Here is a 57,047-nt window from a genome sequence, read left to right on the forward strand (position 1 = left end):
CAGCAGGCGATCGACCTCACCAGAGCGCATTGGCAGATCGAAAACGCACTGCACTGGATGCTTGACGTTCACCTGCGCGAGGACCTCAGCCGTGCCCGCAAGGACAACGCCCCTGCCAACATCGCGCTCCTAAACCGCATCGCCAGAAATATCCTTCAGGCCGCCGACATCGACAAAGTCCCCATCAGCCACCGCATCAAAAAATGCGCCTGGAATGATGACTATCTCATCCAGGCCATCGTTCATATGCGATAGCCCTGCCCTCGAGGGGGAGATGTCGCCGAAGGCGACAGAGGGGGTCGCCTCGCGCAGAGCGCCAACCTCCTTCTGTCGCAAGGAAGGCCGCGTCCAGTCGGACCGACCCCCCTCTGGCCTGCCGGCCATCTCCCCCTCAAGGGGGGAGATCAGTTGCCCTCAAATATGCAGCGCGTGCCCGAGCGCCTTGAGTGCCGATTCCTGGAACCCTTCCCCCTGAGTCGGATGCGCATGGATGGTGCCTGCGATGTCTTCCAGCCGCGCCCCCATCTCCAGCGCCAGCCCGAAAGCCGCCGACAGTTCCGACACGCCCTGCCCGACCGCCTGGATGCCGAGCACCAGATGGTTGTCGGCGCGGGCGACAACCCGCACGAAACCATCCTCGCCCTGCTTCGTCATCGCCCGCCCATTGGCGGCGAACGGGAACAGCCCGATTTTGACCTCGCCCTGGGCCTTGGCTTCTTCGGGCGACAGCCCTGATGTGACCAGCTCGGGATCGGTGAAGCACACGGCGGGGATCGAGCGCTTGTCCCAACTGCGCTTGTGGCCGGCGACGATCTCGGCGACCATTTCGCCTTGCGCCATGGCGCGATGCGCCAGCATCGGCTCGCCGGTGACATCGCCAATAGCGAAGACGCCGCGCATCGAGGTGCGGCACTGGTCGTCGATCCTGATGAATTTGCCTGACATGTCGAGGTCGATCTGCTCGAGCCCCCAGCCTTCGGTCACCGGCTTGCGCCCGACCGTCACCAGGACCTTGTCCGCCGCGACCTCCACGCTCTTGCCGTCCCCAGCCTTGCCGTCCGAACTCTCGATCAGCAGCGCGTCGCCTTTTTTCGACAGCCCCTTGGCCTTGGCGCCCAGCATCACCTCGACGCCGAGCGCAGCAAGCCGCTTGCCCACCGGCCGGGTCAGCTCCGCGTCATACTGCGCCAGCACGCGCGGCAAGGCCTCGACCACCGTGACCCTGGCGCCCATTCTGGCGAAAGCCATGCCGAGCTCCAGCCCGATATAACCGCCGCCGACCACCGCTAGCCTCTTCGGCACCTCGCTCAAGGCCAGCGCGTCGGTGGACGATATCACCGGCCCGCCAAAGGGAAGAAAGGGCAGTTCGACCGGCGCCGAGCCGGTGGCGATGACGATCGCCTCGGCGCGGATCACCTGGCTTCCGGTCTCGGTCTCGACCTCGACGGTCTTGCCGTCGCGGAACGTCGCCCAGCCATGCACGGTCTTCACGCCTGCCTTCTTCAGCAGGCCGGCGACGCCGCTGTTAAGCCGGCTTACGATGCCGTCCTTCCAGGCAACGGTTTTGCTAAGGTCGAGCACGGGTGCCGAGACTACAATGCCGAGCGGGCTCTTGCCGCCGGCCATATGCGACACCTTCTCGAACTCCTCCGCCGCATGGATCAGCGCCTTGGACGGGATGCAACCGACATTGAGGCAGGTGCCGCCGGGCTTGCCGGCCTCGACGATCACCGTATCGACGCCGAGCTGCCCGGCCCGGATGGCGCAGATATAGCCGCCGGGGCCGGCGCCGATGACGAGCAGCTTGCAGGAGATTTCTTTCATGGCGTGATCCTTCGATCCGAGGGAATGTTCCGTCGCGATCCTTCGCGCCCCCCTCTGTCCTGCCGGACATCTCCCCCACAAGGGGGGAGACTGGCAGCTTCGTCGCTTCGCTCATTCCGGTAACGGTGCAGATTGGCGAAACCGGGCGTGGCGTCCGATCTCCCCCCTTGTGGGGGAGATGCCTGGCAAGGCAGAGGGGGGCGCTGTCCCGCCGTCATCTCGGTCATTCCCCGCCCCTCAATCCACGAAAATCAGCGCCGGTGTTTCCAGCAGCGCCTTGATGCGCTGGATGAAGACCGCCGCTTCCCAGCCGTCGATCACCCGATGGTCGAAGCTCGACGACAGGTTCATCATCTTGCGCGGGATGAACTGCGAGCCGTCCCACACCGGCCGCACCATCATCTTGTTGACGCCGATGATCGCCACCTCCGGGTGGTTGATGACCGGTGTCGTCGCCACGCCGCCCATGGCGCCGAGCGAGGTGATGGTGATGGTCGAGCCGGACAGCTCGTCACGCGTCGCCGTGCCGGACTTGGCCGCCTCGGCCAGCCTGGCGACCTCGGCTCCGCAATCCCAGATGTCGCGCGCTTCGGCATGCTTGACTACCGGCACCACCAGCCCCGACGGCGTCTGCGCGGCGATGCCGATATGGATGCCGCCATGCTGATGAATGACGCCGGCCTCGTCGTCGAACAGCGAATTGAGCTGCGGCTGATCCGCGATCGCCTTGACCATCGCCCGCATCAGGAATGGCAGCAGCGTCAGCTTCGGCCTCTCGCCGCCACCGCTGGCTTGACGCTTTTCCTTGTTGAGCACGGCGCGCAATTCCTCCAGCGCGGTGACATCGATCTCCTCGACATAGGTGATGTGCGGGATGTGCGATTTGGACAGCGTCATCTTCTCGGCGATCTTGCGCCTGAGACCGATCACCTTGATGTCCTCGACCGCGTCATTGCGGGTGAGGCCCGACGCCTTGGCGACCTGCGGCCCGCGTGCCAGGAACGCCTCGATATCCTCATGGCCGATGCGGCCGGCCGCACCGCTTCCCGCGACCTGCCTGAGATCGATGCCGGCCTCTTTCGCCCGCAGGCGCACGGCCGGCGACGCCAGCGGCTTTTCACCCTCCGGACGCGGCGCGCCGGAGACGGAAACGCCGGTGCTTTTCGAAGCGGAAGGGGCGGGCTTCACCTCAGCTGCCACTGCCGCTGCCGCCGGCGCCGGCGGGGTCTTTGCGGCCGGCGCGGCAGTCTCGGGCTTCGGCGTCGGAAGTTTCACCGGAGGCTCCGATGCCACCGCGACGCCCTGCGGCCTGACATTGCCCTCGCCCGCCACTTTCAGCCGCACGATCGGCGACCCGATCGCCACGGTGTCGCCGATCTCGGCGCCTAGCCACAGGATCTCTCCATCGACCGGCGACGGGATCTCGACCGTCGCCTTGTCGGTCATCACGGCGGCGAGCACCATGTCCTCGCGCACGACGTCGCCGATCTTGACGTGCCACTCGACGAGTTCGGCCTCGGCGACGCCCTCGCCGACATCGGGCAGCTTGATGATGTGTTCGCCCATCTCAGGCTCCCCCAATCTACGCTTGCATGGTTTCTAGGAGGGCACGGCCGACGCGCGCGGGCCCCGGAAAATAGTCCCATTCCTGCGCATGCGGATAAGGTGTGTCCCAGCCGGCAACCCGCGCCACCGGCGCTTCGAGGTGATAGAAGCAATTCTCCTGCACCAGCGCCGACAGCTCGGCGCCGAAGCCGGAGGTCAGCGTCGCCTCATGCACGACGACACAGCGCCCGGTCTTCTTGACCGACGCCACGATCGTATCCAGGTCGAGCGGCAGCAGCGTCCTCAGATCGATGATCTCGGCGTCGATGCCGGTTTCCTCGGCCGCGGCTTCAGCGACATAGACCATGGTGCCATAGGCGAGCACGGTCACATCGGAGCCGGTCCTGCGGATCGCCGCCTTGCCGAGCGGCACGGTATAATGGCCGTCGGCAACCTCGCCGAGCTCGTGCTTCGACCACGGCGTCACCGGCCGGTCGTGATGGCCGTCGAAAGGGCCGTTGTAGAGCCGTTTCGGCTCGAGAAAGATCACCGGATCGGGATCCTCGATCGCTGCGATCAGCAGCCCCTTGGCGTCATGAGGATTGGACGGCACCACCGTCTTCAGGCCCGACACATGGGTGAACAAAGCTTCCGGGCTCTGGCTGTGCGTCTGGCCGCCAAAGATGCCGCCGCCGGTAGGCATGCGGACCACAATCGGGCAGGTGAAATCGCCGTTCGAGCGGTAGCGCAGCCGCGCCGCCTCCTGGGTCAGCTGGTCGTAGGCCGGATACATGTAGTCGGCAAACTGAATTTCCACGCACGGTTTCAGGCCGTAGGCCGCCATGCCGATGGCCGAGCCGACAATGCCGGATTCGTTGATCGGCGCGTCGAAGCAGCGGCTCTTGCCGTATTTGGCCTGCAGGCCCTGCGTGCAGCGGAAGACGCCGCCGAAGAAGCCGACATCCTCGCCGAACACGACGACCTTGTCGTCGCGCCCCATCGACACATCCATGGCATCGCGAATGGCCTCGATCATGGTCCGTCTTGGCATGGCTCAGACTCCCGCCTGCTGCCGCTGGCGCCTGAGATGCGGCGGCATCTCGGCGTAGAGGCCCTCGAACATGTCGCGCGTCGACGGCTTGCCGCCGGCATGCAGCGTGCCGTGGCTTTCGGCCTCCTTCTGCGCCGCGATCACCGTGTCGAGGATCTCGGCCTCGGCCTGCGCGTGCCGCTCGTCCGACCAGACACCGAGCCCGATCAGATGGTTCTTCAGCCGCACAATCGGATCGCCGAGCGGCCAGGCGTCGGATTCGGTCTTCGGCCGGTAGGCCGAGGGATCGTCCGAACTCGAATGGGCGCCCGCGCGGTAGGTGACATATTCGACCAGCGTCGGCCCAAGGTTGCCGCGCGCCCGCTCCGCCGCCCATTTGGCCACCGCATGCACGGCGAGATAGTCGTTGCCGTCGACGCGCAGCGACGGGATGCCGAAGCCGAGGCCACGCGCCGCGAATGTGCCGGAGCCGCCGCGTGCGATGCCCTGGAACGTCGAGATCGCCCACTGGTTGTTGACGACATTGAGCACGACCGGCGCCTTGTACGTGGAGGCGAACACCAGCGCCGAATGGAAATCCGATTCCGCCGTCGATCCGTCGCCGATCCAGGCCGCGGCGATTTTCGAATCGTTCGATATCGCCGAGGCCATCGCCCAGCCGACCGCCTGGATATACTGCGTCGCCAGATTGCCGGAGATCGAGAAGAAGCCGTGCTCCTTCGAGGAATACATGATCGGCAGCTGCCGGCCCTTCAGCGGATCGGCCTCGTTGGAATAGATCTGGTTCATCATGGTGACCATCGGATAGCCGTCGGCGATGAGCAGGCCTGCCTGGCGATAGGTCGGGAAATTCATGTCGCCGGGCGCGAGCGCCTTGCGGAATGCGCAGCTCACCGCCTCTTCGCCGAGATGCTGCATGTAGAAGGAGGTCTTGCCCTGGCGCTGCGCCATCTGCATGCGTGCATCGAAGGTCCTGAGCGTCATCATGTGGCGCAGGCCTTCCAGCAATTCGTCGCTGGACAGCAGTCCGGCCCACGGCCCGACCGCTTCACCGTTGCGGTTCAGCACCCGGATGATGGAGAACGCCATGTCGCGGATGGTGCGCGGATCGACCGATATTTCCGGGCGCGGCACCGAGCCGGCCCCGGCGATGGTCACATTGGAAAAATCAGGCGCGCCGCCTGGCCGCACTTCCGGCTCCGGAACATGGAAACGCAACATCCCAGCATCGGCCATGACCTTTGTCCTCCAATGTTGCCTGAGGTGGATATTCGCATATCGCCCCACCAGTGCCAATTCTTAGGCCAAGCCTTCGGCCGCCCGCCGGCCGGATCCGGCCTCCCGCGCCAAGATGAAGCTATGTCCGCGAAATTTCTTGTCGATGTTTCGAGGCGCCGCGCAATTTGGCGAATGGTTCCGGGCGGATTGCCGCCAGATAAGGCGATTGGGGGTGGGCAATGACTGGCGCCGGCGCCGAGGCCGCCAATCTCCCCCCTTGTGCGGAAGATCGAACTCTGTTCACCCCGGCGCCTTGTCATGCTAACCAGCCTCCATGGCACAAAAGAAAGCTTTCGAGGTCGACGGGTGGCTGGCGCGGCCTGATCCGCGCATCTCCATTGTCCTGCTTTACGGCCCCGATCGCGGGCTGGTTTCCGAGCGGGCGAAGGCCTTCGCCGCCAAGACCGGGTTGCCGCTCGACGATCCTTTCTCGGTGGTCCGGCTCGAGGGTTCGGAGGTCGATCGCGACGAAGGCCGGCTGCTCGACGAAGCCCGTACCGTGCCGATGTTTTCCGACCGGCGGCTGCTCTGGGTGCGCAATGCCACGGGCCAGAAGGCGCTGGCCGACGATGTCAAGGCGCTGACGGCGGAACCCGCGCGCGATGCCATCATCCTCATCGAGGCCGGCGATCTCAAGAAGGGCGTCGGCCTGCGCGCCGTGGTCGAGGGCGCGGACAACGCCATGGCGCTGCCTTGCTATGCCGATGAGGCCCGCGACATCGACACGGTCATCGACGACGAACTGCGCAAGGCGGGCATGTCGATGACGCTCGAGGCCAGGCAAGCGCTGCGCCGCAATCTCGGCGGCGACCGGCTAGCCTCGCGCGGCGAGATCGAAAAACTCGTTCTTTACGCCCATGGCCAGAGGGAGATCGGGCTCGAAGAGGTGAGGGCCTTGTCGGGCGATGTGTCCGGCGCCTCCTTCGACGACGCCGTCGACGCGCTGCTCGAAGGCAAGGTCCGCGATTTCGACACTGCCTTCACCCGCCACTGCCAGTCCGGCGGCCCACCCTTCCTGGTGCTGTCCTCGGCGATGCGCCAGTTGCAGCAGATCCAGATCATGCGTGGCCAAATGGACTCCGCCGGCCGCAACGCCGCTTCGGTGGTGGCCGGCGCCCGCCCGCCGGTTTTCTTCTCGCGGCGCAAGCTGGTGGAGAAGGCGCTGGAACGCTGGAGCAGCGACGCGCTCTCGCGCGCCTTGACCCGGCTGCAAACCGCGGTGCTGCAGACGCGGCGTCGGCCGGATCTGTCGGTGGCACTGGCACGGCAGGCGCTGCTGGGAATTGCAATTGAAAGCAGCCGCCTGGCGCAGCGGTGAAGCGCATGATCTCCCCCCTCGTGGGGGAGATGGCTGGCAAGCCAGAGGGGGGCGCTGTCCCGCCGGCATCAATCGCGATGACGGCTTTGATGGGTTTCGGCTAGGCGCAGATAGCAAAGGGCAGTGCTCTACGGCGCCCCCGTCTGCCCTGCCGGGCATCTCCCCCACAAGCGGGGAGATTGACGGCTTCGCCGATTTAGCCACTCATCAGCGCCGTAAAAGACAGGACCGGCTTAATAGCCAGCCCTCGTTTTTCTGCGTCAAACCGAGCGTCCGCTCGACGTTATTCGCCGGCTAACTACCGCTCCTGCTTCAGTCTCCGGCACAGCTCGTCCAGCTGCTCCAGCGACCGATAGGACACCCGCAGCTCGCCGCCCTTGCCCCTGTGGTCGATGGCGACGATCATGCCCAGCGTGTCGGTCATCAGCTTCTCCAGCGCCAGCGTGTCGGCATCCTTTTCCGGCGCGGCCTGTGGCTGCTTCGGCTTTGCCGGAGCGAGGCCGGCCGGCATCTGCGCCAGCGCTTCGGCCTGACGCACGGAAAGTCCTTCCTCGACGATGCGCTTGGCAAGGCCGGCCGGATCCTCCGCCGTCACCAGCGTGCGGGCGTGACCGGCCGACAAGGCGCCGTCGACCAGCATGTCGCGGATCACGTCCGGCAGCTTCAGCAGCCTGAGCGTGTTGGCGACATGGCTGCGGCTCTTACCGATGACATTGCCGAGATCGGCCTGGGTGTAGCCGTGCTCGTCGATCAGCTGCTGGTAGCCCAGCGCCTCCTCGACCGCGTTGAGGTCGGTGCGCTGGACGTTCTCGATGATCGCCAGTTCGAGCGCGGTGCGGTCGTTGACCTCGCGGAGGATGACCGGAATCTCGGTCAGGCCGGCGCGCTGCGCCGCCCGCCAGCGCCGTTCGCCGGCGATGATCTCGTAGCGGCCGGCCTGGGTCGGCGAAGGCCGCGCCACCACCGGCTGCACGACGCCATGCTCGCGGATCGACTGGGCGAGATCGGTCAGCTCGGCGTCGCCGAAATGCCGGCGCGGATTTTTCGGATTGGGGCTGAGGAACTCGATCGGCACCTTGCCGTCGGCGCTCATGCCCGGCTTTTCCGGTGCCGCCGGGCGATCGATCTCACCGATCAGGGCCGCCAGTCCACGGCCCAGTCTTTTCCTCGAAAGGTCTTCGCTCATCTTTATTCCAAGTCTATTTCAGAATCGTTTCGGTATCGAATCGGGCCGTTAATTCTGCATCCAGTCCGTTCAAGCGGCGCGTAATTTACGCTCGCGGCGGATCACTTCCGAGGCCAGTTGTAGATAGGCTTGGCTGCCCGAGCATTTCAAATCGTAGAGGATTGCCGGCTTGCCGTAGGACGGCGCCTCGGACACCCGCACATTGCGCGGAATGATGGTCTCGTAGACCTTGTCGCCCATATGCTCGCGTACATCCTGCACCACTTGGTTGGCGAGATTGTTGCGGCCGTCATACATGGTCAGCACGATGCCCTGGATGGTGAGATCCGGATTGATCGAACGGCGTACCTGTTCGACGGTTTCGAGCAGCTGGCTGAGGCCTTCGAGCGCGAAGAATTCGCATTGCAGCGGCACCAGCACCGAATCGGCGGCCGCCATCGAATTCAAGGTCAGAAGATTGAGCGAAGGAGGACAATCGATCAGCACATAGCCGAAGGGCGCCCCGCGCTCGGTCGCGGCGCGCAGCGCATTGCGCAGCTTGAGCACGCGATCCGGCGCCGAGGCGATCTCCATCTCGATGCCAAGCAGGTCGAGCGTCGACGGCACGATCGACAGGCCGGGGACGGCGGTCGGAATGGCCGCGGCTTCCAGCTCCAGCTCGCCGGTCAGCACATCGTAAGAAGAAACGGTGCGATCCTTGCGGTCGATACCGAGGCCGGTGCTGGCATTGCCTTGCGGATCGAGATCGACGATCAGCACCTTTTCGCCGATCGCGGCCAGAGCCGTGGCCAGATTGATGGCGGTGGTGGTCTTGCCGACACCGCCTTTCTGGTTGGCTACGGTGATGATTCGGGGGCCGTTTTTCATCATGGGTTTATGCCAGAAATTCATTTTGGGTCGCCAAATAGCCCGACAAGTCGAAGGTCAGACAGGTCGCAGGTCAGACAGTTCCAGGATGACGCCTTGTGGGTCCGTCACACTGGGATGTTCTACCAGATCGAAGGCCCATCGGTTAACGCTTTCTTGCACCTCCGCGCGATAATCCCGGCCTTTGTGGAACAGTCCGCGCGCGCCTGATATCAGCCAGGGCGACGTCAGCTCGAGCAAGGTCGAAAGCGAGGCGAGGGCGCGCGCGGTGACGATTTGCGGTTGAGAAACAAGCGCATGGCTGTCCTCGATGCGCCGCGCCACGACCCGCGCCGGCAGGCTGAACTGGCCGACGACGGTCTGCAGGAACGATGCCTTCTTGCGGTTGCTTTCGACCAGATCGATGCTGGCCCCCGGCCGCTCTGCCAGCAGAAAAGCCATGACCAGGCCGGGAAATCCACCGCCCGAACCGATGTCGACCCAGTGCACGGCATTGGGCTCAATGCGCGCTAGCTGCGCGCTGTCCAATATGTGGCGCTGCCAGACATCGCCCGCTGTGGATTGCGCCACGAGATTGATGCTGCGGTTCCATTTCTGGAACATCGCTTCGAACGCCACCAGGCGATCGAATGTTTCACGTGAAACGGGGCCGGCTGCGTCCTGCAGGCTCTTCCAGGAGACAGAGCTCACGCAACGTCTCTTTGCGAAACCTGCGGCCCCTGCCCGCGTTCATGGTGCCGGACATGCGCGACGATGATCGCCAGCGCCGCCGGCGTCATGCCTTCCATGCGCTGCGCGTCGGCGATGGAACGCGGCCGCCGCGCCTGCATCTTCTGCTTCAATTCATTGGACAGGCCCGGCACGCCGGCAAAATCGACCGTATCGGGGATCAGACGGCTCTCTTCGTGGCGGATTTGCGCGACGTCGCTCTTCTGCCGCTCGAGATAGACCGAATATTTCGCTTCCGTTTCGAGCCGCTCCGCGGTCTTGGGATCGATGGCACCAAATCTAGGCTCGATCCCCGCGAGCCAGGCGACATCGACGTCGGGATAGGCCAGCAACTCGTAGCCGGAGCGGCGCACGCCGTCGCGGTTGATCTCCAACCCATGTCGCGCCGCCTCGTTGGGCGTCATTGTCAGCGCGTTCGCCAACTCCCGCGCCTCATCGAGACGCTGCATGACGTCGCCATAACGCTGCATCCGCGGCGCCGACGCAATTCCGAGCCTTGCCGCCAGCGGCGTTAGCCGCTCATCGGCATTGTCGGCGCGCAACGACAGCCGGAACTCGGCACGCGAGGTAAACATCCGATAGGGCTCGCTGATGCCGCGGCTGGTGAGATCGTCGACCATCACGCCGATATAAGCCTCGGTACGGCTGAGCACGATCTGTTCGCCGCCCGCCGCGCGCCGCGCCGCATTGAGCCCGGCGAGCAGGCCTTGACCGGCCGCCTCTTCATATCCGGTCGTGCCATTGATCTGTCCCGCCAGAAAGAGGCCGCCGACGCGCTTGGTCTCAAGCGTCTGATGCAATTCGCGAGGATCGACATGATCATATTCAATGGCATAGCCGGGCTGCAGCATCACCGCACGCTCCAGTCCAGGGATGGTCTTCAGTATATCGAGCTGGACATCCTGCGGCAGCGACGTCGAAATACCATTCGGGTAGACGGTGTCGTCGTCGAGCCCTTCCGGCTCCAGGAAGATCTGGTGGCCGTCACGATCGCCGAACTTGACGATCTTGTCCTCGATCGACGGGCAATAACGCGGCCCAATGCCTTCGATCGAGCCGGAATACATGGCGGAACGGCCGAGATTGGCGCGAATCAGCTCATGCGTCGCGGTGGTCGTGCGTGTGATGCCGCACTCGATCTGCCGCGTTTCTATGCGATCGGTCATCAGCGAGAACGGCACCGGATTCTCATCCGCCGCCTGGCTTTCCAGAGAAGCCCAGTCGATGGTCTTTCCATCCAGCCTTGGCGGCGTGCCGGTCTTCAGGCGTCCGAGCCTGAAGCCCGCACGGTCCATCGTCGCCGACAGACCGAGGCTCGCCTGCTCGTTCATGCGGCCGGCGACGATCTTCTTCTCGCCGATATGAATGAGACCGCGCAAGAAAGTGCCGGTCGTCAGCACCACGGCGCCGCAGGCCAGCCTGCGGCCGTCGGCCAGGACAACCGCCGCGATCCGTCCGCCGTCGATCTCGAAATCCAGGACTTCGGCCTCGACCACATCGAGATCGTTCTGGGCCCGAATCGCTTCCTGCATGGCCAAGCGATACAGCTTCCTGTCGGCCTGCGTGCGTGGCCCGCGAACAGCCGGTCCCTTGCGGCGGTTCAACAACCGGAACTGAATGCCCGCCGCATCCGCCACCCGGCCCATCAGGCCGTCCAGGGCGTCGATTTCGCGGACAAGATGGCCCTTGCCGAGCCCGCCGATCGCCGGATTGCATGACATCACGCCGATCGTGTCGAAGCGCAAGGTCACCAGCGCGGTCCGAGCACCGGCGCGCGCGGCGGCGCTGGCCGCCTCGCAACCTGCATGGCCGCCGCCCACCACAACCACATCATAGTGATCGGTCATTTCCAGATCCCGGACTCGAAGAAGAGAGAGGGACACATGTCCCCGCAAGGCAAGACTGTCAAGGAAACTTCGCTATAAGTTTCACGTGAAACAGGCAGGAGGCCGTGCTTAGCCATGTTTCACGTGAGTCACTGCCGCCGCGATTGTTTCACGTGAGTCACGGCCAGGGATCGCCGAAGCGTCCCAAGTTCGTCATCCGCGGGCGGAGCAGCCGCGCAGCGGCGTCGCGGAGACCCGAGGATCCATGCCGCGACCGCAGTCGTGAGGTGCGGCCGAGCGAGATTCTGCACCGTGGTGACAACTTCGGAGTCCCGGCATGGATCCTATGGTCTGCGCCGCATCGCCTCGCTCCTTGCTTCGCCATCGGATGACGAAATGGTTGATGTCTCCGTTAGCAGGACAAGGCACGCGTCAAGCACCGCATGCGACTCCTGTCCGACCAAGTGCTTGTTTCACGTGAATCATTTCCCGATGCAGAATTGGCCAAAGATCACATCGAGCATGTCCTCGACATCGATGGTGCCGACGATCCGGCCCAGGCGATCCGCCGCCAGCCGCAATTCCTCGGCGCGCAATTCCTGGCCCGCGGCGCCATTGTCGGTTGCGCGAAGCAGATGGCGATTCGCTTCGCCGAGCAATTCCACATGGCGAAGACGGGACGGCAAGATATCGCCGGCATGACCTGCCGCGCCCGCGGCGCGATGACCGATTTCCGCCAGCAGCGCCTCCACGCCTGTCCCGTCCACAGTTGAAATAACGAGGTCATATCGACTGGACGCGTCCTCGATGGCCGGCCCGTCCAGCAGGTCGCGCTTGGTGCCGACGCGCAACAGAGGTGCAGTTGCAGGCACCTGACCGATACCCTTGGGTGCCAGAATGTCCTCCAGCACCAGCAAAAGATCGGCGCGATCGGCCTTCGCCCTCGCCTTCTCGATGCCGATCGCCTCAACCTTGCCGGGCGCTTCGCGCAAGCCGGCCGTATCCGTCAGCCTGACCCGCAATCCATTGAGGTCCAGCACCACTTCCAGCAGATCCCGCGTCGTGCCGGGCTCATCCGTTACAATAGCTGCATCGCGCCGCGCCAAGGTGTTGAACAGGCTCGACTTGCCGGCATTGGGCGCGCCCAGAATCACCACCTCGAAGCCGTCACGGATGATCTCGGCGGCGTGAAATCCGGCAACGTGGCGATCGATCTCGCCCGTCAACGCCTTTACGTCGGACCAAACCGTATCCGAAACGGAACCGGGCACGTCGTCCTCGTCGGCAAAGTCGATCTCAGCCTCGATCATCGCCCGGGCGTGGATGAGCCGGCGACGCCAGCCCGTGTAGAGATCACTCTGTACGCCGTCGGCATTCTGAATGGCGAAGCGGCGCTGCGCCTCGGTCTCGGCATTGACCAAGTCGGCCAGTGCCTCCGTCTCGACCAGGTCGAGTTTGCCATTGAGAAAGGCGCGGCGGGTGAATTCACCGGGTTCCGCATGCCTGACGCCTTCGAAACCAGCGATCGTCTCCAGCATCCTGGCCACCACGGCGCGGCCGCCATGGACATGGAGTTCGCCGACATCCTCACCGGTAAAACTGGCTGGACCAGGAAAGAAGAAGACGAGGCCGCTGTCCAGCACGCCGCCATCCGGCGCCCGGAACTTGCGCAGAACCGCCACGCGCTCCTTAACCATCCCGCCGGCGATTGTTTCGATAACGAATCGAGTCTGAGGGCCGGAGATGCGCAGGACGGCAACGCCGGCAGGAAGCCGGCCGCTCGACAACGCAACGATCGAATCGCCTGAAATCATTTGCCCGCTCTGTTGAACCGCCCTAGCTTCGCGCCTTCGAGACAACCCGAGTTTCCTCATCGTGACATTGCCCGCGCAGAACCTGCTTGCCGACGAAGCCAGCCCCTATCTGCAGCAGCACAGCGGCAATCCCGTGCATTGGCGGGCGTGGTCCCCGGCTTCGCTGGAAGAGGCAAGGACGCTCGATCGCCCGATCCTGCTCTCCGTCGGCTATGCCGCCTGCCACTGGTGCCATGTCATGGCGCATGAAAGCTTCGAGAATGATGACGTCGCCGCCGTCATGAACCGTCTGTTCGTCAATATCAAGGTCGACCGCGAGGAGCGCCCCGACATCGACCAGATCTATATGGCAGCGCTCTCCTCGATGGGCGAGCAAGGCGGCTGGCCGCTGACCATGTTCCTGACACCGGATGGCAAGCCATTCTGGGGCGGCACCTATTTTCCACGCGAGCCGCGCTATGGCCGCCCGGGCTTCATCCAGGTGATGGAAGCGGTCGACAAGGCATGGCGCGAGAAGCGGGCAAGCCTCGATCAAAGCGCCGACGGCCTGACATCCCATGTCGAGGCGCGGCTGTCGGGTACGCATGCCAAGGCGCTTCTCGATCGCGGCACGCTCACCGATCTCGCCGGCCGCGTCGGCGGCATGGTCGACCTTGACCTTGGCGGCCTGCGCGGCGCGCCGAAATTCCCCAACGCGCCGTTCATGCTCACCCTCTGGCTGTCCTGGCTGCGCGACGGCAACGCATCGCACCGCGACGCTGTGCTTGTCAGCCTCGAACAGATGCTGAGCGGCGGCATCTACGACCATATAGGCGGCGGGCTCAGCCGCTATTCGACCGACGCGGAATGGCTGGTGCCGCATTTTGAAAAGATGCTCTACGACAATGCGGAGCTGATCCGCTTCTGCAGCTGGGCCTTTTCGGTGAGCGGGAACGATTTGTTCCGGGTACGAATCGAAGACACCGTCGCATGGCTGTTGCGCGAAATGCGCGTCGACGGCGGCGCCTTCGCCGCCAGCCTCGATGCCGACAGCGATGGCGCGGAAGGGCTCTTCTACACCTGGAGCAGGGCCGAGATCGAAACTGTCCTTGGTGACGATTCAACCTTGTTTTTCAAATACTTCACACTCTCCAGCCCGCATGGCTGGGAAGGCAAGCCGGTGGTCCATCAAACCCGGTCCCGGCAGGCCCAAAGCGTGGTTGATCGCGAGAAACTCATTCCACTCAAGGCCAGGCTTCTCGCTGCGCGGGAAGCGCGGGTCAGGCCTGGCCTGGATGCAAAGACCCTCACCGACTGGAACGGCCTGATGATTGCGGCCCTTGCCGAAGCCGGCCGCTCGCTGGGGCGGCCCGACTGGATCGAAGCCGCGGCCAAGGCCTTTGCCCATATCAGCTCCGCCAGCCGCGACAACCGCCTGCCGCATTCCATGCTTGGCGCCAGGAAGCTGTTTCCCGCTCTGTCCAGCGACTATGCCGCGATGGCCAATGCCGCGATCTCGCTGTTCGAGGCGTCGGGCGACTGGAGCTATGTCGATCAAGCCAGCCGCTTCATCGAGCAACTCGACCGCTGGCATACCGACGCCGCCGGCACAGGCTATTATCTCACCGCTTCGGACAGCACGGATGTCCCGATCCGCATCCGGGGCGACGTCGACGAGGCCATTTCCTCAGCCACCAGCCAGATCGTTGGAGCGCTGGCGCGGCTCGCTTCGGTTACCGGTGATCTCGATCTCCAGGAAAAAGCCTGGAAGATTGCCGAACACGCAGCCGGCCGCGCGGCGCACCAGGCTTATGGCCAGGCCGGCATCGTCAATGCCTGCGCACTAGTCATCGAGCCGCTGAAACTGGTGCTGATAGACGACATTGCCAATCCCACTCTTGTCCCGGTAGCGAATCGAAACCCTGACCCACGTCGGTTGGACATCATCGCAGCGATCGGTTCGGAAGCGAATCGACCCTCATTGCCAGGAGGAATCCTGCCGCCGACCGACAAGGCAGGCGCCTGGTTCTGTTCTGGGCAGGTGTGTTTGCCGGTGGTCACAGATGCCGATGAGTTGGAGAAGTTGTTGCGGCGAAGGGCCTAGCCGGCAATCTCTAACTACGAACGAACGCTCTGCCCCTCATCTGGCTGCCGCCATCTTCTACCCGTGAACGGGGAGAAGGAACGCCGTCGCCGCCGATTTCGCCAATCGCGATCATTGCAGAAAACAGCGCCGGGCTGCGGGACAGCCTCTTTCGCCCCGTTTACGGGGAGAAATGCCCGGCAGGGCAACGAGGGGCTGTGCCGGCTTTGGCCATTGGCCCTGACGTCGGAGTCAGCCCTTCAGACGAGACGGAGATGCGCTCCCCGCCCACGCCAATCACGTATTCATCGAGTCGAAGAAATCGCCATTGGTCTTGGTCTGCTTCAGCTTGTCGATCAAGAACTCGATCGCGTCGGTGGTTCCCATCGGCGCCAGGATGCGGCGCAGCACGAAGATCTTCTGCAGGTCCGCGCGGGGCACGAGCAGGTCTTCCTTGCGGGTGCCGGACTTCAAAATGTCGATGGCCGGATAGATGCGCTTGTCGGCGACCTTGCGGTCGAGCTGGATTTCGCAGTTGCCGGTGCCCTTGAACTCTTCGAAGATGACTTCGTCCATGCGGCTGCCGGTGTCGATCAGCGCGGTGGCGATGATGGTCAGCGAACCGCCTTCCTCGATGTTGCGGGCGGCGCCGAAGAAGCGCTTCGGCCGCTGCAGCGCATTGGCGTCGACACCGCCGGTCAGCACCTTGCCGGATGACGGCACCACGGTGTTGTAGGCGCGGCCGAGCCGGGTGATGGAATCGAGCAAGATGACGACGTCGCGGCCATGCTCGACCAGGCGCTTGGCCTTTTCGATGACCATTTCGGCGACCTGCACGTGGCGCACCGCCGGCTCGTCGAAGGTCGAGGAGATCACCTCGCCCTTCACCGAGCGCTGCATGTCGGTGACTTCCTCCGGCCGCTCGTCGATCAGAAGCACGATCAGATAGCATTCGGGGTGATTGGCGGTGATCGAGTGCGCGATGTTCTGCAGCAGAACCGTCTTACCGGTGCGCGGCTGCGCGTTGATCAGCGCGCGCTGGCCCTTGCCGATCGGCGCCACCAGGTCGATGACGCGAGACGAAATGTCCTTGGTCGTCGGAGTGTCGACCTCCATCTTCAGCCGCGAGGTCGGATAGAGCGGCGTCAGATTGTCGAAATGGATCTTGTGGCGGATCTTTTCGGGATCGTCGAAATTGATGGTGTTGACCTTGAGCAGCGCGAAATAGCGTTCGCCCTCTTTCGGGCTGCGGATCGGCCCTTCGACCGTATCGCCGGTCTTCAGCGAAAAGCGCCGGATTTGCGACGGCGAGATATAGATGTCGTCGGGACCTGGCAGGTAGTTGGCGTTGGCCGAGCGCAGGAAGCCGAAACCGTCCTGGAGCACTTCGACCACGCCGTCGCCGATGATCTCGATGTCCTGGGCGGCCAGCTTCTTCAGGATCGCGAACATCAGCTCCTGCTTGCGCATGACGCTGGCATTCTCCACCTCGAGCGATTCGGCATAAGCGATCAGCTCTGGCGGTTTCTTGTTCTTGAATTCGGTAAGTTTCATTTCTTGCATAGACGGACTCTGGGTGAGCTTTGGGAAAAAATATCGGCGGGATGCGACAAATGCCGGGCGCGGCCGAAAACAATGAGGGGCGGCGCATGACGGGAAGGAAGACCCGTCTTTTATAGTCGGCCGGCTGAAAGAGCAAGCCGCGTTTTGCGGGCCGAAAAAGGAGTGGAGCGCGGCATGTCTTTATCTAGAAACCGCGACCACTTCGCGCGGCCTGCATCAGAACGGCTTAACGACAACCAGGATCACGATTGCGATCATCAGCAATGTGGGGATCTCGTTGACGATTCGCCAGTGCCGGGCAGGTTTTTCATTGCGGTCCTCGGCGAATTTGCGCACCGCGCCGGCGAGATAGCCGTGAACGGCCGACAGCAGCAGCACCAGACCGATCTTGGTGTGCAGCCAGCCGCCATGGAAACCGAAGCCTTTCCAGGCCAGCCACAGGCCGAACACCCAGGTGATGATCATCGCCGGATTGATGATGCCGCGCAGCAGGCGCCGCTCCATCACCTTGAAGGTTTCCGACTGGACCGAGCCTTTCGCGGCATCGACGTGATAAACAAACAGCCGCGGCAGATAGAGCATGCCCGCCATCCAGGAGATGACGGCGAGGATATGGATCGCCTTTGCCCAGGGATAGAAACTGTCCGGCGCGAAGAAGAACAGAAGCGCCGTCAGCACGATCAGGACGCCGATGCTGATGATCATGCGCATCATCGCACCGCCGATGCCGGCCGTATCGTTAGACTGAACCATCAGCGTGCCGCGCTCCTCACCTGTTTCACCATCGCCTCGACATTCGCGATCGGCGTCTCCGGCGTGATGCCGTGGCCGAGATTGAAGATCAGCGGCCCCTCTCCCAATGCCTTCAGGATGGAATCGACGCCATCGGACAGCGCCTTGCCGCCAGCCACGAGGCGCAACGGATCGAGGTTGCCCTGAACGGCGCCCGAGCGCTGCAAATCCCGCGCCGCCGCCAGCGGCACCGTCCAGTCGATCCCCAGCCCCGTCACGCCGGTCTTCTGGCGATAGGTGCGATAGCGGGCGCCGGCGCCTTTGGGAAAGCCGATGATCGGCACATCGGGATGAACCGCCCGGACCTGCCGGACGATCTCGGCCACCGGCCAGACGCAAAACTGGTCGAACGACGCATCGTCGAGCACGCCGGACCAGGAATCGAAAATCTGCACGACGTCGGCGCCGGCCTCGATCTGCCGGATCAGATACGCGGCCGAATGGTCAGCCAACACCTTCAGCAGCTGTTGGAACGCCTCGGGCTCGCGATAGGCGAACAGCCGCGCTGGCGCCTGGTCGGGCGTTCCATGGCCGGCAATCATGTAGGTCGCCACCGTCCACGGCGCGCCGCAGAAGCCGATCAGCGTGGTTTCATCAGGCAGCTTTGCCCGCAACCGGCGAACCGTCTCGTAGACCGGTTCGAGATTCACGTGAAACACATCGCCTTCCAGAGCCGCGATCTCGGCGGCGGAGATCGGCGTCAGCAGCGGTCCTCTTCCCTCTTCGAAGCGAACGTCGCGGCCAAGCGCATGCGGAACGACAAGAATATCGGAGAACAGGATCGACGCGTCGAAGCCGAAGCGCTCGATCGGCTGCAGCGTCACTTCAACGGCAAGGTCGGGATCGTAACAGAGATCGAGGAACGAACCGGCGCGCCTACGTGTTTCCCGATACTCCGGCAGATAGCGCCCAGCCTGACGCATCATCCAGAGCGGAGGCGGAAAATGAGCCTCGCCCTTCAGGACGTCCAGCATGATCCGGCTTTTGGGCATCGAGCGCTCGCCTCTCCCAGCCTTCCTATATCTAAAGATTCTTATATCTAAGATTCTTCTGATTCTAAGAGTCTGTTGGTTGTGGTGGTTGTCACCTGTCCCGCTTCGCCAGCCAAAAAGCCAGCCAGCATATTGTCGCGCGCTTCGTTCTCCCAGAAGCAGGGTTTTGGGGATAGTCCGGAATCCGTCATCGGAGTCAAAGGTTTAGAACGCCATGGAAAAAGCCTGCCCTGTGGATGGCTGAAAGGCAAAGCAAGCCGTCCCCGGATTTGTCCCCAGCCGCCTGGCGAAGCTGACAGAGGACCGAATTGTGGACAAACCGGCATCTGATACAGTCGCTTGCCGTCGGCTCGACTTTTCATCCCGCTTTATCCACACAAGCCCACAGCCCCGCGTGATTCCTGTGAACAAACCTCAGAGCTTCTTTCACCTGCACCTGATTTCCGATGCGACGGGCGAAACGCTGCTCGCCGCTGGGCGCGCGGCCTCCGCGCAATACAAGGATGCGCGCGCCATCGAGCACATCTACCCGCTCATCCGCACTGAAAAGCAGGTGGCCAAGGTGTTCGAGGACATCGAGGAGGAGCCGGGCATCATCCTCTACACGGTTGTCGACCAGAAGCTGGCGCGCGGCATCGACGAGCGCTGCGCGGCCATGGGCCTGCCTTGCGTCTCCGTGCTGGAGCCGGTGCTGACCGTCTTCCAGTCCTATCTCGGCACGCCCGCCGGCCGCCGAGTCGGTGCGCAGCATGTCCTCGACGCCGAATATTTCCGCCGCATCGATGCGTTGAACTTCACCATGGAGCATGATGACGGCCAGCTGCCGGCCAATATGGACGACGCCGATATCGTGTTGATCGGCATCTCGCGGACCTCGAAGACGCCGACCAGCATCTACCTCGCCAACCGCGGCATCAAGACCGCCAACATTCCGATCGTGCTCGGCGTGCCGGTGCCCGAAAGCCTGGTCAGCGCATCCAAGCCGCTGATCGTCGGGCTGATCGCCACCGCCGAGCGCATTTCGCATGTTCGCCAGAACCGTATCCTCGGCAACAGCAGTTCTTATGAGGCGACCGACTATGTCGACCGTGCCGCGATCAGCGAAGAGCTCGCCTACGCCCGCCAGATCTGCACGCGCCATGGCTGGCCGATGATCGACGTCAGCCGCCGTTCGATCGAGGAAACGGCGGCGGCCATCGTTGCCCTCCGGGGGAAGACGCGGTAGACGAGCGAGAGTGTATTTTCCGAGACTTCTTAGCGGAAACTCGGCGCCGCCCCTCACCTGCCTGCCGGCATCCTCTCCCCGTATAGTGACGGGGAGAGGGGCGCTGCGATCGACGTTTTCGCCAATCGCCGGCGCTGAAGCTGCTTTTTCTCCCCGTCTCTATACGGGGAGAAATGTCCGGCAGGACAATGAGGGGCGGCGCTGACTTCGCGGAACAAAGCTCACACTCCAACCGCGCCTGTGTCTGCGCCCGAGTGCTAAAATGACCGAAAAAATCATCCTCGCTTCCGGCAGCCCCTTCCGCAAGACGATGCTCGTCAATGCCGGGCTCGACATTGAGGCGGTTCCGGCCGACGTCGATGAGCGCTCCCTCGAGGCGCCGTTGCAGGACAGTGGCGTTTCACCCGAGGACGTCGCGCTGGTGCTGGCCGAGGCCAAGGCCACGGAGGTCAGCGAACGCCGGCCCGGCGCACTGGTGCTCGGCTGCGACCAGACCTTGTCGCTCGGCGACGAAGTGTTCCACAAGCCGGCAGACATGGAAGGCGCGCGGCGCCATCTGCTGGCGCTGTCGGGCAAGACCCATCAGCTCAACAGCGCCGCCGTTCTGGTGCGTGACGGCAAGGTGTTGTGGCGGCATGTCGGCATTGCCTCGATGACCATGCGCAAGCTCGACCCCGGCTTCATCGGTCGGCACCTCGCCCGCGTTGGAGCCAAGGCGCTGGCCAGCGTCGGCGCCTACCAGATCGAAGGCGAGGGCATACAGCTCTTCGCTGAGATCGAAGGTGACCATTTCACCATTGTCGGCCTGCCGCTTTTGCCGCTGCTCGCCGAACTGCGCACACTAGGAGCCATCGATGGCTGAGGCGACCAGGAAGGCTTTCGTCACCGGGCATCCGATCAAGCACTCGCGCTCGCCCAAGATACATGGCCACTGGCTGGCCAGGCATGGCATCGACGGCAGCTATGAAGCGATCGATGTCGCGCCCCAGGATTTTGCCGAATTCATCGCGACATTGCAGGCAAACGGCTTTCGCGGCGGCAATGTCACCATTCCGCACAAGGAGGCGGCCTTCGCTCTTGCCCACCGCCGCGACCAGGCGGCGGAAGAGATCGGCGCCGTCAACACGCTGTGGTTCGAGGACGGCGTCTTGTGGGGCGGCAACACCGATGGCCACGGCTTTGCCGCCAATCTCGACGACTACGCGCCAGGCTGGCCGGAGACGGGACCCGCGGTGGTACTCGGCGCCGGCGGCGCGTCGCGCGCCGTCATCCAGGCGCTGAAGCAACGTGGTTTCAGCGATATCAGAATCGTCAACCGCACGCTCGCCCGGGCGCAGGAATTGCGCGATCGTTTCGGCGCCGATGTTTCGGCGCATGGCACGGCGGCGACCAGCGAATTGCTTGCCGACGCCGGCCTGCTGGTCAACACCACCGCGCTTGGCATGGTCGGCAATGAAGGCCTCGCCGCCGATCCTACCTTGTTGCCGGACCACGCCATCGTCACCGACCTTGTCTATGTGCCGCTCGAAACGCCGCTGCTCGCCGCCGCCCGAGCCAGGGGGCTGAAGGCCGTTGACGGTCTCGGCATGCTGCTCAACCAGGCGGTGCCGGGTTTCGAACACTGGTTCGGCGTCAGGCCACAGGTGACGCCTGAACTGCGCGCCATCATCGTCGCTGATTTGGTGCCCCAATCTCCAGTAACCCAGTCTTCGGTCGCCAAACCATGATCGTGCTCGGCCTCACCGGCTCGATCGGCATGGGCAAGTCGACGACGGCCAGGATGTTCGCCGATGCCGGCGTGCCGGTCCACGATTCCGACGAGACAGTGCATCGCCTCTATTCGGGCGCGGCGGCGCCCTTGGTCGAGGCGGCGTTTCCCGGAACGACCGTTGGTGGCGTGGTCGACCGGGCGAAGCTCGGCGCACGCGTGCTTGGCGACGCCGCCGCCCTGAAGGCGCTGGAGGTCATCGTCCATCCACTGGTACGCGCCGATGCCGATGCCTTTCTGGCCAGGCATCGTACCGCAGGCGAATCGATCGTTGTGCTCGACATTCCGCTGCTATTCGAAACCGGCGGCCGTGGCCGCGTCGACAAGGTCGTCGTCGTCACCGCGCCCGCCGAAGTCCAGCGCCAGCGCGTGCTGGCGCGGCCGGGCATGAGCGAAGAAAAACTGGCGGCGATCCTGGCCAAGCAGGTGCCGGATGCCGAGAAACGCCGGCTGGCGGATTTCGTCATCGACACCGGCCAAGGGCTGGACGCGGCGCGTGCCCAGGTCGATGCGATCATTGCCGAACTGGTCGGATAGCAAAGCCTGGCCCTTACAACGGCCATCGCCTTGACCAGCTGACCGTCAGCAGCGCAAACCTGTAGTGATTGCCTCGGGCAGCTGTGTTTTCCATTGCCATTTTGTTCCGGTCTCGTGATTCTGCCCCTCAGGAGCAAACTGATTCGATGCGCGAGATCATCTTCGACACGGAAACCACCGGCCTTGATGCGCGCGACGACCGCGTGATCGAGCTTGGCGGCGTCGAGCTGGTCAATCGGTTCCCGACTGGCAGGACGTTCCACCACTACATCAACCCGCAAGGCCGTGCGATCCATGCCGAGGCGCAGGCCGTGCACGGCATCAGCGCGGCGGACCTTCAGGGCAAGCCGACCTTTGCCGACATCGCGCAGGAATGGCTCGACTTCATCGACGGCGCCAAGCTGGTTGCCCACAACGCCACCTTCGATATCGGTTTCCTCAATGTCGAATTCGGCCGGCTTGGCCATCCGAACGTCGATCCCGGACTTGTCGTCGACACGCTGGCGCTGGCGCGACGCAAACACCCGATGGGCCCCAATTCGCTCGACGCGCTCTGCCGGCGTTACGGCATCGACAACGCCAAGCGCACCAAGCACGGCGCCCTGCTCGATTCCGAATTGCTGGCCGAGGTCTATATCGAGCTGATCGGCGGCAAGCAGGCGGCGCTTATCCTCGACAGCTCGGCCGGGCCGGCGCAGGGCGGCGAAAATGTCCGCCACATCGAAATCTTCGCCGCCGAGCGGCCGGCGCCGTTGCCGCCGCGCCTGACCGAAGCCGAGCGCGCGGCGCACGCCGCCATGGTAGCCACGCTTGGCGAAAAGGCGCTCTGGTTGAAGGCCTCCCAGGCAAGCGCCGCGAGGGCGTCTTAGAGCAATTCCAGGAAAAGTGTGTAACGGTTTTCCGTCTGGAATTGCGTGAAAACCGGCACGAACTCTCAATACGGCCACTCACCCCGGCCAAGCGTTGCAACCGCGTCAATGATCCGCGCGAACGCCTCAGCGGTGGCGGGCACCGTGGTGCGGGCGCGCAAGAAACTGTGCACGAGATGGGGTTCCTCGTGCCACCAGGCCTTGCCGCCGGCCGCGACAATGCGGTCGCGATAGGTTTCTCCGTCGGATGACAGCGGGTCGCACTCCGCTGTGATGATCACCGTTGGCGGCAGGCCGGAAAAGTCGGTGTCGCGCAACGGCGAGAATGTCGGGTCGGCAGGGGATTGCCGCTTGCCCGAGCGGACATCGCGGTAGAAGGCGATGTCGCTGAGCGATAGCAGCGGCGCCTCGGCATGTTCGACATAGGAGCCCTTGCTCTCGTCGCCGCCGAGGCCGGGATAGATCAGCACCTGGCCGACCGGCGCCCTAACATGCCGGCGCGCCGCTTGCGCCACCGCGGCCGCGAGATTGCCGCCGCCGCTTTCGCCGCAGAGCACGATCGGCAGGCTGGTCGTCCCTGCCGCCCAGGTGAAGGCAGCCAGCGCGTCGTCGAAGGCGGCGGGATGCGGGTGCTCCGGCGCCAGCCGGTAATCGACCGACAGCACCTCGAAACCGGTGCCGGCGCAAAGCTCGGCACAGATGTCGTCATGGCTGTCGAGCCCGCCGAGGATGAAGCCGCCGCCGTGATAATAGACAACCGAAGCGCGCGCGGCCTTGCCGTGGAGTTGGTAGCGCCTGACCGGAACAGCGAAGCTGCCGTCGCCGATCACGTGGTCGACGGCAGTGACCTTTGGCGGATAGGCCTGATGGAAGGCGCGGCACATCCGGTCATAGACGTCGCGCTGCCTGCCGATCGGCAGACCGGCGACCTCGGGCGGATACCAGGCGTTGACGCTGTCGATATACGCCCACAGCGCCGGATCGAGCCGGTCTTCGTATTTGCCGCGTTTGCTCATGCCCCAGTCGTCATAGATCCGCGTAGAGCCGGGCCGCATCGTCGAAGCTGAAGCGCAGCGGCACCGAACCTTCGACCTGCCAGACCGTGACCGTCTCGCCGGCCAGCAGCCGGCAGGCGCCCTCCGTGTCGGTGACGGCGCCGCCATAGAGCCGGTTGGCGAGGTTGAGAATGCCTGTCTGGTGCATGGCCGCACTGCCGCTGCCACAGGCATCCTTGACCAGGAGCACGCGAAAGCCTTTTGCCACCGCATCCTTGACCGAGGCATCGACGCAGGCCTCCGTCCACACGCCTGATATGACCAGCCATTCGATGCCGGAAGCCTTGAGTTGGTCGGCCGCCGAACCGTTACGAAAAGCGCTGGCCTCGGCCTTGATCAGCAGCGCCTCGCCCTCGGCCGGCGCTACCTCATGGCAGATTTCGGTCAGCGGATCGCTCTTGTCCGAAAATGCCGATTTACCGTCGGCGCCAACGGGATGAAAGGGCCGGTCCTGGCTGTCGAGATCGACGATATAGGCCCAGTGCTGGAGCGGCACGTGGTTGGCGCGCGCCGCCGCCTGCAGGCGCTGCACGTTGTCGAGAATCTTTCCATAGCCCTCGACGAGGTAGCGCGGGTCCTGCCGGTGCTCTTCTTGCAGGTCGATGAAGATCGCGGCCACGGTGCCGCGCTTGATGGCGATGGGAGACTTCATGCGGAGGCGCCTGGATTGACAGTCAGCGCCGTTCTGTTCAGCGAGTTAGCGCTAGCGGTTAGCCGGCACCTCGCCGCCCTCGTCATCCACGGGCGAAGCAGCCGCGCAGCGGCGTCGCGCAGACCCGAGGATCCATGCCGTGACGTCAATCGAATGGCGCAGCGGAGCAGAATTCGGTAACCGTTGCGCGGCATCGACGTCACGGAATGGATCCTAGGGTCTGCGCCGCGTCGCTGCGCTCCTTGCTCCGCCCTAGGATGACGAAGGCGATGGGAGGCGCAGCTATTCGAAAAGGTCAGCGATACTTGGCCGAGGTGACCAACAACCATCAAACCCGCCCCTCCAGAAACTCATCCTCATAGGGGAAGCGCGACAGAAGCTCCGTGCCCGTCTCGGTGATCAGGATTTCGTCCTCCAGCTTGACGCCCTCGCGGCCGCCCTTCTCGCCGATATAGCTTTCCACGCTCACCACCATGCCTGGCACGATATGGCCGTCGCGGCCATAGGTCTCGTAATCCATGGCATGGGCGATGAACGGCGTCTCGCCATGCATGCCGACGCCATGCATGACCGAGGTGTAGCGCTGGTCGACGAAGCGGTCGGGGATTTTCCACGCCTTTTCGGCGATTTCGCGGAACGCCATGCCCGGTTTGACGATCGATATATTGTGCTGAACCTGGTCATGCGCCATCTGGTAGAGCGACTTCTGGTAAGGCGTCGGCTTGCCTGGTCCGCAGCGGAAGGTGCGCGAGAAATCGGAATAATAGCCGTAGCAGCCGATCGTGTCGGTATCGAGCGCCAGCAGCTCGCCCGGCCGGATTTTTCGCCCGCTGGCCTCGTTGAACCACGGATTTGTGCGCTGGCCCGAGGTCAACAGCCGCGTCTCGATGAACTCACCGCCCTGGCGGATGACCTCGCCATACATGATGGCGAACAGCTCGTTTTCGGAGACGCCCGGCTTGATCGCCTCGCGCACCGCATAGACGGCGGCCTCGGCGCCGGCCATCGACACCTGCAGGCATTTCACTTCCTCCGGCGTCTTCACCGCGCGCACGGCGAGAATCTCGCCCTGGCAATCCTTGACCTCGCAGCCGCGCTTTTCCAAGGCCAGGGCCTGCAGATGGCTGCAACGGTCGAGCCCGAGCTTCATCGAACCGCCGCCATGCTTCTTCAACAGTTCGGCGATCTCGTCGGCGAAGGGCCCGGCGGTTTCGTCGTCGCGGCCGGAGACCGACGACCAGACCAGCTTGGAAGGCCGCGCCTCGTCGATCGTGTCGAGCACCATCGAGACATGGTAACTCTGCGGGTATTCGAACAGCACGATCGGCCCTTCGGTCGGGATGAAGAAATACCGCGTCGAGTTGCGCAGGAAGTAGCCGAACATGTTGCGCGACCCGGTGGCGTAGCGCTGGTTGTATGGATCGAACAAAACGACGCCGCCATAGCCGGCGTCGCGCATCCAGCCGCGCAGTTTGGCCAGCCGGCCTTTGCGCAAGGCATCCGCGTCGATGAAGGACGGCTCGGTGTCCGACAGCCACATGCCGCCCGCCGCATCGGCCGCCGCGGGGTGGCGCATGCGGTCCTTGAAGTCGACGTCCTCGGTGCTGTCGGGGTCGAATACGACGATGCTCATGGGGAAATGGCCTTGGGTGGGGATGGCGAGGTCAGACCATGGCGCAGAAGGTGAGAAAGCATTGTGCGGAAAACCGCGTGTGTTGTGCGGGATGCCGCCGGCGCCTCGGTTAAATCCGATCAAAACGAACGACCGAGTTCGACCCGTTGCGGACCTATCCGATATCTCAAGCCTCTAGTGTGATGGACGGCAAGTTCGCGGTGACGACTTCTACACAATCAAAGTGACTTGCAACGACATAGCTCCATCCATCTGACGTGACAAACGAGATTGTACTCTCTTTCGTCCAAAGATGATTCCTGACCTGGAACGTTGTCCGGGCAGGTCGTCCCCCACTTTCTCTTGTCTTCTCCCACAGCTCAAGAAGGCCATGCTCATCAAGGACGCGAAATGCCGATACATGCTCGAAGCAAACGCGATAGATCGAGCCGGACTCGTGCGCCCGAACACGAAAGATCAACGCTCTGCCTTCGGAATACGCTACATCCACCAGTTCGATGTCAGAGTTCTCAAAAGGCGTTTTCCAAGGTTGAAAAGCAAATGCTCCATCGCCGAAGTGGTTGTCCAATTCTATCCCCTGATGCTTGTTCCGGTTCGATCCACGAGGCATTCTCTTTCTATTATCCTAATGCCGCCGCGCCAGCTTCGGCGGATGCCCGTGCTCCTCGCGAAACGCCCGAGCAAAACTCGACATCGAGGCAAAGCCGCAGGCCAGCGCCACGTCGCGCACGGCGAGCGTCGAATGCGCCAAAAGATCAGCGGCGCGCTTCAGCCTGAGCCGCCGGTAGTAGCCGTTGGGCGAGACGGCGAGTTCGGAGCGGAAGGAGCGTTCGAGCTTGTCGGAGGACACGCCGAGCCGCGCGGTCAGTTCCGCCATGCCGAGCCGCTCCTCGACCGCGTCCTCCATGATGGCGATCGCCGACAGCACCAGCTCGTTCTGCACGCCGGTGCGCAGCCTGAGCGGCATCAGCTTGCGATCGACGCTGGAGCGCAGCTGGCTGTGCACGAACCATTCGGCGACGCCGGCGGCAAGCTCGGCGCCGTAATCCCGGGTGATGATCTCCAGCATCATGTCGAGGCTGCCGACGCCGCCCGCCGAGGTGAAGCGCTTGCGGTCGATGACGTAAAGGTCGCGCCGCAGTTCTATGTCGGGAAACGCCTCGGCGAAAGCGGCCTGGCTGGTCCAGTGCAAGGTGCAGGCATGGCCATCGAGCAGGCCGGCGCGGGCAAGGAAGAACGCCGCATCCGCCACCGCACCGATATGCGCGCCATTGCGCAGGCTGCGGCGGATCCAGCTCGCCGCATCCTCGGCGACGAGATGATCGGCATCGCCGCCCGAACAGACGACGATGCGGTCGACCTTCGGCGCGTCCTCCGCGTAAAAGCCCGGCTGGATGACGACGCCGTTCGAAGCCTCGACCGCGCCTTTCGTGCCGCCGACGATGATCCAGCGATAGCATTCCTTCTTCGCCAATATGTTGGCGGCGCGCAGCGGCTCGATGACGGAACTGAACGCCATCATCGGAAAGCCGGGAAACACCAGCACCGCGAAGGTGAGAGGCTCGGAGGGCTTTGGGGGTTCGCGCGTGGCCATGGGCGCTACATCTCGGGCGAATGGGACGCGAGGTCAACCAGGGTGATGACTGGGCCTTTCATCGTGAGACGTCGGCGCCGCCCCTCAATGCCCTGCCGGGTATTTCTCCCCGTAAACGGGGCGAAAGCGGCCAACCGTTGCCGCCGGCGATTGGCGGAACCGGCGACGACGGTTCCCTCGCCCCGTTTACGGGGAGAGGATGCCGGCAGGCAGGTGAGGGGTAGCGCCAGCTTTGGCGATTGGCTCGTGCGCAGAAGTAGCGCCCATTCATCCCCCCAGAGCCTGCTCCAGGTCCGCGATCAGATCATCGCCATCCTCGATCCCCGCCGACAGCCGCACCAGCGAATCCGAGATCCCGATCTCCGCCCGCTTCTCGGCGGGGATAGAGCCATGCGTCATCAGCGCCGGGTGTTCGATCAGGCTTTCCACGCCGCCGAGGCTTTCGGCCAGCGTGAACAGCTGCGTGCGTTCGAGGAAGCGTTTTGTTCCAGCGAGGTCGCGGTCGAGCACCGCGGTGATCATGCCGCCGAAGGCATGCATCTGCTGCACCGCTATGCGGTGCTGCGGGTGGCTGGCGAGGCCGGGATAGAGGACGCGCCGCACATCCTTGCGGGCTTCCAGCCACTGCGCGATCTTCAGCCCGTTGTCGGAGTGGCGCTCCATCCTGAGCGCCAATGTCTTCAGCCCGCGCAGCGCCAAAAAGCTGTCGAACGGACCCGATATGGCGCCAATGGCGTTCTGCAGGAATTTCAGCTGGGCGGCGAGCTCCTTGTTGTCGCCGACGACAGCCACGCCGCCGACCATGTCGGAATGGCCGTTGAGATATTTGGTCGTCGAGTGGACGACGATGTCGATGCCGAGCTCCAGCGGCCGCTGGATATAGGGGCTGCAGAACGTGTTGTCGGCGACGGACAGGATGCCCCGGCGTTTGGCCAGCGCTGCGACGCCTTCCAGGTCGACGATGCGCAGCAGCGGGTTGGTCGGCGTCTCGACCCACAGCAGTTTCGTCTCCGGGCGGATCGCCGCTTCGACGGCCGCAAGGTCGGTGAAGTCGACGAAGGAGACTTGCAAATTGGCCGAGCGCTTGCGCACCCGTTCCATCAGCCGGAACGAGCCGCCATAGATGTCATCCGTGGCGACGATATGCGCGCCGCTATCGAGCAGTTCCAGCACCGTCGAGATCGCCGCCAGGCCGGAAGCGAAGGCGAAGGCCGCCGTGCCGCTTTCGAGGTCGGCCACCGCGCGCTCGAAGGCAAAGCGCGTCGGGTTCTGGCTACGTGCGTATTCGAACCCCTTGTGCACGCCGGGCGACTGCTGGCCATAGGTCGAGGTGGCATAGATCGGGACCATGACCGCACCGGTCAGCGGGTCGTGGCTCTGGCCGCCATGGATGGTGCGCGTCGAGAAGGCCAGGCGGTTCTTGCCGGATACGTTGCTGCTCATCGTGCGCGCCTCAGATGGTTGATCAGGTCGATGCGGGTGATCAGGCCGACGAACTCGTCGCCGTCGAAGATGATGGCGACCTCGTTGCGGTCGAACACCGGCAGCAAGGCATCCAGCGTCTGGCTGGCCTGCAGCGTGTGCAGATTGGAAGTCATCGCCGTGCGCACTGGACCGTTGAAGCGCTCCCAGCGGCCGTCATAGGGACCATCGACATGAGCAAGAATATCGCTTTCGTCGACGATGCCGATCAGCCTGCCCTTGTCCAGCACCGGCAGCTGCGAGACATCGGAGCGGCGCATGCGGCCATAGGCGTTGAGCAGGCTCTCGTCCGGGCCGACGAAAACGGTGTCGCCGGTGCGGTGCGAGCGCATGACGAGGTCGCGCAGGTCGCCATGCTGTTCGTGCTCGGCCAGGCCCTGCTCGGCCAGCCAGAAATCATCGAACACCTTTGACAGGTATTTGTTGCCGCTGTCGCAGACGAAGGTGACGACGCGCTTGGGCGTCATCTGCTCGCGGCAATAGCGCAAGGCGGCCGACAACAGCGTGCCCGACGACGAGCCGGCCAGGATGCCTTCGCGCGATAAGAGGTCGCGCACCGCCAGCATGCTCTGCTTGTCTGATATGGAATACGCCTTTTTCACCAGCGACAGATCGGCATTGGGCGGCACGAAATCCTCGCCGATCCCCTCCACCGTCCAACTGCCGGCCTCTTCCATCTTGCCGGTCTTGATCAGCGGCGCCAGCACAGAGCCGACCGGATCGGCCAGCACCATTTCCGTCTTCGGCGACACTTTCGAAAAGTAGCGGCCGAGCCCGGTCAGCGTACCGCCGGAGCCGACGCCGACCACCACCGCGTCGACATGCCCGTTTAGCTGCGAAAAGATTTCCGGCCCGGTGGTCGTCTCATGCGCCAGCGGGTTGGCCGGATTGGCGAACTGGTTGGCATAGAAGGCGCCGGGCACCTCGGCCGCGATCTTCTCGGCCATGTCCTGGTAATATTCGGGATGCCCCTTGCCGACATCGGAACGGGTCATGCGCACTTCCGCGCCCAGCGCGCGCAGATGCTGGATCTTTTCGCGCGACATCTTGTCGGGCACCACCAGCACGATGCGGTAGCCCTTGGGAATGCCGACCTGGGCGAGGCCGAGGCCGGTATTGCCGGCGGTCGCCTCGACGATGGTGCCGCCACGCTTCAGCCGGCCCTCTTTCTCGGCCGCGGCGATCATCGACAGCGCGATGCGGTCCTTGATCGAGCCGCCCGGATTCTGGCTTTCGAGTTTGATGAACAGCCGGCATTTGCCGGTGTCGAACTTGCTCAGCTCGACCACCGGCGTCTGGCCGATCAGGTCGAGCACCGAGGCATAGGGCGGACGCAGGCGGGATGTTGCGCTGTCCGAGGGACCGTTGTCAGGCGCGGCGACCTTCTGCTCGCTCATTCGGATGCTCCATGATCAAGCGGCCGCCTAACGCATGATGCCGAAAAGTGTGAAGTAATTTTCGGACGACATCTTGCGCTGTTTTTTGAGTTGGTCGGCAGAGCGGCAGCGTAGTCTCTTTTCCAGCCGTTTGTCGCGGGATAGAAGATAGATCATGCCAATCGACCGGCCAGATGCGGAATGAAATTCCGGTTTGGACACAGCGCGGAAGGCTGCGGGGACGCCGAGGGTCCTTATCCGTTCGGCTCGGCGCGCGCCCATGCGAGGCATCGGGCGGTGGAACATGCTCTTTGGTTTGAAGCAATTCCCAAGGGAAGGCATCGCGCTTTCTCCTGCCCAGGCTTTCCTCGACGGCAGGGACTTCAGTCTTAGTTGAGTGATAGCTAATATATCTATAGCTTGGTCGGTGCGGAGGACGATCCCAATCGAAGCCTATCCCGCAATGGCCGGTGCAGCCCGCTTCCAACCCAAGCATCCCCTGCTCCGGCCATTCTTTCCTTGTCGCTGGGTGCCCATAGCCGGCTTGGCCGATTTGCACCGCCATAACAACGGGCCGGCGTGAAGCCATGTATATCTCGATTGGCTAAAGTACGGAACGTCCAATGCACAAGTACGGAACGTTCGAGGGCCCCTCGGACCAAGGCCCGTTGGGGCACAAGACCTTAGTCCTGCCGTCTTATAGTTAAGAACGGAAGTTGTTCGGCCAGACATAGGGCCGCCCCGGATTGATACCAGACTGCCCTCAGCCGAATATGGTGCGATCGCGCAGGGCGCTTATGCAATCGCCCTACCCGAGCAGTTGTTTGCTCAGCCGCGCGCACTGGACGCGGATGTCGGGAATGGCGTCGATCTCGAAGAAGGTGCCGCGTGTCAGCGGCCCGACGGCGAGAATCTTTCGCGACACGCTGCCGTCGCCGGCGATGATCTCGCAATTGGCCGAGACATCTAGGCCGATCCGCAGCGGATCCGGCCGCGCCAGCCCGCGATCGACCAGCGAGCGCACCACGCTGTTCGACGAGGTCGAGATGTCGCGCACGATGCCCGAGCAATCGTAGATGCGGGCAACGCCGAATGTTTCGAGCCGCTGTGTGTGGCGTGACTGGACCTGGACGGTGAATTCGCCACCCTTGGCGATGTCCACGACGCGGCCGGCGACAAGGCGGATGCGGCTGCAGTTCACCGCCTCGGTCACGCGAGCGTAGACTTCGGGCGCCATGCGATGGCGGTGGATGTCCCACCACGCCTTGGTGTGTTCGACGAAGCGGCGCTTGGCGGAAGCCGGCCAGTTCTGCCAGATCTTCTGGTTGAACGGGCGCAGGCCGTCGACCACGTCGCGCCAGTCGATGCCGGCCTCCTGGTTCTCACGGATCAGGTCGCGGAACCAGCCGACGAAATAGGACAGCTGGGTGCCAAGCGGAATGTCGGCGACGTCGAGCTTGATCGGATTGCCCTTGCGGTGCGGCGACGGCAGCAGCCCGCGTCGCGACACGGCCACGATCTTGCCCTTGTGGCCGCGCTGTTCGAGCGCCAGGAACGCGTCGACCATGCTGAGGCCGGTGCCCAGCACCATGACCGGACTGTCCGCATCGAGCGCCGTGTCGGCCTCCGAGCCCATGCGGACCGCATGGCCTTGCGTCGGCTGCTCATCATGGCCGGTGGCGAGTATGGCCAGATGGCCGACAACGCTGGTGCCGTTGGCAAGCGCCACTTCGACGCCGGAGGTGGTCGGCGTGATCGAAAGGCTCTCCTCGTGGATGAGGCGCAGCCGGCCGGTGGGCTGTTCGCGGGCTTCGAGGTCGTCGAGCAATTCGCCGAGGTAGCGGGCATAGATGCTGCGCGGCGCGTAGAAGGGCGTCCGTGGCGTCTGCTCCGCGTCCACCAGGCCATGCCCCTGCAGCCAGCGCCAGAAATTGCCGGGATCGTCGGCATAGGCGCTCATGCCGGCGGCGCTGACATTGAGCACATGCGCCGACAGCAGCGTCGAATAGGCGATGCCCTGGCCGAAATGCGGCCGCCTCTCGATCAGCGTGACGCGCAGATCCGGATTGGGCGATTTCAACAGATGCGCGGCCATCACGACGCCCGAGGCACCGCCGCCGACGATGATGATGGAGCTGGGGATGATGGAATTGACCCGTCCGCTCATGCGCGCTCCCGCCCTGTGAGATGCGTCAGGCCTGGACCTTCACCGTGACCGGGAGGTCGTCGAGGCCGATATCGCGCATCTCGGCGAGACTGCGCTGATCGAGCACCTCGGCGATCGCTTGCCGGACCTCGAGCATCAGATGTCGGACTTGGCATGTCGCCTCGTTGCAGTCTTCACAGCGCTGGTAAAGGGTGCGGCTGGCGCAAGGGATCGGCGCCAGCGGCCCGTCGAGGACGCGCACGACGTGGCCGACCTTGATCTCGTCGGCCGGCCGGGCGAGGCGGTAGCCGCCATCCTTGCCCTTGCGGCTCTGGACGAAGCCGGCATTGCGCAGCTCGCCCAGGATGGCGTCGAGGAATTTCTTCGGAATGGTGTTGCCAGTCGCGATGTCGTTGACGAAAGCAAGCTGCCCGGCCGGCATCCGTGCGAGGTGGACGAGCGCCTTGAGGCCGTACTTCCCCTTTTTTGTGAGCATGAAATCAAAATTTCCCTGTCATGCGACGGTGTGAGATCCTCAGCGCCAAAAACACTTGGCACTCCGGGAATGCGCGACCAAACTGTCAACATGGATAAATTCCAGTGACATTCGCTACAAGCCAAGTGGCCTTGATTCTGTTTCTTTTCTAGCCGCCGCGGACCCGAGACGACCCGGAATATGCCGAGACATTGTAGCCCGAGGGCGGATCGGGGTGCCGCCCGTCGGTGGTTCATCCCCCCTTATTTCGATAATAATACTATACTTAGGACCGAGCACATGGAAGCCTGTTCCAATTCGTAGGCTGACGACGCACGAATTCACCGAATTTCTGCGGTAATGGAGAAAAGCCGTAGTGCGCGGATCGCTGTCGCCTATCCAGCGCTCGCTGACACGCTAGCGGTTGCGGAGATGGTCCCTTTCAGTCGTCAAATCCGGTGTGCAGCCTCACGAACGCGACCTTTCCAGCAAACGGTTTCGGCCGGGAGGGCTCGGTTCCATGTCAGTGATGGGGGTTTTCGCCGCGCGCGATCATCAGGTGGTGCTGCTGATGATGCATTCCCTGTGCCATGAGCCCAAAGAATCCAAGGCCGCGCAGTTTGCCAGCATCCTTCGCCGGCGGCCACACGGTCAGGGACGCGCCACCGTCGATGTCGGAAGCCTCGAAACGCCAGCCGTCGATCTCGTTCATCGCCGCAGCATGGGCCTTCACCATCCGGCGCACGGAATCCCGAACGGCTCCCGAACCCGTGACCAGGAAGCGGGTTCCGCCCGCGACCGGTTCGCTCTTCACATCGGCGGCCAAGGTAACCGCGCCCATGTCGACGAGATGCGCGCGCAGGGCGTCGATGTCCACTCTGGACCAGTCTGTATCGGGATCGGCCTCGAGGATGGCTACAATCTCCTGGATCGCCGCGAACGCGCCTTGGCCCGGTTCCGTCGGGACCGAGACACCAGCGGCTTGCGCGCCCATCATCTGCATGTGCTGCATCATCGTCTTGTGGTCCACTCCGTTTGTCTGGGCTTGCTGGGCGCAGGCCAGGGAGGGGATCAGGCAGGCGGCGAGGACGAGGGCGCGTATCATGACAATTGCTCCGTTGGCGGAGCATGCTTGCCATAGCGTAGAGCAACGCGACATGATTGAAATCATGTCGCCGCCGCTAATTGCCCTGCTCGACCGTCTGGAAGGCCGCGAGATCGAGTTCGCGGCGGGAGCACCGGTGTTTCATCTGGGTGATCCCGTCCGGTTTGTTCACGTCGTGCGTTCGGGCGTTGTTCATCTGGTCAGGCATCAGGACAACGGGTCGGCCCTGATCCTTCAACGCGCGGGTCCAAATTCCATCCTGGCCGAAGCCTCGTTATATTCAGCCTCCTACCATTGCGCGGCCCAAGCGGAGATTGCTGCCGTGACCTGGGCCATTCCACGCACCGGGCTGCTCGCCCGGATCGAGAACGATACCGAGTTGGCGATCGCTTGGGCGCGCCATCTCGCACACGAGGTCCAGCAGGCGCGGCTGCAGTCGGAGATCCTGTCACTCAAGACAGTCGCGGCCCGCCTCGATGCGTGGGTTTCCTGGCATGGGAGCCTTCCCGCCAGAGGACATTGGTCGACGCTGGCCCATGAAATAGGCGTCAGTCCCGAGGCGCTCTACCGTGAGATCGCATTGCGCCGGAGGCAGGACGTGGTGACGAATATTTGATCGCCATCGGTGAGATGCGGTTCATTGCGTCGATCGCGCCATTGAACGGCATGCTGCTTTCCCACCTGACTGACTGGCTCCGGCCTCATCTCATCAGGCTCGATTTGCCGCTTTTCCAGTCCTAGATACCACCGGCCCCGCCACTGCCGCCGGCGCCGCCACTGCCGAACAAGCCGCCGCCTGTGCCCCCAGTACCTCCCGTGCCGCCGGCACCGCCATTGCCGAACAAGCCGCCGCCTGTGCCGCCATTGCCGCCGGTGCCCCCAGTACCTCCAGTGCCTCCAGTACCACCGGCACCGCCCGCACCACCATTGCCGAACAAGCCGCCGCCTGTGCCACCATTGCCGCCCGTGCCCCCGGTACCTCCCGTACCACCGGTGCCGCCAGTCCCACCGGCGCCGCCATTCCCGCCAGTACCTCCCGTGCCGCCATTCCCACCGGTGCCGCCGTTCCCGAACAAGCCGCCGCCATTCCCGCCTGTACCTCCCGTGCCGCCTGTACCTCCAGTGCCGCCTGTGGCTCCGCTGCCGCCGGTGCCGCCAACTCCTCCCGCGCCTTGGCTGCCGCTGCTGCCGCCACCCCGGTCTCCGACGCGGCTACTTGCGTTGCCGCCGGCCCATGGGAGGCGATTTGTTGTTGACGCCGCTACGATGCAGATCCTGCCGTGGAGCGCGTGTGCCGTCGGTGAACTGAAGCCAGGTGCCGAAGCGCAAAGCGTTTCGAATTGGACTTTGTTGAGTAGGATTGCCGGCACCGATACTTCGCCACGCGCATGGGTCGGCACGATAGTTGTCGCCCCAAGCAGCAATACCACCCCGATTGCCCAATCTTTCCGAAGGTTGCTCACGTCAGACCTCCACATATACCCGCGCCAAACAGCATCGCGTCCGCCAGCGCATTCCGCTGCGGGATTATAACCAGTTATAGCGTAAACTTATCAAAATAAAGGGTCTGCTACCGCCTCACCCCTACCGGTTCGCCCACACCAGCCCCGCCAGGCCGACCAGCATGGCGGCAAGCCCGATATAGAGCCATTGCGACTGGCCGGTCATGAAGCTGCCGCCGACCACGCCGATGCCTTGCAACGACCACACCGCTCCGACAGCCAGCACAATCAAGGCCAGCAGATTTTTGGTCAGTCTCATTGACGGATCCCGCTTTCCAAGTCGATCGTTTGCGGCGCCATGGCCGCGATGAAAGAGCCGAAGGAAGTGACCAGATTGGCGCGACTTCTACTTGAAAATCTAAGCCAAATTTTGTCATGAAAGTCCTCGGCGCGATTACGAATATCATCAAAAACTGATCTTCGCGCGCCGGAAAATCCCTGACAGACTGTTACCCGGTGACTCCAAACGTGTGATCTCGCCACGGAACGGACAGATCACTGCCGCATTTCCTGCCTTATTCTCGACCTAACGGCTGGGGTCTGTCAAAAACGGAGCCACCCCTTAAAGATGAAGACCCTAAATCAAACCGCGCTTGTCGCGGTAACGATCGCTGCTGGCCTGATGGTCGGCGCCTCCGCCACTTCGGCGACCGCCGCCGCCGGCCAGTGCGGCCGCGCTTCCTGGTACGCGCTGCACTCGAAGACCGCATCGGGCGAGCGCATGAACCCCTCGGCGATGACCGCCGCCCACCGGACACTGCCGTTCGGCACCAAATTGCGGGTCACCAACCAGAACAACGGCCGCAGCGTCATTGTGCGCATCAACGATCGTGGCCCGTTCATTCGCGGACGCGTGCTCGACCTGTCGAAGGGCGCCGCCGGCCAGCTCGGCTTCATCGGTTCCGGCCAGACCGCTGTCTGCATGGCGCGTGTCTAATGCATGTCGCCCAGAAGTGTGTAGCGGTTCTGGGACAACGATATGCATCAAAACAAAACGCCTTAATGTCGTCTTTCCTGGGACCGTGATCCCTGCGAACCCGGGGTCCGCAGAGCGAAACCGGAACCACTTTTCGGGATCATGGTCTGGTGTCCGGCAGGAAGGCCGGACATATTTCCTACACATTTCGGCACTGCACATTGAGCCGGCTCGCCCGTTCAAGGCCGATTTCCAGCGCTTTGGACGAAAGAACCATTGCTCACGCGACGTGACGTATTGCATCGCAACAATTAGTTGTTAACCTCGCCGCGAGACATCTAGGGCTCGGCGCTGCTCGTCGTTCCTTCGATTGCAGGCCGCAGCGGGGTTGTCGATGTTCTACCAGCTCTATGAGATGAACCATGCGGCACTGCAGCCCGCCCGGCTCTATGCCGACGCGGTGCGGCTGTTCTATTCCAACCCGCTCAATCCGATCTCGCACACGCCCTGGGGCCGTTCGATCGCTGCAAGCGCCGAACTGTTCGAACGCACCACGCGCCGCTACGGCAAGCCGGCCTTCGGCCTCGACAAGACCGTCGTCGACTGGAAGAGCGTCGCGGTCACCGAAAGAACCGTCTGGTCGAAGCCGTTCTGCAATCTCGTCCGCTTCGAGCGCGCCGTGCCGGCCGCGCGCAAGCCCGACCCGAAGCTGCTGATCGTGGCGCCGATGTCTGGCCACTATGCGACGCTGCTGCGCGGCACGGTGGAAGCCATGCTGCCCTATGCCGATGTCCACATCACCGACTGGGTCGACGCCCGCATGGTGCCGCTGGTCGACGGCAGTTTCGATCTCGACGACTATATCGACTATGTCATCGAGATGTTCCACGCGCTCGGGCCCGACACCCATGTGATGGCGGTGTGCCAGCCTTCCGTGCCGGTTCTGGCCGCGGTGGCGCTTATGGAAACCAGGGGCGACCCGTTCGTGCCGTCGACGATGACCCTGATGGGCGGTCCGATCGACACCCGCCGCAACCCGACCGCGGTCAACCTTTTGGCCGAGGAAAAGGGCATCGACTGGTTCCGGGGCAACGTCATCATGCGCGCGCCCTGGCCGGAGCCCGGCTTCGGCCGCGAGGTCTATCCAGGCTTCCTGCAGCTGTCCGGCTTCATGAGCATGAACCTCGACCGCCACATCGCCGCCCACAAGGACTTCTTCATGCACCTTGTGAAGCATGATGGCGACAATGCCGAAAAACACCGCGACTTCTATGACGAATATCTGGCTGTCATGGACCTGACGGCGGAGTTCTACCTGCAGACCGTCGACACCGTGTTCGTGCGCCATGCCTTGCCCAAGGGTGAGATGACGCATCGCGGCACTCGGATCGACACGTCAGCCATCCGCAATGTCGCCCTGTTCACGGTCGAGGGCGAGAACGACGACATATCGGGCCTTGGCCAGACCAAGGCGGCGCAGGATCTGTGCGTCAACATTCCGGCCGACAAGAAGGCGCACTACATACAGCCGGCGGTCGGCCATTACGGCGTCTTCAACGGCTCGCGCTTCCGTTCCGAGATCGTGCCGCGCATCGTCGACTTCATCACCAGCTATGGCCGCCAGAACCGGGTCGCGGTAAAGCCGAAGCTGATCCGAACCGCCAAGCGGTAGGCAATTCCGGGCAGAATCGGTTGCCGGTCCGATTCTGCTGCACAAGCGTCGCTGTCCCTCCCCTCGGGTAACCATGCTGCAAATCAGCCCGTCGTCGGAATTGACACGGACTGCCGATCGCCCTTAACGTTTCGTTAACAACAGGGTGAGCGGGGACAATGAATTCCTCAACAATGGCGAGAAGGCTGCGCTTGTGCGTGGCCATGGCCGGCCTGGCAGCCACGGCGGGCTGGATGGCACCGGCCTTGGCTGCCGGAGCGATGGCGACCGGGGGCATCACCTCGCAGCCGATCGGCCACTATGATTTCTGCAGACTGCACCCCGGCGAATGCTCGATCCGTCCAAGCAATCTGGCACCGGCCAGGATGACCAATGGGCTGATGAGCAAGCTCGCCAGCGTTACCGCCAGGGTCAACGCCGCCGTCAAGCCGATGAGCGACATGGACATTTACGGCAAGGACGAGGTCTGGGCCTATCCCGACAAGGGCGTCGGCGATTGCGAGGACTATGTGCTGGAGAAGCGCCGCCGGCTGTCCCACATGGGCATCTCGCTGTCCGATCTTCTCATCACCGTGGTGCGCAAGCCAGACGGCGAAGGCCATTCCGTGCTGACCGTGCGCACCGACAAGGGCGACTACGTGCTCGACAATCTGACCGACAAGGTCAAGGCCTGGGACCAGACTGGCTACCGCTTCCTCAAGCGGCAGGCGATCGACAACACCGGCCGCTGGGTCTCCATCCGCGGCGGCCAGCAGGTTCTGGTCGGCTCGGTGGAGTAGGACTGCAGCCGCCTGGTTGGGCAGCGCACCCCCAGCGCTTCTTCATGCTAGGGCGGAGCAAGGAGCGAAGCGACGCGCGCAGACCCGAGGATCCATGCCGTGACACCAACATAGAACGCGGCGGCGCAGGAACAGGCGCCGGCCATCTTCATCCGAGCATCACCACATTCTGCACCGCTGCGACGCCCGCAGGTCGCGGCATGGATCCTCGGGTCTGCGCGACGCCGCTTCGCGGCTGCTCCGCCCGTGGATGACGAACGCGTGGAGGCTCCCGCTAATCGCGAAGGGCTCTGCCGCGGCCCGCCCTCGCGAGGTGACGCGCACTCCCTCCGAAAAAATCTTCGCATCTCCGTGAACCATTTCCGTTCGCCCGGCGACACACAGCCGTGAACGATAGAAACCCAACCATGGAGACTTCAAATGACTGCTTTCCTGCGTAATACCCTTCTCGCCGCCGTCGCGGTATCGGCCTTGGGCGGATCCGCTCTGGCTGGTCAAACCGACACGAGCTGCGTCAAGACGACGCTCAATGACCTTTGGGCCGGCCGTTGTTGCGGCACCGCCGGCGCGTCGGACTGTCTGGGCGGTGGCAACGGCGGCCGTGGCGACCATGACCACCCGGGCACGAATGGCGGCAATCCCAATGGCGGGCCGGCCGGTAAGCCCTGATCCCACCACAGCTGCCCGCTGGCGTTTCGCCGGCGGGCACTGGTTTGCGATCAGGCGGACGCCCGTCGCAAAATCCGGTTGGAACAGATCACGCCCGTCGGCCCAGCGCCGCACGGATCGATGCGGTGATGCGGCGCAGTTCCGCCTCGTCGAGCTTCTCAATGTTCTCGGCCAGCAGATTGGCCAGTTCGGTGGCGGCGGGATTGAGCCCCGACGTATCGAGCCTGACGCGCGGATGCGAGGCTTCGGCCAGCCGTGCCAGTTCCTCGGCATCGTCCCAGATGACGTTGAAATAGCCGATGATCTTCTGGATCAGCGTCCAGGTCGGCGCGCCGCGCCTGCCATGCTCGAGCGCCGACAGATAGGCGGCGCTGACGCCGATCGCCGCCGCCATGTCCTTCTGGCTGACGCCGCGCTCATTGCGCAGCGCCCGCAGCCTCTCGCCGAACGGCGTCATGCGCCCGGCCTCACAACCCTCATGAACGCACCCGCCGCAGCCTGATATAGAGCGCGCCCGCGCCGCCATGGTTGCGGGCGGCATGGTCGTGGCTGGAGACCAGCGGCCGGAACGCCGGCGTCGACAGCCAGGCCGGCACGGCACGCCGCAGCACGCCGTCGCCGCCGGAGGAAGACCCCTTGCCGGTGATGACCAGCACATAGCGGATGCCGCCGGCATGCGCCCGGTGCAGGAACGAGAACAGCAGCGAATAGGCTTCGTCCTGCGTCATCCCATGCAGGTCGACGCGGCCTTCGATCGGCAGCCGGCCCTTCGACAATTTGTCCAGCGTCGGTTCGTCGAGCCGGTGCGTGACATGCTGTGCCTTTGGCTTGGCAACGGCCGCCGCATTGGCGGTGGGCTGGGCCGGTTGCGCCGGCGTTGGCTTGGCCTCGATGGCCAGGTCGGGAATGTCGACCGAAGTCCTGCCCTTCAGCGGGTTGGCCGTGCGCGCCACCAGGTTCCACAACACCCGGTCGTCTTCGCTTAGCCTGTCCGGGCGCTTGCTCACCGGGCGCTCCCGGCCAGCGCGCGCGGCACCAGCGCGTAAAAATCGGCGGCGTTGCGCACCACGCCGGCGATCTCGCCGGCGGCATCGCCCGAGCCGGCGAACAGATCGCCGCGCGCCGGCCCGGTGATGGCCGAGCCGGTATCCTGCGCGATCATCAGCCGCCGGAACGGTTTTTTGTCGAAGGCGGTCAGCGTCGGCGCGTCGATGTAGAAGGGCGTGCCGAACGTGTGCAGCAGCCGGTCGACGGCGACCGAGCGCCCCGGCGTCAGCGGCACCTTGGCGGCGGCGATCGGGCCGAGGGTCGCGTCCTCCACCTCGGCCTCGCGGAAGAAGATGTAGGAGCGGTTTTGCCACAGGATCTCGTCGACGCGCCCGGGATGCGCCTTGAACCAGGCGCGGATCGACTGCATCGTCACTTGCGACAGCGGGATTTCGCCCAGTTCGCTCAGCACCTTGCCCGGGCCGGTGAAGCGCTGCCCTGACTTGGCGGCGTAGGTGACACGGCAAAGCCGGCCGTCGGTCATGGCGAGCCGCGCCGCCCCTTGCACATGGACGAAGAAGGCATCGACCTTGTCGGCCAGCCAGGCGATCTCAAGCCCCTGGCCCGTGAGCGCGCCGCGCTCGATCGCGCCACGGTCGAAATACTCGACCGGTCCGTCCGCTGTCTGGCGTGCGAAGGCGAGATAGGCATCCATCCCCTGCGACCGGTTGGCGTCGTCGACATCGACGAGATCGGCCGGCCGCGACAGAAGCGGCACGGTGAAACGGTCGGTGCGCACCGGCGATGCCTCGACCTGAGGCTCGTAGAAGCCGGTGACGAGGCCGGCGCCGGTCTCGACCCCGACCGGCATCGGAACAACCAGCATGGGGATGAAATGCCGCTCGAAGAAGGCTCGGGCCTGCGCTCCATCCGGCGAAGCGACACCGCGCGCCTCCGCATAAGCCTCGGCGAAGGCGCCGAAATCGACGCCGAGCGCGCCGCTGCGATAGGGTTTTACCAGCACATGGAAAGCGGAGCGGCGAAACGCCTCGAAGGCCGGCAGGTGGTCGTCGCCGCCCCAGCCGGGGAGATCCGCGAAGGACTTCTCGACAAAAAGCGGCGATAGCGACACGGGAGCCTCGCCAACCCTGTTCTCATGCATGTCGTTATCCCAAAACCGCTTCGCACTTTAGGCGGCATGCATCGGGGCTCAGTCTTCTTCTTCGGTGGCGACGAGCTTCCAGTTCGGATCGCGCGAGCGCGTGTCGCGGGCGAAGGTCCAGACATCCTTGACCTCGGCCACGGTTTCCGGATCGCCGTCGATGACGGCGCCCGCCTTGTCGCGCGTCGCCGAAATCAGTTCGCTGATGATGCGCAGCGTCACATGCGCCTCGCCGCCCTTCATCTCGGCCGAGACGATGTCGGCCTTGTCGATGCCGACGAAGGACGACTGGATCTTCTCCGACTTGGCCTCGCGCTCGCCGATCGCGGCGACGAAACCGTCGAAAACCTCGCGCGACAGAAGGTTCTTCAATGTTTTGCGGTCGCCGTCGGCATAGGCCATGACGATCATCTCATAAGCCATCTTGGCGCCGTCGACGAAGCCCTTCGGATCGAAGGATGGATCATTGTCCTTGATCGCGCGCAGGCCCTTGTTGAGATCGGTGTCGGGCTTGGCGAAGGCGTCGATCGCCGTATAGGCGTCGGCCGGGGCCGGGTCGCCGGGCGCGCGCTTGCGCGGCAGCGAAACGACATTCTCGGGCTTCTGCGTTGCATCCTTGTCGGTGCGCGCCGCCGTATAGGGATCGAAGGGCGGCCGCTCGCTCCCGGTGCGACGGCCCAGCACGTTGCGCAGCTGGAAGAAGATCACCACCGCCGCGATCAGGAAGAAAATCGTGCCGAAGTCGAAGAATCCCATATCTTCCGCCAATCAATCCCTGCCTCTAGGCCGGACCGTCCAGCCGAAAGGCCGCGGTCGCATAGCGTTCAACATTCAAAGCATATAGAACGCAAGGCGCAATCATTCAAATCAATGGCAGGCATACCTATCTAACAGCCTCGGTGCCAGCGGTGATTGGCCGCCAGGGGCAAAACAAACGAAACGACCATCGAAAAAAGATCGGCAAGACTTGCGCATTTCGCTGCTTCCCCTTTTCCTTCTCGCGCTTCCGCTGCTGGAAATCGCCGGTTTCGTCATCGTTGGCCGCGAGGTCGGCGCGCTGGCGACGGTCGGCCTCGTGCTGGCCTCGAGCATCGCCGGCGTGCTGTTGCTCAGGCACCAGGGTTTCGGCGTCATGGCGCGGGTGCGCGCCGAGATGGATGCCGGCCATGACCCGAGCCGCCATCTTGCCCACGGCGCCATGATCGTGGTCGCCGCGATCCTGCTCATCATCCCTGGTTTCATCACGGACATTATCGGCCTGCTCCTGTTCCTGCCGCCGGTGCGCGACCTTGCCTGGCGCCGGTTCAAGGGCCGCATCGTCGTCGCCACCGATTTCAGCGCCGGCGGCTTTCGCGCCCGCAGCCGCGACAAGGTCATCGACCTCGACGACGGCGATTACTCGCGCGAGGACGATTTCAAGCGCGGCCCGGATCACAATTCGCCATGGCGGCGGCTGAAGGACGATTAGGTCAGCCTATCCAAGGCTTCGTCATCCTGGGGCGGAGCAAGGAGCGAAGCGACGCGCGCAGACCCCGGGATCCATGCCGCGACCTTCGAGCTCCGCTGCGGTGAAGGTTTTCTGCCTGCCGCACCGCTCATCAGTTTCGGCTTCTTGCCGGCCAAGGGTCTTGAGCCGCCGCATCCTTTGGCCGACATCGCGGCATGGATCCTAGGGTCTCCGCGACGTCGCTCCGCTCCTGCTTCGCCCTAGGATGACGAAGTGGGAAGCAAGGCGGCAAACCTTGTCTTGTCATGCCGGCCATGGTAGCGAACGCCCGATTTCAATTCGGTCAGCAACGCTGCCCAGGGGAAAAGGAAAAGGCTCATGGCCAGCAATGATGACGCGCCGACCGGCGCTGCCAACGGAAACGGCAATGCGGCAGCGCAGCCGTCGCTCAACGTGCTCGCCCAGTATGTAAAGGACCTGTCCTTCGAAAGCCCCGGCGCGCCGAATTCGCTGCGCGGCCGCGACAAGGCCCCCGGCATCGCCATCAACGTCAACGTCAACGCCAACCCGCTTTCCGACAAGCAGTTCGACGTCAACCTGACGCTGAACGCCAAGGCTTCCTTCGACCAGGAAGTGCTGTTCAATGTCGAGCTGGTCTATGGCGGCGTCTTCGCTATCTCCGGCTTCCCGCAGGAGCACATGCTGCCGATCCTGTTCATCGAATGCCCGCGCCTTTTGTTCCCCTTCGCGCGCCAGATCATCGCCGAAGCCACCCGCAATGGCGGCTTCCCGCCGCTGATGCTCGACCCGATCGACTTCGCCCAGATGTTCCAGCAGAAGCTGGCCGAGGACCAGGCCGCGTCCTCGAAGGTCCAGGTGAGCTGAGGCTCGGCTTGATCGGATGTTTCGAAAAACCCGGCTTCGGCCGGGTTTTTTGTTGGGCGCCACCTTCGCGCTTTCGTCATCCTCGGGTCTCCGCGACGCCGCTGCGGAGCGCCGCACAACTCCTGCGGATTTCAGAACACTCCCCAACGTCACCCAGCCCTATCATCGGCCTCTCAGGCAAAGGCGTCCCGGCGGTAGCAGCCGCCCCCGCGTTGGCGATTCGCCGGGACGCCCTGTTTCTGTGCATGCCGTTGTCCCAAAACCGCCTCGCACCTTTGGGCGGCATGCACCAACAAAAGAGGGAACGACGATGAAATTTATGCTGACCGACCGCGAACTGCATCCCCGCGCCAAGCCCGTCGCCGACGATTTCAGGAAGGGCGGCATCAGCCGCCGCGAATATCTGGCGCTGATGGCCGGCCTCGGCGTTAGCGCCGCCGGCGCGCTGGCCTTGGGCGGCCTCACCCCGACTCCTGCCCGCGCCGCCGAGCCCAAGAAAGGCGGCACTTTGCGCGTCGCCATGAACGTCAAGGGTTTCAAGGACCCGCGCACCTTCGACGGCGTCGAAATGTCCAACGTCGCCCGCCACTGCAACGAATATCTGGTGCGCTGGAACACCGATTTCTCGTTCGAACCCTGGCTGCTGGAAAAATGGGAGATGAGCGACGACGCCAAAACGCTCACCCTGCATGTCCGCAAGGGCATCACCTGGTCGAACGGCGATGCCTTCAACGCCGACGATGTCGTCCACAACCTCACCCGCTGGTGCGAGGCCGGCGTCGCCGGCAATTCGGTCGCGGCGCGCATGGGCGCGCTGGTCAATGCCGACACCAAGAAGGTGGTCGATGGCGGCATCGAGAAGGTCGACGACCACACCATAAAACTCAATCTGCCGAAGCCCGACATCTCGCTGATCGCCGGCATGGCCGACTATCCCGCCTTGATCATGCACCGCTCCTATGACGGCGACGGCGATCCCCTGAAGGCGCTCGCCATCACCACCGGTCCCTGCGAACTGGTGAAGTGGGACGCCGAGACCGGCGCCGAGGTGAAGCGCAAGGACAAGCCCTGGTGGAAGGGCGAATTCTACCTCGATGGTATCCGGTGGATCGATTATGGCTCCGATCCCAACGCCATGCTGTCGGCGTTCGAATCCGGCGAGATCGACACCGACCACGAGACCGCCTCCGACGCCGTCTCGCAGACCGACAAGATGGGGTTGAAGAATTCCGAGATCGCCACCGGCTCGACCATCGTCGCCCGCTTCAATGTCGGCAACGCGCCCTATGACGACGTCAAGCTGCGCCGCGCCGCCCAGCTCGCCGTCGACAATTCCGCCGTGCTGAAGCTCGGCCTCGATGGCCGCGGCAAGCCCGCCGACAACCATCATGTCGGCCCCATGCATCCCGAATATGCCGATATCGGCCCGGCAAAACGCGACGTCGAGGAGGCGAAGAAATTGCTCGCCGCCTCCGGCAAGGCGGACCATGAATACGAACTGATCTCGGTCGACGTCGAATGGCAGAAGACCACAGCCGACGCCATCGCCGCGCAGATGCGCGAGGCCGGCCTGAAGATCAAGCGCACCGTGCTGCCCGCCGCCACCTTCTGGAACGACTGGAGCAAATACCCCTTCTCCTGCACCGAATGGCTCGGCCGCCCGCTCGGCGTCCAGGTGCTGGCGCTCGCCTACAAGTCCGGCGCCGCCTGGAACGAGAGCGCCTACGCCAACAAGGAGTTCGACGCGCTGCTCGACAAGGCGCTTGCCATGCCCGACGCCGCCAAGCGCAAGGAGATCATGGCCGAGATCGAGAAGAATCTGCGCGATAGCGGCATCATCATCCAACCCTACTGGCGCTCGGTGTACAGGACCTATCGCAAGGGTGTGGAAGGGTGTGAGCAGCACCAGGCGCTGGAGCAGCATTTCGAGAAGGTTTGGCTGGAAAGCTGAGCCTTCGCCGGTCTTGGGTTCCTCTGCCTCCGGAGGGGGAAAGGTGGCGCTGCGAAGCAGCGACGGAGTGGGGGAAGCCCTAAGTGAAGTCAAAGCCCGTTGAGAACCTAGGCCCCAGCTAGCGCGTGACTATCGCAGGTCGGCGCCGCGCCTCATTGCCCTGCCGGGCATTTCTCCCCGTAAACGGGGCGAAAGGGGCTGTCGCAACGCCGGCGCCTTCTTTGCGACGCCGGCAATTGGCGAAAGCAGCGGCAAGAGCGTCCTTCGCCCCGTTTACGGGGAGAAGATGGCGGCAGCCAGATGAGGGGCGGCGCGAACGCTCGTCTTCCAGTCGCGGATATCGACGGAAGGCGGCTCTAAACCACCAGCTACCGCTCCGCCCGCACCAGCGTCCAGATCCACCCGACAAAAGTCAGCACCAGGAACGGATAGCCTGCCGCCGGCAGCGGCGACGAGGTCGGCAGCAAGGGTGCGCCCCATAGGATCATGCAAGCCGAGACGACAAACAGCACGGCGGCCACGAGCGCGGTGAGCCGCATCCACAAGGCGAAGGTTTTTGGCGCGCTGATCAGCACCAGCCCCGCCGCCCACAGCGAGATGCCGCCGGCATAGGAAGGCACGCTGGCCTGCAAGCCCGCCGCATTGCCGGCCAGCAGCAGGCTTTCGCCGGCAAGGAAGGTCAGGAAGCCGGCCGCGACGCAATCATTGCCCAGCCGCTGGTACTTCATCGTCAGCAGCGCCGTCGCCACCACCAGCGCCACGCCGTCGATCGCCCACAGCGTTTCTCGCAGTGGCGCGCTGGCCACGAAAGTGCCGGCAAGCCCGAAAGCGCCGCCGACAGCCAGGCCGGTCGCGGCGACAGTGTCCAGAGAATTGGAACGCATTTGGAATTCCCCCCAAGCCGTGCAGGATACTCCCCGGTGGGGCGTTCTCAAAGCGGGTATCGAAAGGGTGCGCGAGGCGGCAAGCGGCGGTGCCTTGGGGCAAACCGCCCCCCGGGCCGATCCGGCAACCGAAGGCTGCGGGAATGGCCGGCGCGAATGCCGGTGAGGCAGTTGCCTGAGCCCGCGCCGGCCACTGGCGAACTGATTAAGGTCCGCCGCACGGCTTCTCTACCGCTGCGAGCCAGCGTGAGCAACCAACTCAGGGTTGGTATGGATTGTGCCGGCCCGTTCCATCACGTCGGTGAAGAAGTCCCTGCAGGTCGGGGCTCGAAGCGGATACTAGCCGCAGGGCTGCGAAACCGGGCAGGCGATTGCCGTCACGGCCGAAAGCTTCTCGCGCCTGTTCAGCGTCGGCTTTGCATATATCTTTTTCATGGATAGTCCCCCTGGCCCCCAATGGCCGGCGTCCAATGACGACGGTATTCGGGTGATGTCAATGTGGGACGGATAGGCTTGGCGCGCGGAATACTGCCGAAGTCAGCGCTGCCCCTCATCTGGCTGCCGCCACTCGTCGTTCGAAAAGCCAAGCAGTTGGCTTTTCGTCCGCTGCACGGACCACTCCTCAACTCCCCGTAAACGGGGCGAAGGACGCTGCCGTCGCTGGTTTCGCCAGTCGCCAACGTTGCAAAAAGGGGGCGCGGCGAAGCGGCCAGCTTCTTTCGCCCCGTTTACAGGGAGAAATGCCCGGCAGGGCAATGAGGGGCAGCGCCAACGCTCGTCTTCCTGCCGCGGATTTCGCCAGGAGCGGGCCCCCTCACCGCCCATCTCGAACCTGCATCCAGATCCACCCGATAAAAGTCAGCACCAGGAACGGATAGGAGGCGGCAGGCAGCAGCGACGAGGCCGGCAGCAAGGGCGCGCCCCACAGGATCATGCCGGCCGAGACGACAAACAGCACGGCGGCGACAAGCGCGGTGAGCCGCATCCACAGAGCAAAAGTCTTCGGCGCGCTGATCAGCACCGGTCCCGCCGCCCAACGCGTGATGCCGCCGGCATAGGAGGGCACGCTGGCCTGCAAGCCGGCCGCATTGCCGGCCATCAGCAATGTCTCGCCGGCGAGGAAGGTCAGGAAGCCGGCGGCGACGCGGTCATTGCCAAGGCGTTGGTATCTGAGGGTGAGCAGCGCGGTGCCCACGACGAGCGCCACACTCTCGATGGTCCACAGCGTCTCGCGCAGCGCGTCGCTACCAACGAAAGTCCCCGCCATGTCCAACGCGCCGCCGATGGCGAGGCCGGTTGCGGCGACGGCATCCGAGATGGAGCGCATTCGATGTCTTCCCAAGCGGGGATAGGAAACAACGAGGTGGGCACTGGATAAAAGGTGAGTGCCCGCTCCGGACGGCCGTATACCCTTCGGCCCCTGAGCCGACAGTAAGCAAACGACAGCCGACGTTGACTGGCCCAGTTAATAATCAAGATTTCTCGCAACGACGGGAGTGGCAACGTGATATGCTTTGTGACACTTCGCTGACATCGATTCGTCACTGGAAGACAAATGAACCAGAGAATTTTGGATTTTAGTGCCGCGCAACGCCTCTCGTCGATAGTTCGTGGCGACGCGCTGGCGGAACTGGATAATCTGGACGACAATTCGATTCAGCTGGTAGTTACTTCGCCCCCTTATAACATAGGTAAGGAGTATGAGAGGGAAAAGCGCCGCAGTCTTGAGGAATACCTTGAGTGGCTCGAGCCAATTGTTAGAAAGCTTTGCAAGAAAGTCAGAGACGATGGAAGTATTTGTTGGCAGGTTGGTAATTATATAAATAACTCGCAGGTTTATCCGTTAGATCTTTTCTTCTACAAGATGTTTATTGACGAAGGATTCAAATTAAGAAATCGTATAATCTGGCACTTCAATTTCGGACTTCATGCCACGCAACGTTTCTCCGGGCGATATGAGACGCTCCTGTGGTTCTCCAAAACCGATCAATACAAATTTCACCTCGATCCGGTCCGAGTTCCCCAGCTGTATCCAGGTAAACGGCACGGGAGCAAGCGGCCTGACAAGGCTGATCAACCAAGCGGCAATCCGCTTGGCAAAAATCCTTCTGACTTCTGGGAATTTTCGCCTGAAGAAGCATTCCTGCAAAATCCGGTTTGGAATATTCCGAACGTCAAGGCAAAGCACCCTGAAAAAACCGTCCATCCTTGCCAATTCCCAAGCGAACTCGTGGAACGATGCGTTCTGGCACTCACTGATCATGGCGATAAGATACTAGATCCATTCGTTGGAGCTGGGACGAGCGTAATCGCCGCCATCAAGCACGGCCGTGTCGGGGTCGGTATTGAGCAGAGCGAACAATACGTTCGGATCGCGAAAGATCGTATCGCGAAATACGAATCTGGCAGTCTCGAGTTGCGACCAGCAGGGAAAGCCGTGAGGCAGCCAAAAAGGGGCGAGAAGGTCGCGACACCCCCGAAGGAATGGTTAGGTCGCACGGCTTCTCCGGGAGGGGGAAATGAAGAAGGCAAAGGCAAAGGCAAAGGCAAAGCTAACGCCTGAGGAGCTTAAGGCTAAGAAGATTAAGGCCGACCATCGTAAGATGGTTCGCAGTGTCTTCAATAAGAGTGGTTTCGCTCGGGTGCCGGAACTCTCCGACAAAGAGTTTATATATCAAGGCCAGAAAACCGACTTCGACGACGTCTATGTTTTGGAGAACGTCCTTGCTTGTCTGGAGTACACGACCGCAACGGACATTGCTGCACATCTCAAGCCGAAGAAGATCGTTTACGATAAGATCGATGCTTCTCATGAAGATTCTGCAGCCTTTTATTCCGGCCTGAGTGACGATCTTAAGAACAAGCTACTTTCTGATTACGATGCCTCCGAGATTCAAGTTACAATCGTATATTGCTCGCTCAAAGATCCTGATGCTCAATTGAAACAAAATGTCCCTAATCCCGTCTACCTTGACTACCCTGACCTGAGATATTTCAAGAACCTGTCTGATTGCATTAGGAAATCGGCCGCCCCTGAACTTCTTGATTTTCTTAAACTGAAGGAGGAGGACATAGGTCAGGACGGAAAGGTCGGTGGAGGAAAAAAGACGGAGAGTTACCCGGGTTCCCTGCTGCCAGAATCCAGCTCTAATTTCAGCAAAGGCTACAAGGTTGTCTCATTCTATGCTGCGCCTCGTGTATTGCTGCGTTGCGCATACGTGCTTCGGAACGGCGGCTGGCGCGGTTCGTACAATCTATATCAAAGGATGATTTCTAAAACCAAAATAGACTCTACAAGGAGGTATTTAAAACTTCACAAGAGAGTTTTTGTTAATAACGTAATCGTCACTCTTCCTCCGGACTGTCATATTACTGATGCCAAGGGTAAAACAGCTGATCACACTGTCATAAACAAGACTGAACCCGTAATTGTCCAAGTGCCTGACAGGATTAACTCAATTGGGATAATCGACGGTCAACACCGAACGTATGCGTACCATGAAGCGGTGACGGATGATCCGGAAATCGCCAAGTTAAGGAACAAGCAAAACCTTCTGGTTACGGGAATTATATATCCAGAAACCGCTGATGCTGATGAACGAGAGAAGTTCGAGGCCAAACTCTTTCTAGAGATTAACTCCACGCAAACAAGCGCGAAATCCAGTCTTCGGCAAGCCATTGCCGCTATCCTGGAGCCGTTTTCGGCAGAGTCGATAGCAACCCGGGTGTTGGAGTCCCTTGATCAGAGTGGCGGGCCACTTTCCTCACAGATTGAGCGATACTTTTTTGACAAAGACAAGCTGAAGACAACCTCGATCGTAAGCTATGCGCTCAAGCCGCTCGTCAAGACCGGTGGCGCGGATTCACTTTTCTCCCTATGGAAGCAACCAAAAAAAGATAACATGATCGCTGATAAAGACTATGAGATGCTCAAAGCGTATGTAAAGTACTGCGCTTCGCAAATAGATATATTTCTTGCCGCCGCGAGAGCTTCCGTCCAAAAGGAAAAGTGGACGACGGACAAGGCAATAGATGGCCGCATGCTAAATACTACTACTATAAACAGCCTTTTAATTTGCCTGCGGCTGCTTATTGAAAACGACAAGACGGGTGATTTTGAATACTACAGGACTCGTTTAGCCGATCTTGGTAAGTTCCCATTTAAACAGTACCACTCAAGTCAATACAAACAGCTCGCTCTAAAGCTCTATGAGAAGCATTTTAAGCAGGCGGTGGCCCACTAGTCCCCCATCTTCAGCGCCTGAATAAACGCCTCCTGCGGAATATCGACCTTCCCAAACTGGCGCATCCGCTTCTTGCCCTCTTTCTGCTTGTCCAGCAGCTTGCGTTTGCGGCTCACGTCGCCACCATAACACTTCGCCGTCACGTCCTTGCGCAGTGCCGAGATGGTTTCGCGGGCGATGACCTTGCCGCCGATCGCGGCCTGGATCGGGATCTTGAACAGGTGGTGCGGGATCAGCTCCTTCAGCTTCTCGCACATCTGCCTTCCGCGCTTTTCCGCCGCCGTGCGGTGCACCAGCATGGAGAGCGCGTCGACCGGCTCCTCGTTGACCAGGATCGACATCTTCACCAGATCGCCCTCGCGATAGTCGGTCAGGTGATAGTCGAACGAGGCGTAGCCCTTGGAGATCGATTTCAGCCGATCGTAGAAATCGAACACCACCTCGTTGAGCGGCAGATCGTAGGTCAGCATGGCGCGTTTGCCGACATAGGAGAGGTCGGCCTGGATGCCGCGCCGGTCCTGGCAGAGTTTCAGAATGCCGCCGAGATAATCGTCGGGGGTCAGGATCGTGGCGCGGATCCACGGTTCCTCGATCGCCGAGATCTTCACCACGTCGGGCATGTCGGCCGGGTTGTGCAATTCCTTCACCGTGCCGTCGGTGAGCAGCAGCCGGTAGACGACGCTCGGCGCGGTGGCGATCAGGTCGAGGTTGAACTCGCGCTCCAGCCGCTCCTGGATGATCTCCAGATGCAAAAGGCCGAGGAAGCCGCAGCGATAGCCGAAGCCGAGCGCCGCGCTGGTTTCCATTTCATAAGAGAAAGAAGCGTCGTTGAGGCGCAGCTTGCCGACGGCGGCGCGCAGATCCTCGAAATCGGCGGCGTCGACCGGGAACAGGCCGCAGAACACCACAGGCTGCGCCGGCTTGAAGCCCGGCAGCGCCTGCGCGGTCTGGCGCTTGTCCTCGGTGATGGTGTCGCCGACGCGGGTGTCGGCCACTTCCTTGATCGAGCCGGTGAAGAAGCCGAACTCGCCGGGGCCGAGCTCGTCGACATTGATGCGGGCGGGCGTGAACACGCCGGTGCGCTCGACCAGGTATTTGGCGCCGGTGCCCATCATGCGGATGGTCTGGCCCTTCTTAAGCACGCCGTCGATGATGCGCACCAGCACGATGACGCCGAGATAGGCGTCGTACCAGCTGTCGACCAGCATCGCTTTCAAGGGCGCGGTCGCGTCGCCTTCGCGCGGCGGCGGCAATTGATGGACGATCGCTTCCAGCACGTCGGGTATGCCGAGCCCTGTCTTGGCCGAGATCAGCACGGCGTTGGAGGCGTCGATGCCGATCACCTCTTCCACCTGCTCGCGGATGCGCTCCGGCTCGGCGGCCGGCAGGTCGACCTTGTTCAGCACCACGACGATCTCGTGGTTGTTGTCGATCGCCTGGTAGACATTGGCCAGCGTCTGCGCCTCGACACCCTGGCTGGCGTCGACGACCAGCAGCGAGCCCTCGCAGGCGGCCAGCGACCGCGACACTTCATAGGCGAAGTCGACATGGCCGGGCGTGTCGATGAGGTTGAGGATATAGTCCTCGCCATTGTTGGCGCGGTATTTCAGCCGCACCGTCTGCGCCTTGATGGTGATGCCGCGCTCGCGCTCGATATCCATCGAGTCCAGCACCTGCTCCTTCATGTCGCGCGCCTCCAGCCCGCCGGTCAGCTGGATCAGGCGGTCGGCGAGCGTGGATTTGCCATGGTCGATATGGGCGACGATGGAGAAATTGCGGATGTGGTCGAGGGGCGTGCTCATCCGCGCGCTTTAGCAGGGGGCGCTTGCCCGGGCAAGGCTTGGCGCCCAAGGGCGGCGCCGGCGATCACAATACGGTGAGTGGCGCCAAAAAGTCGAGAATCCCGGCCTTGCGGCCCCGGATGCATAAAGTTTGAGCAATCCCGTTAGACGTTGATTTCCGGGCTGTGTGGTATCTGCACGCTTACTAATGTTATTGGGGGTAGAAAAATGTTGAAAATTGCAGGCGGGTTCGCCCGTTCGCGCAGTGGCTCCATGATGCCGCTGTTCTTCCTGAGCCTGGTGCCTCTTATAAGCGTGGTCGGCTTCTCAGTCGACTATACCAGCGCGATCCAAACCCAGTCCAACCAGCAGCAGGCGCTGGATGCCGCGCTGCTGTCGATCACCACCATGGACACCACCTCGACGCTGACGCAGCGCCAGACGGCGTTGCAGAATGCCTTCATCGCCAATAGTGGCCAAGGCACTGTGACGCTGAACAGTTTTGTGGCTGGTACCCCCACCACCGCTACCACCGGCCAAGCCTCGGCAAGTTTCTCCATGCCGACCATTTTCATGCAGATAGCCAGGATCAACACCGTGCCGATTGCCGTCTCGGCGGCGGTCAGCAAGCCGCCGGCGCTGGTCAATGCGACCTTCAAGATCGACAAGGTGTCGGGTTACTGGAACAAGACGATGACGCTCTACGGCACGAACTTCGGCGCCACGACGGCGCAAAAACTGATGACGGCCAGCTATGTCTACTCGCCCTACACCTATTCATACAAGGTGAGCAGCAAGTCCTATTCCTTGACGGAAGCAAAGGGTTACGGCACGACGACGATATCGCTTGTCAATGGTTCGACATCGACGGTGGTCCAGACGCAGACGTGCACCACCACCGGCTCGACGTCCGCTATCACCAATCCGCCGTCGGGCGCGATCGTGAGCGGGCAGTACGACGGCAACAGCGGCAAGACGATCTATTTCCAGACCACGTGCGCCACCACCAACGTGCCGGCCACAGGTGCCGGCGCCGCCGTCGACGTCAGCCAGATGGGCCAGCTTTACCTGCAGATGGATGTCACGACCGGCAACAAGGCGACGTTCAAGACGAACGACGCCACCACCTCCGACTACCTCTATCTGGGCACCACACCCACGCCCTTGACCGAGGTCGCCGCGGGGCAGCTGATTGACATCTTCAGCGTCGTGCCTTGCTCGCAGACCAGCTACCAGGCCTGGGAAGACGGCGGCACCACCCTCCCGGCCACTTATACGAATGCCGACTTTTTCTACAACGTCACCGGCAAGTGCGACTTCAATAAGCGGCCCTCCGACACTGCGCTGACGCAGTAGAAACAGCCGATCTCCCCCCTCGTGGGGGAGATGGCCGGCAGGCCAGAGGGGGGCGCTGTCCCGCTGTCCTGGCCGGCGTTCATGCTTTCCGCCCCAACGTCCATTGACCGACGGATCGGCGAATTGCCGGGTGGCGATGCGTATTAATACGGCATGGTTGGTGCTCTACGGCGCCCCCCCTCTGTCCTGCCGGACATCTCCCCCACGAGGAGGCAGATCAGCTGTTATGGCGGTCCTCGCCAATCTTCGGCGCTCTCGACGTACCTCCGATCACGAACCGGTGAGCGCTGTAACGAAGCCCGTGACGGCGACGAAGTGGGGGAATGACCGGCGCATATCGGCGCCATCACCCACGGAGCCAGCCAATGTCCAACCGCAGCAAGCTCGCCGTACTGTCCAGCCTGGGAGCCGTCGCTCTCGCGGCCTCGCTCGGTGCCGCCGCCGCGCAGCCGCTCACAGTGGTCGAGCTGTTCACCAGCCAGGGCTGTTCGTCCTGCCCGCCGGCCAATGCCAACCTCATCAAGGTCAAGGACCAGCCCGGCGTGCTGGCGCTGTCGTTCAACGTGACCTACTGGGATTACCTCGGCTGGAAGGACACGTTCGGCAAACAGGAATTCACCCAGCGCCAGGTTTCCTACGAGCCGCCACTTGGCCATGACGGGCCATTCACGCCGCAAGTGGTGGTCAACGGCCATGCCGACGTCGTCGGCGCGGCACCCGGCGAGATAGAGCACCTGATCAAGGCGACGGCCAAGACCGGCGGCCCCGCACTGTCGCTCGTGGGCGGCAAGGTCGCGATCGGCGCCGGCGCCGCACCGGGCGGCAAGGCCGATGTCTGGCTGGTGCGCTATGCCAAGGGCGTGGTGCAGGTGCCGGTGGCGCGTGGCGAAAACACCGGCCGCACCCTGCCGCATGCCAATGTCGTGCATGGCCTGACAAAACTCGGCAGCTGGACCGGCGGCGCCACCGCCTATCCGTTGCCCGCCACGCAAGGTGGCCTGAGCACCGCCGTGCTGGTGCAGTCGCCCGGCGGTGGGCCGATCCTGGCCGCCGCGACCAACTAGAATCACCCTTCACCAAGAGATTGCGCAACGCCGCATGAGCGGCGCCGCACAGACCGACGGCAGAGCCGTCACCCAACCCACCACCCAAGGAGACCACCATGACCATTCTGTCCCGCCTGACGCTGCCGGCCCTCGCGCTCGCTCTGTGCTCGACGGCGCTGCTGGCCGGCGGCATCGCCCGCGCCGATGACGCCACCAACGCCATGAAGCCCGCGGTCGACGCGATGAAACCGGCAACCGATGCGATGAAGCCGGCGACGGACGCGATGAAGCCGGCGGACCCGATGGCCACCAACGCCATGAAGCCAGCCGACAATGCCATGAAGCCTGCGGACAATGCGATGAAACCGGCGGCTGACGCCATGAAACCCGCCGCCGATGCGATGAAGCCCGCGGCCGACGCCATGGCTCCGGCCAATTAATTTTGGTCCGTGGCCGGCTGTCCCTGGTGGGCTCCCTGTCCAGCCGGGGACAGCTTCTTCAAAGGGAACGCGAAAGTGAGCCCTCCCCGCAACTCCGGCATCGCGCCATCGTAGCTCATCCAATAGACTGACCCAAATGGAAGCCAGAGGAGTGCAACCATGACCGACAACAAGATTTCGAATCGCAACCGTTCGATCGGCTTTGCCAAGGGTGCGCTCGCCGCGCTTGCCCTGGCCACCGCCGGCGCCGCCTTCTGGCTGACGCCGGCTGTCTCGGCTGAAGACGCGGTGGTCATCCCGCCGCCGGCGCTTGACGAGAAGGCGGCAGCGGGCAGCGAGAAGGCTGTTTTCGCCGGCGGCTGTTTCTGGGGCGTGCAGGGCGTGTTCCAGCACGTCAAGGGCGTCAGCGAGGCCGTCTCCGGTTACACCGGCGGCGCCAAGGACGACGCCGTCTACGAGACCGTCGGCACCGGCCGCACCGGCCACGCCGAATCCGTCGAGATCACCTACGACCCTTCGAAAGTCACCTACGGCCAGCTGCTGCAGGTCTATTTCTCGGTCG

At 63.1% G+C, this 57,047-nt stretch carries 54 protein-coding genes (1 of these 54 running past the window's edge); 22 read left to right on the forward strand and 32 right to left on the reverse strand.

What is annotated here, in order from left to right:
• A partial coding sequence (locus A3AU_RS1000000139535) for an ISAs1 family transposase (protein ID WP_027054009.1) occupies positions 1-255 on the forward strand: 255 nt, incomplete at its 5' end.
• Between the two features lie 159 nt (positions 256-414).
• Here A3AU_RS1000000139535 and lpdA read toward each other — a convergent pair.
• From lpdA to A3AU_RS0122255, 4 genes are all read right to left on the reverse strand, one after another.
• The gene (gene lpdA, locus A3AU_RS0122240) at positions 415-1,824 is read right to left on the reverse strand and encodes a dihydrolipoyl dehydrogenase (protein WP_027054835.1); all 1,410 of its coding nucleotides are present in this window, start codon (positions 1,822-1,824) and stop codon (positions 415-417) included.
• 237 nt (positions 1,825-2,061) lie between these two features.
• A complete protein-coding gene (locus A3AU_RS0122245) occupies positions 2,062-3,390 on the reverse strand; it encodes a dihydrolipoamide acetyltransferase family protein (protein ID WP_027054836.1) in 1,329 nt (442 codons plus the stop codon).
• Between the two features lie 16 nt (positions 3,391-3,406).
• A complete protein-coding gene (locus A3AU_RS0122250; RefSeq protein ID WP_027054837.1) occupies positions 3,407-4,420 on the reverse strand; it encodes an alpha-ketoacid dehydrogenase subunit beta in 1,014 nt (337 codons plus the stop codon).
• A 3-nt stretch (positions 4,421-4,423) separates the two neighbouring features.
• Entirely contained in the window at positions 4,424-5,656 is a 1,233-nt protein-coding gene (locus A3AU_RS0122255; RefSeq protein WP_027054838.1) for a thiamine pyrophosphate-dependent enzyme, read from the reverse strand.
• A 316-nt stretch (positions 5,657-5,972) separates the two neighbouring features.
• Between A3AU_RS0122255 and holA the strand changes: the two genes are divergently transcribed.
• Positions 5,973-7,016, forward strand: a complete 1,044-nt coding sequence (gene holA / locus A3AU_RS0122260) for a DNA polymerase III subunit delta (RefSeq protein WP_027054839.1) — start codon at positions 5,973-5,975, stop codon at positions 7,014-7,016.
• A gap of 298 nt (positions 7,017-7,314) precedes the next feature.
• On the opposite strand, the gene A3AU_RS0122270 is transcribed toward holA, so the two are convergent.
• The 5 genes from A3AU_RS0122270 to mnmE form a co-directional block, all read right to left on the reverse strand.
• Positions 7,315-8,202 carry a ParB/RepB/Spo0J family partition protein gene (locus tag A3AU_RS0122270; protein ID WP_027054840.1) on the reverse strand — a complete coding sequence of 296 codons (888 nt, stop codon included), beginning with the start codon at positions 8,200-8,202 and terminating at the stop codon, positions 7,315-7,317.
• Positions 8,203-8,271: 69 nt separating this feature from the next.
• On the reverse strand, positions 8,272-9,072 hold the full coding sequence (locus tag A3AU_RS0122275; protein WP_031240355.1) for a ParA family protein: 801 nt from the start codon (positions 9,070-9,072) through the stop codon (positions 8,272-8,274).
• Between the two features lie 54 nt (positions 9,073-9,126).
• A complete protein-coding gene (gene rsmG / locus A3AU_RS0122280; RefSeq protein ID WP_027054841.1) occupies positions 9,127-9,759 on the reverse strand; it encodes a 16S rRNA (guanine(527)-N(7))-methyltransferase RsmG in 633 nt (210 codons plus the stop codon).
• Complete coding sequence (gene mnmG / locus A3AU_RS0122285; RefSeq protein WP_027054842.1) at positions 9,756-11,645, reverse strand: tRNA uridine-5-carboxymethylaminomethyl(34) synthesis enzyme MnmG; 1,890 nt, start codon at positions 11,643-11,645, stop codon at positions 9,756-9,758. The genes rsmG and mnmG overlap by 4 nt, the downstream gene beginning before the upstream one ends.
• Positions 11,646-12,106: 461 nt before the next feature.
• Positions 12,107-13,438 (reverse strand): tRNA uridine-5-carboxymethylaminomethyl(34) synthesis GTPase MnmE, encoded by a 1,332-nt coding sequence (mnmE, locus tag A3AU_RS0122290; RefSeq protein WP_027054843.1) that lies wholly within the window; start codon positions 13,436-13,438, stop codon positions 12,107-12,109.
• A gap of 61 nt (positions 13,439-13,499) precedes the next feature.
• On the opposite strand from mnmE, the gene A3AU_RS0122295 reads away from it, so the two are divergent.
• Entirely contained in the window at positions 13,500-15,521 is a 2,022-nt protein-coding gene (locus A3AU_RS0122295) for a thioredoxin domain-containing protein (RefSeq protein WP_027054844.1), read from the forward strand.
• A 276-nt stretch (positions 15,522-15,797) separates the two neighbouring features.
• Here the strand turns inward: A3AU_RS0122295 and rho are convergent, their stop codons facing one another.
• The 3 genes from rho to hemE all read right to left on the reverse strand — a co-directional run bounded on the left by rho (position 15,798) and on the right by hemE (position 18,847).
• Positions 15,798-17,063, reverse strand: a complete 1,266-nt coding sequence (gene rho / locus A3AU_RS0122300; RefSeq protein WP_027054845.1) for a transcription termination factor Rho — start codon at positions 17,061-17,063, stop codon at positions 15,798-15,800.
• Positions 17,064-17,279: 216 nt separating this feature from the next.
• Positions 17,280-17,816: a protoporphyrinogen oxidase HemJ gene (hemJ, locus tag A3AU_RS0122305; RefSeq protein ID WP_027054846.1), complete on the reverse strand. Its 537-nt coding sequence runs from the start codon at positions 17,814-17,816 to the stop codon at positions 17,280-17,282.
• A complete protein-coding gene (hemE, locus tag A3AU_RS0122310) occupies positions 17,816-18,847 on the reverse strand; it encodes a uroporphyrinogen decarboxylase (protein WP_027054847.1) in 1,032 nt (343 codons plus the stop codon). Before hemE ends, hemJ begins: the two co-directional genes overlap by 1 nt.
• 283 nt (positions 18,848-19,130) lie before the next feature.
• Between hemE and A3AU_RS0122315 the strand changes: the two genes are divergently transcribed.
• From A3AU_RS0122315 to dnaQ, 5 genes are all read left to right on the forward strand, one after another.
• Positions 19,131-20,072, forward strand: a complete 942-nt coding sequence (locus A3AU_RS0122315; protein WP_418001076.1) for a pyruvate, water dikinase regulatory protein — start codon at positions 19,131-19,133, stop codon at positions 20,070-20,072.
• A gap of 262 nt (positions 20,073-20,334) precedes the next feature.
• Positions 20,335-20,934, forward strand: a complete 600-nt coding sequence (locus tag A3AU_RS0122320; RefSeq protein WP_027054849.1) for a Maf-like protein — start codon at positions 20,335-20,337, stop codon at positions 20,932-20,934.
• Positions 20,927-21,799 (forward strand): shikimate dehydrogenase, encoded by an 873-nt coding sequence (locus A3AU_RS0122325; protein WP_027054850.1) that lies wholly within the window; start codon positions 20,927-20,929, stop codon positions 21,797-21,799. Before A3AU_RS0122320 ends, A3AU_RS0122325 begins: the two co-directional genes overlap by 8 nt.
• Positions 21,796-22,377, forward strand: a complete 582-nt coding sequence (gene coaE, locus A3AU_RS0122330; protein ID WP_027054851.1) for a dephospho-CoA kinase — start codon at positions 21,796-21,798, stop codon at positions 22,375-22,377. The genes A3AU_RS0122325 and coaE overlap by 4 nt, the downstream gene beginning before the upstream one ends.
• A gap of 146 nt (positions 22,378-22,523) precedes the next feature.
• A complete protein-coding gene (gene dnaQ / locus A3AU_RS0122335) occupies positions 22,524-23,246 on the forward strand; it encodes a DNA polymerase III subunit epsilon (RefSeq protein WP_027054852.1) in 723 nt (240 codons plus the stop codon).
• 65 nt (positions 23,247-23,311) lie between these two features.
• Here the strand turns inward: dnaQ and A3AU_RS0122340 are convergent, their stop codons facing one another.
• From A3AU_RS0122340 to A3AU_RS1000000139540, 11 genes are all read right to left on the reverse strand, one after another.
• A complete protein-coding gene (locus A3AU_RS0122340; protein ID WP_027054853.1) occupies positions 23,312-24,262 on the reverse strand; it encodes an alpha/beta hydrolase in 951 nt (316 codons plus the stop codon).
• A gap of 10 nt (positions 24,263-24,272) precedes the next feature.
• The gene (locus A3AU_RS0122345) at positions 24,273-24,953 is read right to left on the reverse strand and encodes an isochorismatase family protein (RefSeq protein ID WP_027054854.1); all 681 of its coding nucleotides are present in this window, start codon (positions 24,951-24,953) and stop codon (positions 24,273-24,275) included.
• 328 nt (positions 24,954-25,281) lie between these two features.
• A complete protein-coding gene (locus tag A3AU_RS0122350; protein WP_027054855.1) occupies positions 25,282-26,586 on the reverse strand; it encodes a M24 family metallopeptidase in 1,305 nt (434 codons plus the stop codon).
• A 166-nt stretch (positions 26,587-26,752) separates the two neighbouring features.
• On the reverse strand, positions 26,753-27,154 hold the full coding sequence (locus tag A3AU_RS1000000139040) for a hypothetical protein (RefSeq protein ID WP_154674637.1): 402 nt from the start codon (positions 27,152-27,154) through the stop codon (positions 26,753-26,755).
• 57 nt (positions 27,155-27,211) lie between these two features.
• The gene (locus tag A3AU_RS0122355) at positions 27,212-28,180 is read right to left on the reverse strand and encodes a GlxA family transcriptional regulator (protein WP_027054856.1); all 969 of its coding nucleotides are present in this window, start codon (positions 28,178-28,180) and stop codon (positions 27,212-27,214) included.
• A gap of 267 nt (positions 28,181-28,447) precedes the next feature.
• On the reverse strand, positions 28,448-29,623 hold the full coding sequence (locus A3AU_RS0122360) for a trans-sulfuration enzyme family protein (RefSeq protein ID WP_027054857.1): 1,176 nt from the start codon (positions 29,621-29,623) through the stop codon (positions 28,448-28,450).
• Positions 29,620-31,059 (reverse strand): pyridoxal-phosphate dependent enzyme, encoded by a 1,440-nt coding sequence (locus A3AU_RS0122365; RefSeq protein WP_027054858.1) that lies wholly within the window; start codon positions 31,057-31,059, stop codon positions 29,620-29,622. Before A3AU_RS0122365 ends, A3AU_RS0122360 begins: the two co-directional genes overlap by 4 nt.
• A gap of 27 nt (positions 31,060-31,086) precedes the next feature.
• Positions 31,087-31,380 carry a hypothetical protein gene (locus A3AU_RS1000000139045; protein WP_154674638.1) on the reverse strand — a complete coding sequence of 98 codons (294 nt, stop codon included), beginning with the start codon at positions 31,378-31,380 and terminating at the stop codon, positions 31,087-31,089.
• 466 nt (positions 31,381-31,846) lie between these two features.
• A complete protein-coding gene (locus A3AU_RS0122375; protein ID WP_027054859.1) occupies positions 31,847-33,205 on the reverse strand; it encodes an FAD/NAD(P)-binding protein in 1,359 nt (452 codons plus the stop codon).
• A gap of 25 nt (positions 33,206-33,230) precedes the next feature.
• Positions 33,231-33,680: an RrF2 family transcriptional regulator gene (locus A3AU_RS0122380; protein ID WP_027054860.1), complete on the reverse strand. Its 450-nt coding sequence runs from the start codon at positions 33,678-33,680 to the stop codon at positions 33,231-33,233.
• A 502-nt stretch (positions 33,681-34,182) separates the two neighbouring features.
• Positions 34,183-34,764, reverse strand: coding sequence for a hypothetical protein (locus A3AU_RS1000000139540; protein WP_051355439.1), 582 nt, complete (start codon positions 34,762-34,764; stop codon positions 34,183-34,185).
• 52 nt (positions 34,765-34,816) lie between these two features.
• Between A3AU_RS1000000139540 and A3AU_RS1000000139545 the strand changes: the two genes are divergently transcribed.
• Positions 34,817-35,380 (forward strand): Crp/Fnr family transcriptional regulator, encoded by a 564-nt coding sequence (locus tag A3AU_RS1000000139545; protein ID WP_032917921.1) that lies wholly within the window; start codon positions 34,817-34,819, stop codon positions 35,378-35,380.
• Positions 35,381-35,473: 93 nt separating this feature from the next.
• On the opposite strand, the gene A3AU_RS1000000138200 is transcribed toward A3AU_RS1000000139545, so the two are convergent.
• Both A3AU_RS1000000138200 and A3AU_RS1000000139945 read right to left on the reverse strand, forming a co-directional pair.
• Positions 35,474-35,851 (reverse strand): hypothetical protein, encoded by a 378-nt coding sequence (locus tag A3AU_RS1000000138200; protein ID WP_154674640.1) that lies wholly within the window; start codon positions 35,849-35,851, stop codon positions 35,474-35,476.
• 497 nt (positions 35,852-36,348) lie between these two features.
• Entirely contained in the window at positions 36,349-36,525 is a 177-nt protein-coding gene (locus tag A3AU_RS1000000139945; RefSeq protein ID WP_167335249.1) for a hypothetical protein, read from the reverse strand.
• A gap of 309 nt (positions 36,526-36,834) precedes the next feature.
• On the opposite strand from A3AU_RS1000000139945, the gene A3AU_RS0122415 reads away from it, so the two are divergent.
• The 4 genes from A3AU_RS0122415 to A3AU_RS0122430 all read left to right on the forward strand — a co-directional run bounded on the left by A3AU_RS0122415 (position 36,835) and on the right by A3AU_RS0122430 (position 40,302).
• On the forward strand, positions 36,835-37,203 hold the full coding sequence (locus tag A3AU_RS0122415) for a septal ring lytic transglycosylase RlpA family protein (RefSeq protein WP_027054863.1): 369 nt from the start codon (positions 36,835-36,837) through the stop codon (positions 37,201-37,203).
• A gap of 373 nt (positions 37,204-37,576) precedes the next feature.
• A complete protein-coding gene (locus tag A3AU_RS0122420; RefSeq protein WP_027054864.1) occupies positions 37,577-38,854 on the forward strand; it encodes a polyhydroxyalkanoate depolymerase in 1,278 nt (425 codons plus the stop codon).
• A gap of 158 nt (positions 38,855-39,012) precedes the next feature.
• A complete protein-coding gene (locus A3AU_RS0122425) occupies positions 39,013-39,633 on the forward strand; it encodes a transglutaminase-like cysteine peptidase (protein ID WP_027054865.1) in 621 nt (206 codons plus the stop codon).
• Between the two features lie 420 nt (positions 39,634-40,053).
• Entirely contained in the window at positions 40,054-40,302 is a 249-nt protein-coding gene (locus tag A3AU_RS0122430; protein ID WP_027054866.1) for a hypothetical protein, read from the forward strand.
• A gap of 88 nt (positions 40,303-40,390) precedes the next feature.
• Here A3AU_RS0122430 and A3AU_RS0122435 read toward each other — a convergent pair whose 3' ends face one another.
• The 4 genes from A3AU_RS0122435 to A3AU_RS0122450 all read right to left on the reverse strand — a co-directional run bounded on the left by A3AU_RS0122435 (position 40,391) and on the right by A3AU_RS0122450 (position 43,207).
• Positions 40,391-40,759 carry a helix-turn-helix domain-containing protein gene (locus A3AU_RS0122435; protein WP_027054867.1) on the reverse strand — a complete coding sequence of 123 codons (369 nt, stop codon included), beginning with the start codon at positions 40,757-40,759 and terminating at the stop codon, positions 40,391-40,393.
• Positions 40,760-40,778: 19 nt separating this feature from the next.
• On the reverse strand, positions 40,779-41,309 hold the full coding sequence (locus A3AU_RS0122440; RefSeq protein ID WP_027054868.1) for a Smr/MutS family protein: 531 nt from the start codon (positions 41,307-41,309) through the stop codon (positions 40,779-40,781).
• Positions 41,306-42,421 (reverse strand): murein transglycosylase A, encoded by a 1,116-nt coding sequence (gene mltA, locus A3AU_RS0122445; RefSeq protein ID WP_027054869.1) that lies wholly within the window; start codon positions 42,419-42,421, stop codon positions 41,306-41,308. Before mltA ends, A3AU_RS0122440 begins: the two co-directional genes overlap by 4 nt.
• Positions 42,422-42,499: 78 nt before the next feature.
• Positions 42,500-43,207, reverse strand: coding sequence for a Tim44/TimA family putative adaptor protein (locus A3AU_RS0122450; RefSeq protein ID WP_027054870.1), 708 nt, complete (start codon positions 43,205-43,207; stop codon positions 42,500-42,502).
• 211 nt (positions 43,208-43,418) lie between these two features.
• On the opposite strand from A3AU_RS0122450, the gene A3AU_RS0122455 reads away from it, so the two are divergent.
• The 3 genes from A3AU_RS0122455 (at position 43,419) to A3AU_RS0122465 (ending at position 46,734) form a co-directional block, all read left to right on the forward strand.
• A complete protein-coding gene (locus tag A3AU_RS0122455) occupies positions 43,419-43,919 on the forward strand; it encodes an FxsA family protein (RefSeq protein WP_027054871.1) in 501 nt (166 codons plus the stop codon).
• 357 nt (positions 43,920-44,276) lie between these two features.
• A complete protein-coding gene (secB, locus tag A3AU_RS0122460) occupies positions 44,277-44,783 on the forward strand; it encodes a protein-export chaperone SecB (protein ID WP_027054872.1) in 507 nt (168 codons plus the stop codon).
• Positions 44,784-45,093: 310 nt separating this feature from the next.
• Positions 45,094-46,734, forward strand: a complete 1,641-nt coding sequence (locus tag A3AU_RS0122465; protein WP_027054873.1) for an ABC transporter substrate-binding protein — start codon at positions 45,094-45,096, stop codon at positions 46,732-46,734.
• 368 nt (positions 46,735-47,102) lie between these two features.
• Here A3AU_RS0122465 and A3AU_RS1000000139550 read toward each other — a convergent pair whose 3' ends face one another.
• Both A3AU_RS1000000139550 and A3AU_RS1000000139555 read right to left on the reverse strand, forming a co-directional pair.
• Positions 47,103-47,618 (reverse strand): hypothetical protein, encoded by a 516-nt coding sequence (locus tag A3AU_RS1000000139550; protein ID WP_027054874.1) that lies wholly within the window; start codon positions 47,616-47,618, stop codon positions 47,103-47,105.
• Between the two features lie 814 nt (positions 47,619-48,432).
• A complete protein-coding gene (locus A3AU_RS1000000139555; RefSeq protein ID WP_027054875.1) occupies positions 48,433-48,945 on the reverse strand; it encodes a hypothetical protein in 513 nt (170 codons plus the stop codon).
• Between the two features lie 228 nt (positions 48,946-49,173).
• On the opposite strand from A3AU_RS1000000139555, the gene A3AU_RS1000000138210 reads away from it, so the two are divergent.
• Together A3AU_RS1000000138210 and A3AU_RS0122490 are read left to right on the forward strand one after the other, a co-directional pair.
• Positions 49,174-50,181: a DNA-methyltransferase gene (locus A3AU_RS1000000138210; protein WP_081709629.1), complete on the forward strand. Its 1,008-nt coding sequence runs from the start codon at positions 49,174-49,176 to the stop codon at positions 50,179-50,181.
• The gene (locus A3AU_RS0122490; RefSeq protein ID WP_027054877.1) at positions 50,138-51,862 is read left to right on the forward strand and encodes a DGQHR domain-containing protein; all 1,725 of its coding nucleotides are present in this window, start codon (positions 50,138-50,140) and stop codon (positions 51,860-51,862) included. The genes A3AU_RS1000000138210 and A3AU_RS0122490 overlap by 44 nt, the downstream gene beginning before the upstream one ends.
• On the opposite strand, the gene lepA is transcribed toward A3AU_RS0122490, so the two are convergent.
• Positions 51,859-53,664, reverse strand: coding sequence for a translation elongation factor 4 (gene lepA / locus A3AU_RS0122495; RefSeq protein ID WP_027054878.1), 1,806 nt, complete (start codon positions 53,662-53,664; stop codon positions 51,859-51,861). The genes A3AU_RS0122490 and lepA overlap by 4 nt on opposite strands.
• Positions 53,665-53,871: 207 nt before the next feature.
• Here lepA and A3AU_RS0122500 point away from each other — a divergent pair, with 207 nt between their 5' ends.
• The 4 genes from A3AU_RS0122500 to msrA all read left to right on the forward strand — a co-directional run.
• Positions 53,872-54,999, forward strand: a complete 1,128-nt coding sequence (locus A3AU_RS0122500) for a TadE/TadG family type IV pilus assembly protein (protein ID WP_027054879.1) — start codon at positions 53,872-53,874, stop codon at positions 54,997-54,999.
• Between the two features lie 365 nt (positions 55,000-55,364).
• Entirely contained in the window at positions 55,365-56,063 is a 699-nt protein-coding gene (locus tag A3AU_RS0122505) for a DUF1223 domain-containing protein (RefSeq protein WP_027054880.1), read from the forward strand.
• A gap of 98 nt (positions 56,064-56,161) precedes the next feature.
• Positions 56,162-56,485 (forward strand): hypothetical protein, encoded by a 324-nt coding sequence (locus A3AU_RS0122510; RefSeq protein ID WP_027054881.1) that lies wholly within the window; start codon positions 56,162-56,164, stop codon positions 56,483-56,485.
• A gap of 159 nt (positions 56,486-56,644) precedes the next feature.
• Positions 56,645-57,047: the 5' portion of a peptide-methionine (S)-S-oxide reductase MsrA gene (msrA, locus tag A3AU_RS0122520; protein WP_027054882.1), read on the forward strand. The gene runs 335 nt beyond the window's last position; 403 of the gene's 738 nt are visible here — the first part of the coding sequence; its start codon is at positions 56,645-56,647; the stop codon falls past the right edge of the window.

The sequence above is a fragment of the Mesorhizobium erdmanii USDA 3471 genome (assembly GCF_000472705.1).
Lineage (GTDB): Bacteria > Pseudomonadota > Alphaproteobacteria > Rhizobiales > Rhizobiaceae > Mesorhizobium > Mesorhizobium erdmanii.

Coding starts and splice junctions, on each gene's coding strand:
- lpdA (WP_027054835.1), bottom strand. CDS start 1,824: ATGAAAGAAATCTCCTGCAAGCTGCTCGTCATCGGCGCCGGCCCCGGC.
- A3AU_RS0122245 (WP_027054836.1), bottom strand. CDS start 3,390: ATGGGCGAACACATCATCAAGCTGCCCGATGTCGGCGAGGGCGTCGCC.
- A3AU_RS0122250 (WP_027054837.1), bottom strand. CDS start 4,420: ATGCCAAGACGGACCATGATCGAGGCCATTCGCGATGCCATGGATGTG.
- A3AU_RS0122255 (WP_027054838.1), bottom strand. CDS start 5,656: ATGGCCGATGCTGGGATGTTGCGTTTCCATGTTCCGGAGCCGGAAGTG.
- holA (WP_027054839.1), top strand. CDS start 5,973: ATGGCACAAAAGAAAGCTTTCGAGGTCGACGGGTGGCTGGCGCGGCCT.
- A3AU_RS0122270 (WP_027054840.1), bottom strand. CDS start 8,202: ATGAGCGAAGACCTTTCGAGGAAAAGACTGGGCCGTGGACTGGCGGCC.
- A3AU_RS0122275 (WP_031240355.1), bottom strand. CDS start 9,072: ATGATGAAAAACGGCCCCCGAATCATCACCGTAGCCAACCAGAAAGGC.
- mnmG (WP_027054842.1), bottom strand. CDS start 11,645: ATGACCGATCACTATGATGTGGTTGTGGTGGGCGGCGGCCATGCAGGT.
- mnmE (WP_027054843.1), bottom strand. CDS start 13,438: ATGATTTCAGGCGATTCGATCGTTGCGTTGTCGAGCGGCCGGCTTCCT.
- rho (WP_027054845.1), bottom strand. CDS start 17,063: ATGCAAGAAATGAAACTTACCGAATTCAAGAACAAGAAACCGCCAGAG.
- hemJ (WP_027054846.1), bottom strand. CDS start 17,816: ATGGTTCAGTCTAACGATACGGCCGGCATCGGCGGTGCGATGATGCGC.
- hemE (WP_027054847.1), bottom strand. CDS start 18,847: ATGCCCAAAAGCCGGATCATGCTGGACGTCCTGAAGGGCGAGGCTCAT.
- A3AU_RS0122320 (WP_027054849.1), top strand. CDS start 20,335: ATGACCGAAAAAATCATCCTCGCTTCCGGCAGCCCCTTCCGCAAGACG.
- A3AU_RS0122325 (WP_027054850.1), top strand. CDS start 20,927: ATGGCTGAGGCGACCAGGAAGGCTTTCGTCACCGGGCATCCGATCAAG.
- coaE (WP_027054851.1), top strand. CDS start 21,796: ATGATCGTGCTCGGCCTCACCGGCTCGATCGGCATGGGCAAGTCGACG.
- dnaQ (WP_027054852.1), top strand. CDS start 22,524: ATGCGCGAGATCATCTTCGACACGGAAACCACCGGCCTTGATGCGCGC.
- A3AU_RS0122340 (WP_027054853.1), bottom strand. CDS start 24,262: ATGAGCAAACGCGGCAAATACGAAGACCGGCTCGATCCGGCGCTGTGG.
- A3AU_RS0122345 (WP_027054854.1), bottom strand. CDS start 24,953: ATGAAGTCTCCCATCGCCATCAAGCGCGGCACCGTGGCCGCGATCTTC.
- A3AU_RS0122350 (WP_027054855.1), bottom strand. CDS start 26,586: ATGAGCATCGTCGTATTCGACCCCGACAGCACCGAGGACGTCGACTTC.
- A3AU_RS0122355 (WP_027054856.1), bottom strand. CDS start 28,180: ATGGCCACGCGCGAACCCCCAAAGCCCTCCGAGCCTCTCACCTTCGCG.
- A3AU_RS0122360 (WP_027054857.1), bottom strand. CDS start 29,623: ATGAGCAGCAACGTATCCGGCAAGAACCGCCTGGCCTTCTCGACGCGC.
- A3AU_RS0122365 (WP_027054858.1), bottom strand. CDS start 31,059: ATGAGCGAGCAGAAGGTCGCCGCGCCTGACAACGGTCCCTCGGACAGC.
- A3AU_RS1000000139045 (WP_154674638.1), bottom strand. CDS start 31,380: ATGCCTTCCCTTGGGAATTGCTTCAAACCAAAGAGCATGTTCCACCGC.
- A3AU_RS0122375 (WP_027054859.1), bottom strand. CDS start 33,205: ATGAGCGGACGGGTCAATTCCATCATCCCCAGCTCCATCATCATCGTC.
- A3AU_RS0122380 (WP_027054860.1), bottom strand. CDS start 33,680: ATGCTCACAAAAAAGGGGAAGTACGGCCTCAAGGCGCTCGTCCACCTC.
- A3AU_RS1000000139540 (WP_051355439.1), bottom strand. CDS start 34,764: ATGATACGCGCCCTCGTCCTCGCCGCCTGCCTGATCCCCTCCCTGGCC.
- A3AU_RS1000000139545 (WP_032917921.1), top strand. CDS start 34,817: ATGATTGAAATCATGTCGCCGCCGCTAATTGCCCTGCTCGACCGTCTG.
- A3AU_RS1000000138200 (WP_154674640.1), bottom strand. CDS start 35,851: ATGGCGGCGGCTTGTTCGGGAACGGCGGCACCGGTGGGAATGGCGGCA.
- A3AU_RS1000000139945 (WP_167335249.1), bottom strand. CDS start 36,525: ATGAGACTGACCAAAAATCTGCTGGCCTTGATTGTGCTGGCTGTCGGA.
- A3AU_RS0122415 (WP_027054863.1), top strand. CDS start 36,835: ATGAAGACCCTAAATCAAACCGCGCTTGTCGCGGTAACGATCGCTGCT.
- A3AU_RS0122420 (WP_027054864.1), top strand. CDS start 37,577: ATGTTCTACCAGCTCTATGAGATGAACCATGCGGCACTGCAGCCCGCC.
- A3AU_RS0122425 (WP_027054865.1), top strand. CDS start 39,013: ATGAATTCCTCAACAATGGCGAGAAGGCTGCGCTTGTGCGTGGCCATG.
- A3AU_RS0122430 (WP_027054866.1), top strand. CDS start 40,054: ATGACTGCTTTCCTGCGTAATACCCTTCTCGCCGCCGTCGCGGTATCG.
- A3AU_RS0122435 (WP_027054867.1), bottom strand. CDS start 40,759: ATGACGCCGTTCGGCGAGAGGCTGCGGGCGCTGCGCAATGAGCGCGGC.
- A3AU_RS0122450 (WP_027054870.1), bottom strand. CDS start 43,207: ATGGGATTCTTCGACTTCGGCACGATTTTCTTCCTGATCGCGGCGGTG.
- secB (WP_027054872.1), top strand. CDS start 44,277: ATGGCCAGCAATGATGACGCGCCGACCGGCGCTGCCAACGGAAACGGC.
- A3AU_RS0122465 (WP_027054873.1), top strand. CDS start 45,094: ATGAAATTTATGCTGACCGACCGCGAACTGCATCCCCGCGCCAAGCCC.
- A3AU_RS1000000139550 (WP_027054874.1), bottom strand. CDS start 47,618: ATGCGTTCCAATTCTCTGGACACTGTCGCCGCGACCGGCCTGGCTGTC.
- A3AU_RS1000000139555 (WP_027054875.1), bottom strand. CDS start 48,945: ATGCGCTCCATCTCGGATGCCGTCGCCGCAACCGGCCTCGCCATCGGC.
- A3AU_RS1000000138210 (WP_081709629.1), top strand. CDS start 49,174: ATGAACCAGAGAATTTTGGATTTTAGTGCCGCGCAACGCCTCTCGTCG.
- A3AU_RS0122490 (WP_027054877.1), top strand. CDS start 50,138: ATGAAGAAGGCAAAGGCAAAGGCAAAGGCAAAGCTAACGCCTGAGGAG.
- lepA (WP_027054878.1), bottom strand. CDS start 53,664: ATGAGCACGCCCCTCGACCACATCCGCAATTTCTCCATCGTCGCCCAT.
- A3AU_RS0122500 (WP_027054879.1), top strand. CDS start 53,872: ATGTTGAAAATTGCAGGCGGGTTCGCCCGTTCGCGCAGTGGCTCCATG.
- A3AU_RS0122505 (WP_027054880.1), top strand. CDS start 55,365: ATGTCCAACCGCAGCAAGCTCGCCGTACTGTCCAGCCTGGGAGCCGTC.
- A3AU_RS0122510 (WP_027054881.1), top strand. CDS start 56,162: ATGACCATTCTGTCCCGCCTGACGCTGCCGGCCCTCGCGCTCGCTCTG.